At 46.4% G+C, this 57,671-nt stretch carries 55 protein-coding genes and 1 tRNA gene (2 of these 56 cut by a window edge); 27 read left to right on the plus strand and 29 right to left on the minus strand.

The window, feature by feature from the left end; genetic code table 11:
- The 11 genes from H5715_RS19965 to H5715_RS07225 form a co-directional block, all read right to left on the minus strand.
- Positions 1–171, minus strand: the 5' portion of a protein-coding gene (locus H5715_RS19965; protein WP_221892355.1) for a hypothetical protein. 165 nt of this gene lie to the left of the window's left edge; the window shows 171 of its 336 coding nt (coding positions 1–171); the start codon lies at positions 169–171; its stop codon lies beyond the left edge, outside the window.
- 79 nt (positions 172–250) lie between these two features.
- Complete coding sequence (locus tag H5715_RS07185; protein ID WP_185906611.1) at positions 251–2,527, minus strand: autotransporter outer membrane beta-barrel domain-containing protein; 2,277 nt, start codon at positions 2,525–2,527, stop codon at positions 251–253.
- 393 nt (positions 2,528–2,920) lie between these two features.
- Positions 2,921–3,283 carry a hypothetical protein gene (locus H5715_RS07190; RefSeq protein WP_246434725.1) on the minus strand — a complete coding sequence of 121 codons (363 nt, stop codon included), beginning with the start codon at positions 3,281–3,283 and terminating at the stop codon, positions 2,921–2,923.
- A gap of 164 nt (positions 3,284–3,447) precedes the next feature.
- Complete coding sequence (locus H5715_RS07195) at positions 3,448–3,633, minus strand: hypothetical protein (RefSeq protein ID WP_075187524.1); 186 nt, start codon at positions 3,631–3,633, stop codon at positions 3,448–3,450.
- A gap of 191 nt (positions 3,634–3,824) precedes the next feature.
- Positions 3,825–6,068 carry a hypothetical protein gene (locus H5715_RS07200; protein ID WP_185906612.1) on the minus strand — a complete coding sequence of 748 codons (2,244 nt, stop codon included), beginning with the start codon at positions 6,066–6,068 and terminating at the stop codon, positions 3,825–3,827.
- 348 nt (positions 6,069–6,416) lie between these two features.
- Entirely contained in the window at positions 6,417–6,797 is a 381-nt protein-coding gene (locus H5715_RS07205) for a hypothetical protein (protein ID WP_075186668.1), read from the minus strand.
- A gap of 172 nt (positions 6,798–6,969) precedes the next feature.
- Entirely contained in the window at positions 6,970–7,461 is a 492-nt protein-coding gene (locus tag H5715_RS19970; RefSeq protein ID WP_221892356.1) for a hypothetical protein, read from the minus strand.
- Positions 7,433–7,768 (minus strand): hypothetical protein, encoded by a 336-nt coding sequence (locus tag H5715_RS19975; RefSeq protein ID WP_139309838.1) that lies wholly within the window; start codon positions 7,766–7,768, stop codon positions 7,433–7,435. The genes H5715_RS19970 and H5715_RS19975 overlap by 29 nt, the downstream gene beginning before the upstream one ends.
- 53 nt (positions 7,769–7,821) lie before the next feature.
- The gene (locus tag H5715_RS07215; RefSeq protein ID WP_185906613.1) at positions 7,822–10,077 is read right to left on the minus strand and encodes a hypothetical protein; all 2,256 of its coding nucleotides are present in this window, start codon (positions 10,075–10,077) and stop codon (positions 7,822–7,824) included.
- A gap of 675 nt (positions 10,078–10,752) precedes the next feature.
- Positions 10,753–11,781 (minus strand): AAA family ATPase, encoded by a 1,029-nt coding sequence (locus tag H5715_RS07220; RefSeq protein WP_075185346.1) that lies wholly within the window; start codon positions 11,779–11,781, stop codon positions 10,753–10,755.
- A gap of 13 nt (positions 11,782–11,794) precedes the next feature.
- Positions 11,795–12,835 (minus strand): aliphatic amidase, encoded by a 1,041-nt coding sequence (locus H5715_RS07225; RefSeq protein WP_075185345.1) that lies wholly within the window; start codon positions 12,833–12,835, stop codon positions 11,795–11,797.
- Between the two features lie 1,367 nt (positions 12,836–14,202).
- Here H5715_RS07225 and H5715_RS07230 point away from each other — a divergent pair.
- Genes H5715_RS07230 through H5715_RS07240 form a run of 3 tightly spaced genes read left to right on the plus strand, consistent with a single transcriptional unit; the run spans position 14,203 to position 18,898 of the window.
- A complete protein-coding gene (locus H5715_RS07230) occupies positions 14,203–15,411 on the plus strand; it encodes a tyrosine-type recombinase/integrase (protein ID WP_075185343.1) in 1,209 nt (402 codons plus the stop codon).
- Positions 15,412–15,440: 29 nt separating this feature from the next.
- Positions 15,441–17,183 (plus strand): hypothetical protein, encoded by a 1,743-nt coding sequence (locus H5715_RS07235; protein WP_075185342.1) that lies wholly within the window; start codon positions 15,441–15,443, stop codon positions 17,181–17,183.
- The gene (locus tag H5715_RS07240) at positions 17,180–18,898 is read left to right on the plus strand and encodes a hypothetical protein (RefSeq protein WP_075185341.1); all 1,719 of its coding nucleotides are present in this window, start codon (positions 17,180–17,182) and stop codon (positions 18,896–18,898) included. Before H5715_RS07235 ends, H5715_RS07240 begins: the two co-directional genes overlap by 4 nt.
- 288 nt (positions 18,899–19,186) lie before the next feature.
- On the opposite strand, the gene H5715_RS07245 is transcribed toward H5715_RS07240, so the two are convergent.
- Positions 19,187–19,528, minus strand: coding sequence for a helix-turn-helix domain-containing protein (locus tag H5715_RS07245; protein WP_075185340.1), 342 nt, complete (start codon positions 19,526–19,528; stop codon positions 19,187–19,189).
- A gap of 82 nt (positions 19,529–19,610) precedes the next feature.
- On the opposite strand from H5715_RS07245, the gene H5715_RS07250 reads away from it, so the two are divergent.
- The gene (locus H5715_RS07250) at positions 19,611–19,982 is read left to right on the plus strand and encodes a lecithin retinol acyltransferase family protein (protein WP_075185339.1); all 372 of its coding nucleotides are present in this window, start codon (positions 19,611–19,613) and stop codon (positions 19,980–19,982) included.
- A gap of 181 nt (positions 19,983–20,163) precedes the next feature.
- Here H5715_RS07250 and H5715_RS07255 read toward each other — a convergent pair whose 3' ends face one another.
- From H5715_RS07255 to H5715_RS07280, 7 genes are all read right to left on the minus strand, one after another.
- Positions 20,164–21,273 carry a helix-turn-helix domain-containing protein gene (locus tag H5715_RS07255; RefSeq protein WP_075185338.1) on the minus strand — a complete coding sequence of 370 codons (1,110 nt, stop codon included), beginning with the start codon at positions 21,271–21,273 and terminating at the stop codon, positions 20,164–20,166.
- The gene (locus tag H5715_RS07260; protein WP_075185337.1) at positions 21,260–21,862 is read right to left on the minus strand and encodes a hypothetical protein; all 603 of its coding nucleotides are present in this window, start codon (positions 21,860–21,862) and stop codon (positions 21,260–21,262) included. The genes H5715_RS07255 and H5715_RS07260 overlap by 14 nt, the downstream gene beginning before the upstream one ends.
- Positions 21,863–21,961: 99 nt before the next feature.
- On the minus strand, positions 21,962–22,162 hold the full coding sequence (locus H5715_RS07265; RefSeq protein ID WP_075185336.1) for a hypothetical protein: 201 nt from the start codon (positions 22,160–22,162) through the stop codon (positions 21,962–21,964).
- Positions 22,155–22,655 carry a hypothetical protein gene (locus H5715_RS07270; RefSeq protein WP_075185335.1) on the minus strand — a complete coding sequence of 167 codons (501 nt, stop codon included), beginning with the start codon at positions 22,653–22,655 and terminating at the stop codon, positions 22,155–22,157. The genes H5715_RS07265 and H5715_RS07270 overlap by 8 nt, the downstream gene beginning before the upstream one ends.
- A 4-nt stretch (positions 22,656–22,659) precedes the next feature.
- The gene (locus H5715_RS19980; RefSeq protein ID WP_221892357.1) at positions 22,660–22,827 is read right to left on the minus strand and encodes a hypothetical protein; all 168 of its coding nucleotides are present in this window, start codon (positions 22,825–22,827) and stop codon (positions 22,660–22,662) included.
- Between the two features lie 52 nt (positions 22,828–22,879).
- A complete protein-coding gene (locus H5715_RS19985; RefSeq protein ID WP_075185334.1) occupies positions 22,880–23,221 on the minus strand; it encodes an LPD7 domain-containing protein in 342 nt (113 codons plus the stop codon).
- Positions 23,222–23,257: 36 nt separating this feature from the next.
- On the minus strand, positions 23,258–23,455 hold the full coding sequence (locus H5715_RS07280) for a hypothetical protein (protein WP_139309764.1): 198 nt from the start codon (positions 23,453–23,455) through the stop codon (positions 23,258–23,260).
- 226 nt (positions 23,456–23,681) lie between these two features.
- On the opposite strand from H5715_RS07280, the gene H5715_RS07285 reads away from it, so the two are divergent.
- From H5715_RS07285 to H5715_RS07295, 3 genes are read left to right on the plus strand one after another with little or no spacing between them, the layout of a single operon-like run.
- On the plus strand, positions 23,682–23,933 hold the full coding sequence (locus H5715_RS07285) for a hypothetical protein (protein WP_075185332.1): 252 nt from the start codon (positions 23,682–23,684) through the stop codon (positions 23,931–23,933).
- 49 nt (positions 23,934–23,982) lie between these two features.
- A complete protein-coding gene (locus H5715_RS07290) occupies positions 23,983–24,873 on the plus strand; it encodes a hypothetical protein (protein WP_075185331.1) in 891 nt (296 codons plus the stop codon).
- Between the two features lie 32 nt (positions 24,874–24,905).
- Positions 24,906–25,640, plus strand: a complete 735-nt coding sequence (locus tag H5715_RS07295; protein ID WP_139309763.1) for a hypothetical protein — start codon at positions 24,906–24,908, stop codon at positions 25,638–25,640.
- Between the two features lie 270 nt (positions 25,641–25,910).
- On the opposite strand, the gene H5715_RS07300 is transcribed toward H5715_RS07295, so the two are convergent.
- Positions 25,911–25,986 (minus strand) — tRNA-Ala (locus H5715_RS07300).
- 755 nt (positions 25,987–26,741) lie between these two features.
- On the opposite strand from H5715_RS07300, the gene H5715_RS07305 reads away from it, so the two are divergent.
- On the plus strand, positions 26,742–27,107 hold the full coding sequence (locus H5715_RS07305; RefSeq protein ID WP_075185329.1) for a hypothetical protein: 366 nt from the start codon (positions 26,742–26,744) through the stop codon (positions 27,105–27,107).
- Positions 27,108–27,238: 131 nt separating this feature from the next.
- Here the strand turns inward: H5715_RS07305 and gltX are convergent, their stop codons facing one another.
- Positions 27,239–28,741: a glutamate--tRNA ligase gene (gltX, locus tag H5715_RS07310; protein WP_075185328.1), complete on the minus strand. Its 1,503-nt coding sequence runs from the start codon at positions 28,739–28,741 to the stop codon at positions 27,239–27,241.
- A gap of 494 nt (positions 28,742–29,235) precedes the next feature.
- Here gltX and H5715_RS07315 point away from each other — a divergent pair, with 494 nt between their 5' ends.
- Complete coding sequence (locus tag H5715_RS07315; protein WP_075185326.1) at positions 29,236–29,814, plus strand: nitroreductase family protein; 579 nt, start codon at positions 29,236–29,238, stop codon at positions 29,812–29,814.
- 460 nt (positions 29,815–30,274) lie between these two features.
- Here H5715_RS07315 and H5715_RS07320 read toward each other — a convergent pair whose 3' ends face one another.
- Together H5715_RS07320 and H5715_RS07325 are read right to left on the minus strand one after the other, a co-directional pair.
- Positions 30,275–30,979: a VIT1/CCC1 transporter family protein gene (locus tag H5715_RS07320; RefSeq protein ID WP_246434727.1), complete on the minus strand. Its 705-nt coding sequence runs from the start codon at positions 30,977–30,979 to the stop codon at positions 30,275–30,277.
- Between the two features lie 96 nt (positions 30,980–31,075).
- Positions 31,076–31,543, minus strand: coding sequence for a Dps family protein (locus H5715_RS07325; RefSeq protein ID WP_075185325.1), 468 nt, complete (start codon positions 31,541–31,543; stop codon positions 31,076–31,078).
- Between the two features lie 176 nt (positions 31,544–31,719).
- On the opposite strand from H5715_RS07325, the gene dusA reads away from it, so the two are divergent.
- The 6 genes from dusA (at position 31,720) to H5715_RS07355 (ending at position 37,464) form a co-directional block, all read left to right on the plus strand.
- Positions 31,720–32,712 carry a tRNA dihydrouridine(20/20a) synthase DusA gene (gene dusA / locus H5715_RS07330; protein ID WP_075185324.1) on the plus strand — a complete coding sequence of 331 codons (993 nt, stop codon included), beginning with the start codon at positions 31,720–31,722 and terminating at the stop codon, positions 32,710–32,712.
- A 102-nt stretch (positions 32,713–32,814) separates the two neighbouring features.
- Positions 32,815–33,747, plus strand: a complete 933-nt coding sequence (gene tal / locus H5715_RS07335; protein WP_075185323.1) for a transaldolase — start codon at positions 32,815–32,817, stop codon at positions 33,745–33,747.
- Between the two features lie 25 nt (positions 33,748–33,772).
- Entirely contained in the window at positions 33,773–34,216 is a 444-nt protein-coding gene (locus tag H5715_RS07340; protein ID WP_075185322.1) for a tellurite resistance TerB family protein, read from the plus strand.
- Between the two features lie 78 nt (positions 34,217–34,294).
- Complete coding sequence (locus tag H5715_RS07345) at positions 34,295–35,980, plus strand: flagellar assembly protein A (protein ID WP_075185321.1); 1,686 nt, start codon at positions 34,295–34,297, stop codon at positions 35,978–35,980.
- Positions 35,981–35,989: 9 nt separating this feature from the next.
- Positions 35,990–36,415 (plus strand): CBS domain-containing protein, encoded by a 426-nt coding sequence (locus H5715_RS07350; RefSeq protein WP_075185320.1) that lies wholly within the window; start codon positions 35,990–35,992, stop codon positions 36,413–36,415.
- Between the two features lie 74 nt (positions 36,416–36,489).
- Entirely contained in the window at positions 36,490–37,464 is a 975-nt protein-coding gene (locus tag H5715_RS07355) for an HDOD domain-containing protein (RefSeq protein ID WP_075185319.1), read from the plus strand.
- On the opposite strand, the gene H5715_RS07360 is transcribed toward H5715_RS07355, so the two are convergent.
- Positions 37,450–38,181 carry a glycerophosphodiester phosphodiesterase family protein gene (locus tag H5715_RS07360; protein ID WP_075185318.1) on the minus strand — a complete coding sequence of 244 codons (732 nt, stop codon included), beginning with the start codon at positions 38,179–38,181 and terminating at the stop codon, positions 37,450–37,452. The two genes, H5715_RS07355 and H5715_RS07360, sit on opposite strands and share 15 nt — an antisense overlap.
- Entirely contained in the window at positions 38,169–39,149 is a 981-nt protein-coding gene (locus H5715_RS07365; protein WP_075185317.1) for an aldo/keto reductase, read from the minus strand. Before H5715_RS07365 ends, H5715_RS07360 begins: the two co-directional genes overlap by 13 nt.
- Before the next feature lie 113 nt (positions 39,150–39,262).
- Here H5715_RS07365 and H5715_RS07370 point away from each other — a divergent pair, with 113 nt between their 5' ends.
- The 3 genes from H5715_RS07370 to H5715_RS07380 all read left to right on the plus strand — a co-directional run bounded on the left by H5715_RS07370 (position 39,263) and on the right by H5715_RS07380 (position 42,419).
- Positions 39,263–40,153: a type 2 periplasmic-binding domain-containing protein gene (locus H5715_RS07370; protein ID WP_246434729.1), complete on the plus strand. Its 891-nt coding sequence runs from the start codon at positions 39,263–39,265 to the stop codon at positions 40,151–40,153.
- Positions 40,154–40,205: 52 nt separating this feature from the next.
- Positions 40,206–41,519: a GGDEF domain-containing protein gene (locus H5715_RS07375; protein WP_075185316.1), complete on the plus strand. Its 1,314-nt coding sequence runs from the start codon at positions 40,206–40,208 to the stop codon at positions 41,517–41,519.
- 102 nt (positions 41,520–41,621) lie between these two features.
- Entirely contained in the window at positions 41,622–42,419 is a 798-nt protein-coding gene (locus tag H5715_RS07380; RefSeq protein ID WP_075185315.1) for a polysaccharide deacetylase family protein, read from the plus strand.
- A 50-nt stretch (positions 42,420–42,469) separates the two neighbouring features.
- On the opposite strand, the gene purL is transcribed toward H5715_RS07380, so the two are convergent.
- Positions 42,470–46,357, minus strand: coding sequence for a phosphoribosylformylglycinamidine synthase (gene purL / locus H5715_RS07385; RefSeq protein ID WP_083607987.1), 3,888 nt, complete (start codon positions 46,355–46,357; stop codon positions 42,470–42,472).
- Positions 46,358–46,862: 505 nt separating this feature from the next.
- On the opposite strand from purL, the gene mltF reads away from it, so the two are divergent.
- Positions 46,863–48,368 carry a membrane-bound lytic murein transglycosylase MltF gene (gene mltF, locus H5715_RS07390; protein WP_139309762.1) on the plus strand — a complete coding sequence of 502 codons (1,506 nt, stop codon included), beginning with the start codon at positions 46,863–46,865 and terminating at the stop codon, positions 48,366–48,368.
- A gap of 32 nt (positions 48,369–48,400) precedes the next feature.
- Here mltF and tadA read toward each other — a convergent pair whose 3' ends face one another.
- From tadA to H5715_RS07405, 3 genes are read right to left on the minus strand one after another with little or no spacing between them, the layout of a single operon-like run.
- A complete protein-coding gene (gene tadA, locus H5715_RS07395) occupies positions 48,401–48,892 on the minus strand; it encodes a tRNA adenosine(34) deaminase TadA (RefSeq protein WP_075185311.1) in 492 nt (163 codons plus the stop codon).
- Between the two features lies 1 nt (position 48,893).
- Entirely contained in the window at positions 48,894–49,766 is an 873-nt protein-coding gene (locus H5715_RS07400) for a putative RNA methyltransferase (protein ID WP_075185310.1), read from the minus strand.
- On the minus strand, positions 49,767–50,015 hold the full coding sequence (locus H5715_RS07405; protein WP_425507022.1) for a DUF1653 domain-containing protein: 249 nt from the start codon (positions 50,013–50,015) through the stop codon (positions 49,767–49,769).
- A gap of 117 nt (positions 50,016–50,132) precedes the next feature.
- Between H5715_RS07405 and fldB the strand changes: the two genes are divergently transcribed.
- The 8 genes from fldB to fnr all read left to right on the plus strand — a co-directional run.
- Entirely contained in the window at positions 50,133–50,669 is a 537-nt protein-coding gene (gene fldB / locus H5715_RS07410) for a flavodoxin FldB (RefSeq protein ID WP_075185309.1), read from the plus strand.
- Positions 50,666–52,786: a bifunctional tRNA (5-methylaminomethyl-2-thiouridine)(34)-methyltransferase MnmC2/FAD-dependent 5-carboxymethylaminomethyl-2-thiouridine(34) oxidoreductase MnmC1 gene (mnmC, locus tag H5715_RS07415; protein WP_075185308.1), complete on the plus strand. Its 2,121-nt coding sequence runs from the start codon at positions 50,666–50,668 to the stop codon at positions 52,784–52,786. Before fldB ends, mnmC begins: the two co-directional genes overlap by 4 nt.
- A gap of 31 nt (positions 52,787–52,817) precedes the next feature.
- Positions 52,818–53,159 carry a late competence development ComFB family protein gene (locus tag H5715_RS07420; RefSeq protein WP_075185307.1) on the plus strand — a complete coding sequence of 114 codons (342 nt, stop codon included), beginning with the start codon at positions 52,818–52,820 and terminating at the stop codon, positions 53,157–53,159.
- Positions 53,160–53,206: 47 nt separating this feature from the next.
- A complete protein-coding gene (locus H5715_RS07425) occupies positions 53,207–53,995 on the plus strand; it encodes a glutaminyl-peptide cyclotransferase (protein ID WP_075185306.1) in 789 nt (262 codons plus the stop codon).
- A 74-nt stretch (positions 53,996–54,069) separates the two neighbouring features.
- Positions 54,070–55,389, plus strand: a complete 1,320-nt coding sequence (gene trhP, locus H5715_RS07430; RefSeq protein WP_075185305.1) for a prephenate-dependent tRNA uridine(34) hydroxylase TrhP — start codon at positions 54,070–54,072, stop codon at positions 55,387–55,389.
- A 9-nt stretch (positions 55,390–55,398) separates the two neighbouring features.
- Positions 55,399–56,238 carry a D-hexose-6-phosphate mutarotase gene (locus tag H5715_RS07435; protein ID WP_075185304.1) on the plus strand — a complete coding sequence of 280 codons (840 nt, stop codon included), beginning with the start codon at positions 55,399–55,401 and terminating at the stop codon, positions 56,236–56,238.
- A gap of 303 nt (positions 56,239–56,541) precedes the next feature.
- Positions 56,542–57,384 (plus strand): P-loop NTPase family protein, encoded by an 843-nt coding sequence (locus H5715_RS07440; protein WP_075185303.1) that lies wholly within the window; start codon positions 56,542–56,544, stop codon positions 57,382–57,384.
- Positions 57,385–57,515: 131 nt separating this feature from the next.
- Positions 57,516–57,671: the 5' portion of a fumarate/nitrate reduction transcriptional regulator Fnr gene (fnr, locus tag H5715_RS07445; protein WP_075185302.1), read on the plus strand. The gene runs 588 nt beyond the window's last position; only the first 156 of its 744 coding nucleotides appear in the window; it begins with the start codon at positions 57,516–57,518; its stop codon lies beyond the right edge, outside the window.

The raw sequence follows: 57,671 nt of genomic DNA on the forward strand, positions 1-57,671 counted from the left end.
TGCAGAACACATACCTTCGGTATCACCAGAGCCAATAATATAAGGTTTAAAGGGTGACAATACGGTGTTACTACCACCATTCACACCGATAACACTTTCGAAGCTAATACCGCACTGCCTTTCCAACACTCCTGACCTAACCAAGTTGTTACACAATAGTACTTCCGTCATGTTTCATTCCCTATTAAACAATCAATACCGTTTACAATAATGTCTCTTCACTCCCTCATGAAAAAGGATTTTTCAGTTACTAGTTGAAGTTAGATTTTGAAATCACAACACGCTGGCCCGACTCCAAATCCACAGCGAAAATTGACACGTACATTGTCTCATAATCAATATCCGCAACTAGGGCATAACCTAACGTTCTATCCGTTACCAAACTGGTCTCTTCATAAAAAGGCATTACTCCGTCATCGGGCGAAAATATTGATCTTTCTCCACTTTCTAAATCTATGGAAACCAGCACCCCTAACTTTTGCACAGCCACAAGCAATCGATTTTGCGGGTCACGAGGATCTTCAGCATATTCATGAACATTCTCATCAAGATTTTCCCAAGAGTCCAGATTATCGACACTTTTGGCATCTGTGCTAAAAAGAGTTCTTGCACCTGTTTCAGGATTCAATTCGTAAGTATCGGTATTTTCTACCGACCCTGAAAATATTCTTTTTGTGCTCTCGAGATAGAAAACCTCAAAAACAATGTCAAACGGATTTTGGGCGCTAGGGTGCGTATTACTTGAAAAAACACTGTATACGCTTAACCCCATATCCGACTGATAAACAATATCTTCAACGGGGTTCACAAATAGCAAACGAGGGTCAGCTCCGCTTCGATCAATTTCTAGCCCGTAGCTGACAACAACATCTTCCTTCTGCGGGCTCAAAGTATTGGTTACACTCCAGGTTTCCATATTCACCGACGACAATGCAACTCCCGGAATATCACTCCTCGCTTCCGTATGTAAATACATCACTCCCGTTTCTGCGTCTAACACCAAAGTCATTGGTTTCAATGCACTCGCTGGCAGCCCACTAACAAATATTTCCGAACGCAACCCCGTTGCAAGCTCAGTAATTACCAAACGCCCATCCTCATTGCTGGAATCAACAGAAATAATGCTTTCCTGCCCATCGCGAGCATCAAACACCATATTTTGCATACTCCCATAATTCACATCCGCATTCGGAAACACATTACTTAACGCCGCTCTTTTTACATAAACAGAGGCCGCGTTGTTATCACTATTCGATTGGCTATCACCTGCTGTGATAACAATAGCGTTATCCCCCTCTGCCAAATCCACCTGTGCACTCCAAGTAGCGTAATTTTCATCGTGAATAATGGTCGCGCCGCTATCAGCACCGTTAACTAATATGGTGAAGCTGGTAATATCGCTGTAATCGTCTTCCGCTGTTCCGCGCACCATTACGGAGACGTTTTCGGTCATGGAAACCGGTGGAGGGAAGGTGATGTCGGCGGTGGGTGCGGTGGTATCGGCTACGGTAGTGACACTGAACACGCTACTAACGCCACCGATAAGCAGTGTTGCTTCTGCTGCGGTATAGGTGGCCGCAGCTGACGTTAACTGGACCGTGACCGCTTGGCCATTGAGGATGGTTCCTGCCTCTGCGGTATAAGTACCACCCTCAATCGCATATTCTCCCCCAGCTATGCTGATAGCGGCGGCGTTAATACCGCTTATGGTGGCGGCGCTAGAAGTGGTTACCGTGTTTAGCTCTACGTCAGTTTGCGCCGTAAAACTAAACACATCCGGCGTTGTATCCTGCGCGAGGGTTGTCACCACAAAATCTGCTGTTACGCCGCCAACCGTTACGGTGGCTGTGGTGGCTGTTGAAAAGGTAGCTGCAGTTGTTACGGAGAGAGTTAATGTTTGGCCGTTGGTAATGGTGCCGCCCAGGTTGGTGGCGGTGCCGCTACCGATGGCGTAGTCGCCGCCGGTAATACTCACAGGGGCCGGGCTGTTCAGGCCGGTTATGGTCACGGTGTTGGAGCTGACCGTTGCACCCAGTGCCGCATCGGTTACGGCGCTAAAGCTAAAGGCTTCGGGTGTGGTGTCTTCGGCGATGGTGGTGAGGGTGAAGCTTTCTGTCACGCCACCGATAGTAACGGTTACATCCACTTCACCACTGAAGTTGCTGCTGGCGACTGCCTGAACCTGCAGGCTTTGGCTGTTTTCAATGATGCCCTGCAAAGCGGTAAATGCACCACCGTCGATAGCATATTCGCCACCGCTAATAGTAATAATTGCCGCCGCATCCAAACCGGTAATGGTAAGGGCATCTAGCGTTACGGTTGCACCGGCTTCTGGGCTAACGGCCGGCAAGGTGAAAGAGAAGGGTTCTGGGGTAGTATCGGGTACCGGTGTAGGCGCTAATGTAGGAATCGGTGTGGGAGTGGGTTTACTGCCTCCACCTCCGCCACCGCAGGCGACCAACAGCGAAACCAATAACACTAAAATAACATTTAAAGCAGAACGCTTTGTAAAACCCTGATACGACATAAACATGAATACCCTCTCCCTTTTTTAATACTAAAGAACCGTAACGCACCCTTTAACGCATGCGCCCGTATCGCTTTTGTGATCGCTTTCCTTTATATCATGGCTTAATAATTAAACGCGCAGATATAACGAACACTTTCCTGTTTTTTATGCGAAATAGAGGTAAATCTTTGTATCCCAAACAAAGGAACAAACTCCAAGGAATTGTTCAATGGGGGAAATCAAATATTAGCGAGAGGCATGTCACGAAATACTAAATATGTGGGGAAGGTGTTGTTTTAATGCTTGTATGAATAAGCACGAGTAGAGAGCTTTAGTTTTTTCATACTTCCCTGGTACTTTTTGGGTTCACACGTAGTGGTTTTTAAATACCAACGTTATTTAACGTCTCGGCTAATCCATCGTTCCCCCTGGTTTAAGGTGTTTTATCAGCTCTGCTTCGGCTACTGGGCCAGTGATGGATTCTTTCAAAATTGAACCTGGCCGCCAATAGCCCGCCAGGGTTTTATAAATATTGTCGCCCATTTGTTCGGCCAGATTGGAGTGCTCGACATAATTATCCCAAAGTGCTGAATTGGCCTCCCACCATTCCCAACCTATGCCGTCCATATCTTTGGATAGGCCGTGAAGGTTGCCTGTAGCTGATCGCATTGTTGACAGCTTTCCTGATTTTGCGTTAACGACGGCCTCATTGGCATTTGTTCGCATACCTTCAAAATTCGGTATCACTTTATTTCGCCACTGTCTTAATTCCATTGCATATTGCTGTTGTTTTTTGGGCTTGTTTTCTATCTGCTGCTCGAATTCAGTAAACGCATTTATCGCTATACGCAGGCTCTGGGTTTAGTGTTCGGTAAACTGTTCCATATAGTCCAAGCTGGAAAACAGCCTGAGAAGGAGCGCTTCTTTCTGTTGTGGGTTCATTGCTGTGCGTCGTTCCAGATTAATTTTACCCGCGCCACCCGCAACGGGCCCGCAAATGTAGGCACAGAGAGTAAATGTATCGCTACCGCCAGGGTAGACATCCTGAAAATGTTTACCTGCTGCTTTTGGGTCTTTTTTCCTTTAACCACAGATGTCTTTCCTTTTTGCTTTAAACGACTCATACATTACTCTTAATATATTTATATCTAACCACGCTTACTCTACAGCTCTGATACTGATAGCAGGTCAACAAACTATCAAACGTCTTACCTCCCCGACCTGCGTAAAAGCCTTAGCGACCCGCTAATACGCACACCTCACTCGGTAGGGTAGAAGCGATTCAATACTGAGTAATCAAAACGCAACAATTGTGCTAATTTGCGACCTTCAGTAGAACAACTTGCTCGCCGGTAAGAATATCGATAATTCCGATACCCGAATAAGTTGACTTATACGCAACATCTCTCTCATGGAATATTGCTAGGCTTCTTGCTCCAGCCCCCAGTCCAGGCATTTGCTCTTGGGTAATCTGAGTTTTTATTCCAAATTCATCGCCTTCCGTAAGGCTTACTTTTGCGAGCGTCTGAATACCGCTAGTTAAGTTAAATGAATATGCCTCGCTTCCATCTAATGACACCTGAATAGTGTAATTTGGGTTGGTTACATCGTCGTTCGGCAAATTCCTGTCTGCAACAAACGTTCTCATCCCAGTCGTTAAGTCAAGAGAAATCATTCGATCCGCAGATATCAAAACTCGATTTCGCGGTTGATCTATATACAAACCAACAACGCCATCCCCCCAAGCGTCGCCCAACGCGGCATCGTTATGATCAGAAAACAGCGTTTTCGCTCCAGTAGCGATATCAACCTTCACAAGAGACTGACCACCAACATCCGTTGCAAGAAGATAGGAATCCGCCAAGGTTGCACCCGCGAATATCGTCAATTCATAAATACGTTCAAATGGCAGGGTTTCGTCAGCGTAGCTGACATCACTGACTAATGTTCGCACACCCGACTCAAGGTCAACCGAGAAAATCCCCTTCTTCCCGCTGACAAACATTCGCTTTTCTTCTCCGTGGGGATAATATGCGGAACTGTAGGTACGGCTATTTAGCTCATCATTATGGGTATCTGGGTCTTCCGCCGTTGAAAGCAGGGTAAAGGCGCCGGTATTGGGATCCATAAAATGAAAATTTCGACGCTCTTCCATCACAAAAAGCTTTTCATAATTGTCCATAAACTGTAACCCGGCAAACCGGTACATGGTTGGGTCTGCAACATTGAACGCTTCGCTTAGATCGGAGCGATGGGTTACGGTTGAAAGCACCTGCGCGTCACTGGTATTGCCCGCAGCATCAGTTGCAGTTACTACAATTTCAGTCTCTGCGGATTCAGTAAGCGGTAAGCTAACTTGCCAATTTGTATAGTTATCGTCTGTTTCTACTTCCAGGCCGTTGACAATTACGCTGGTTATTTCACTCAGTTCATCTTCTGCAACACCACGCACCCGCAATGTCGTTTTATCCGTTAAGCCAAGCTGAGTGGGAAAATAAAGTTCAACTGTCGGTGCACTGTTATCCACGGGTGTAGATATAGAAAAGGTATCGGCGATACCACCAATTAACAGCACTACATCCTGAGTTTCAGATGGCAAGGCCGGAGCCGTGCCGCGCACAACCACACTCTGACCAACAGTGACCATTCCACCGGCAGCGGTAAACGCTCCGCCAGCAATAGCATATTCACCACCGGTAATAGAAATGGGCGTACCATCGTTAATGCCCGTAACGGTAATCGGCCCCGATTCTTCAACCAACGAAAACTCAACATCAGCCGCATCTGTAAAACTAAACACATCCGGCGTTGTATCCTGCGCGAGGGTTGTCACCACAAAACCTGCTGTTACGCCGCCAACCGTTACGGTGGCTGTGGTGGCTGTTGAAAAGGTAGCTGCAGCTGTTATGGAGAGAGTTAATGTTTGGCCGTTGGTAATGGTGCCGCCCAGGTTGGTGGCGGTGGCGGTGCCGCTACCGATGGCGTAGTCGCCGCCGGTAATACTCACAGGGGCCGGGCTGTTCAGGCCGGTTATGGTCACGGTGTTGGAGCTGACCGTTGCACCCAGTGCCGCATCGGTTACGGCGCTAAAGCTAAAGGCTTCGGGTGTGGTGTCTTCGGCGATGGTGGTGAGGGTGAAGCTTTCTATCACGCCACCGATAGTAACGGTTACATCCACTTCACCACTGAAGTTGCTGCTGGCGACTGCCTGAACCTGCAGGCTTTGGCTGTTTTCAATGATGCCCTGCAAAGCGGTAAATGCACCACCGTCGATAGCATATTCGCCACCGCTAATAGTAATAATTGCCGCCGCATCCAAACCGGTAATGGTAAGGGCATCTAGCGTTACGGTTGCACCGGCTTCTGGGCTAACGGCCGGCAAGGTGAAAGAGAAGGGTTCTGGGGTAGTATCGGGTACCGGTGTAGGCGCTAATGTAGGAATCGGTGTGGGAGTGGGTTTACTGCCTCCACCTCCGCCACCGCAGGCGACCAACAGCGAAACCAATAACACTAAAATAACATTTAAAGCAGAACGCTTTGTAAAACCCTGATACGACATAAACATGAATACCCTCTCCCTTTTTTAATACTAAAGAACCGTAACGCACCCTTTAACGCATGCGCCCGTATCGCTTTTGTGATCGCTTTCCTTTATATCATGGCTTAATAATTAAACGCGCAGATATAACGAACACTTTCCTGTTTTTTATGCGAAATAGCAAATGTATCGCTACGGCGAGGGTGGACATTCTGAAAACATTATTCTTCTGTTTTTTTCTGTTATTTGGTTTAATCACAAAAGAACTTCCTTTTTTTTTGAAAAACTCATGTATCACTCTCGATATTTATCTTTGTTAAAAGATATACTTTTCAGGCATTTGTCATCACAAGAAAAAGGGGATGTTTATTATTCAGCCCACAGACCAAACACATTAAACAGAACCAAAATTACACATAACACAAATGCAGACATCAGCATCCAGTAGAAAATATTGGCTAATATTCTGTCGAATCGATTAGTGTGCCTACAGAGCAACTCAGCATTAGCGCACAACACTGCCAAAGGGGAATCATTTAGCTTGGCCATCCATGAACGAGGAAGCGCCAAAGCTTGCGCTACATTCACAATATCCCAACCGCCGATGTATTCCACACCTAAGCCACCTATAATTTCAGGTATTTTTCTTAGTCTCCGAACCGTAATCTGACCAGATAATACAAATAAAACCATACTAAGAAAAACAAGAACCATTAAGACACTAAATAATAAAAATTCTAAACTACTCATCCACTTACCAACGTCATAAGCCGGTCATACCACTCTCCAGATCGACTACCGACATAATCATTCGCGCCCATGGCTATAATTGCGGCACTTCCTACGACTATCGCTCCACCAACAATTATGCCTACCCACCCAATAGGGGTTGCCAGTACCAAAAAACCGAGCGCAGCTACTCCTACGCTGTAGCGGCTATAGCGCTAACGGCAAAAGAACTGGACTCTATAAACATCTCCCGCTCCCACTCACCACCCGATTTATAACTATTGTGGATATTTCCAACACGGCCACCAAAATCAATAACCGCCAATCCATTCCCCAAAAATTTTGCGCCCTTACCAAGCTTTGCCAACTTGCTGGCCTGTACTTGGCTGGTGATATTGAGTTTGGCAATATTACGGCTGCTTTTGGCGATATTGGTTGCTCTTATAGGGTTTGTTAAGGGTATGCCTTTTCTGGCTTTAATACCCGATGCCGCAGAATCTAATTCGAACCGAAAGCTGATTTGCATTTTTTTAAAAGCCAAAAATGCCTTTTTCTTGGCCAGTGCTTTTGAGGCTGGTTTGGTTTTTAAGGTTTCGCGATAGGCTAAAAGCGAATTCTGATAATTTTTTACCGCTCCCGCAAAACCACTTATGCGTTTACCGTAGATACTGGTAGAAGCCCCCATTACACCAATGGTTGAAAGCGTTTAAGTTCTCGGTCATTTCTGCAAGTGCCTGGGTGTTCTCTTCACCAAACGAGAGAGACAGATTTGTAAGCTCTTTTGAAACGGGTTTTATTTGGCTTAATACACGCTGATGCGAGGCAGAACACATACCTTCGGTATCACCAGAGCCAATAATATAAGGTTTAAAGGGTGACAAGCTTGAACGGCTATTGCCATTCACACCAAAAATATTGTTGAAATCAACACCACACTGGCTCTCCAGAAATTTCTCCCGAACAGGGCTTCTGCATAGCATTATTTCCGTCATACGTCGCTCCTTTTTTACAATTTTATCTTTTACCTCTTCTATTTTAGGAGGCTCTATCGTTGCGCCCGAGTTAATACCACGCGATAGCCTGTTTCTAAGTCCACAACATAGATGCCTCTGTACTCGACAACATAGGCGATCCCCTTATCCTCCCAAAGCACTAGATTACGACCTACCGCTATATGATTATCCGCAGAGGGAAAATCACCTGAGCTACCTGAACTAATAAGTGTTTTGTATCCATAGGTTTCGCCAACACGAAAGTCTATTCGTAAAATATGACCTCCATCGTAGCCGTATAAGAAATCTCCATTACTTGTTAAATACGACCCATATATTGGACCCAGCTCTGCGTCATTGGGCCAACTTTCTCCAGCCACTTGTTCGCGATTACCTGTTAACAAATCAAGTTCAACAAGAGCCCATTCACTATCAGCTCTACCACCGAGATAAGCCTTCTCGCTTATCGAGTCCACGACAATCGAGGTAATATTTTCGAGCACAACGCCCTGACCGGCGTTCGCGATATCCGAAATAAGTTCTTTATTACCTGCCACCATATCAACCCTGATAACCGAATATGTAGCTGTACCCACCACCAGATAGGATTCCGCTTCGGTATCCCCCACAAAGATATCCAGCTCTTTACCATTCCCATAAAGAATACTTGTATCAGGCGAGTCATCATTACTGATAACTGTTCGGTCACCGGTGCCCGCATCAACATCCACAACAAATATTCCCTGCCCAATCGCGTAAAACTGGTCACCAGTTTCTGAGGGAACATAAACCGTATCAAAAATCCGGTGGTTCAAATCAGCATCCAGTGCATCGGCATTGGGTGCTGCAGAAAACAGCCGGTAGGCACCCGTTTGCGAGTTTACCGCCCAGATATTCCAGGCATCGTTACTCACAATCAACTCTTCATGGTCGGGGGTAATTTCAATACTATTTATATAACTGTACGGCAGATTTTCTACCGGAAAACTCACATTTGTTTCCATATTCTGCGTTATCGTTGCCAGTACTTCTGCGGTGCTTTCATTACCCACTTCATCGGTGGCAATAACGCTTAGCGGGTTTTCTGTATTGATATCGAGTGGTACTTCTACCAACCAGGTAACGAAGCCATCATCGCTTGCGGCTTCAACGCCGTTTACGCTTACGCTGGTGATTTCGCTCAGGTCATCGGTGGCGATACCGCGCACCCAGATGCTGGTGCCTTCGGTGAGGGATACCTGGGTAGGGAAGTGCATTTCTGCAACGGGGGCAGTGTTGTCGATTAGGGTGTTGATGGTGAAGGTATCGCTGATTCCACCCACGGTAAGTACCACATCGGTAGCTGCCGATGCCAGTGCGGGGGACTGTGCTTTTACGGTGAGTGTTTGGCCTGCCACAACACTGCTTTCTGTAGCCGTGTAGCCGCCGTCATCTATAGCATAGGTGCCACCCGTGATGGAAACCGACGCGGCATCGTTAATGCCTACGATGGTTACGGTGTTGGAAGTGACTTCTATATCCCGCTCGACGTTATCAACATCTGTAAAACTAAACACATCCGGCGTTGTATCCTGCGCGAGGGTTGTCACCACAAAATCTGCTGTTACGCCGCCAACCGTTACGGTGGCTGTGGTGGCTGTTGAAAAGGTAGCTGCAGTTGTTACGGAGAGAGTTAATGTTTGGCCGTTGGTAATGGTGCCGCCCAGGTTGGTGGCGGTGCCGCTACCGATGGCGTAGTCGCCGCCGGTAATACTCACAGGGGCTGGGCTGTTCAGGCCGGTTATGGTCACGGTGTTGGAGCTGACCGTTGCACCCAGTGCCGCATCGGTTACGGCGCTAAAGCTAAAGGCTTCGGGTGTGGTGTCTTCGGCGATGGTGGTGAGGGTGAAGCTTTCTATCACGCCACCGATAGTAACGGTTACATCCACTTCACCACTGAAGTTGCTGCTGGCGACTGCCTGAACCTGCAGGCTTTGGCTGTTTTCAATGATGCCCTGCAAAGCGGTAAATGCACCACCGTCGATAGCATATTCGCCACCGCTAATAGTAATAATTGCCGCCGCATCCAAACCGGTAATGGTAAGGGCATCTAGCGTTACGGTTGCACCGGCTTCTGGGCTAACGGCCGGTAAGGTGAAAGAGAAGGGTTCTGGGGTAGTATCGGGTACCGGTGTAGGCGCTAATGTAGGAATCGGTGTGGGAGTGGGTTTACTGCCTCCACCTCCGCCACCGCAGGCGACCAACAGCGAAACCAATAACACTAAAATAACATTTAAAGCAGAACGCTTTGTAAAACCCTGATACGACATAAACATGAATACCCTCTCCCTTTTTTAATACTAAAGAACCGTAACGCACCCTTTAACGCATGCGCCCGTATTGCTTTTCTCATCCTCGTCCTTTATATCATGGCTTAATAATTAAACGCGCAGATATAACGAACACTTTCCTGTTTTTTATGCGAAATAGAGGTAAATCTTTGTATCCCAAACAAAGGAACAAACTCCAAGGGATTGTTCAATGGGGGAAATCAAATATTAGCGAGAGGCATGTCACGAAATACTAAATATGTGAGGAAGGTGTTGTTTTAATGCTTGTATGAATAAGCAGTGGCATGAGGCTTTATATTTCCATACCTTCTGGTACTGTTTTGACTGGGCGCTTCTGCTTGCCGCACGTTCGCTCAAAATTTTTTAGCGGTTCACTAGCATGGAAAGGAACCAGCCAGGACAACATTCCCCCTGTTTGATCACAAACAAACCCTCGCCCCACAAACTTTATAATAGGCCCCTGTTGAGGCATTCAAGCAACAACGAACCCTTGGGCTTTGCGTTTCTTTTGTGGTGACGGTGCTTTTCCTTAAGATCGCTGTATGATTCGGGTATGAATTAGGTGGACAGTTTTTGGCCTATAATAGCCGCCACGGATTATAGGTTTTTTACTGCCGCTGCATATTTAACTCGAACTTAAACCCAATCGAATTATTAAATATTGGTTAACACGCAAAATTTACCATCGACAAAACTCACAACAAAATTCTCTTGTTCTACATTCTCCATCATGGATTTAGCCACTACCGGCCCAAGTTTGGTGTGCATCAAATAGGCTAAATTGCGTGCGCCGTATTCGATATTATAGTAACCGCCGATTTCTGCCCTTGCGCTATTGTCAATGGTAACTTGAGCATTTTTGGACATTAAGCGTTGATTTATCTTATGCAACTCGATATCAATAATAGAATCAACAAACGCATGCCCAAGCGATTTAAAATGCACAATTCGTTCTATGCGATTTAGAAATTCTGGATCAAACCTTTCTTTAAGAGCGCGCTCACTAATTTCTTCCTGGCCAGAGCCACCGCCAAAAGGCCACCACTTTCGTTTATGTGCTGCCTGGGAATACTCACGCGCACCCACATTGCTGGTCATAAAGATTAAGCTATTACTAAAATTTATTTCTTTTGTTCCTCCGGCGATCTTCAACTTTCCCGTATCTAGAATATTTAAAATGCTGCGAACAACCTCGTTACTAGCTTTTTCAATTTCATCAAAAAGTACAATACCAGGGCGACTGAAGCTTCCCTCTATAGCCTCAACATTGAATAGTGTATACCCTTCTTTACTGCCCACGTACCCCGGCGGGGCACCAGTAAGCGCTGCAGCGTAATGCTCCTGCGCCAAGGTATTCATATCGATACGGCAGAAATTTTTGTCATCGCCCAATATGGATTTACTAATTAATTTTACTGTTTCTGTTTTACCTACACCCGTAGGGCCTAAAAAGAAGTTAACACTGAGAGGGCGATTGATGTCTGAAAAATCCGCCTTGAGCAAATAGAGTATATCGGTCATTGTACCTATTACGTCTTCTTGCCCTACGATATTTTTCCGTAGTTCCTCAATAACTTTTTTAGGATCATACGCAAAGCGTGAAGTCCGCGAGGCTTTAGCCATAAACTTACGACGAAGAATAAATTCTTGATTCTCAACTATCTTGTCATTTATATACGGCATGGCTGCGTCTCGTCTAAGCTTCTTTTTCCTTGCCCTCAAAGGGCAAATTCCCCACAGGACAAGATGCAGTAGTTGCGGTGCTACGCGTGATTTTTTCTACGTCGTCACGAGTTTTCTCAGCATCCAATACCCAGCTGCGATAGAAATCAAATGGGCAGTCAGCAACGCCCCGATCGCCGTCTCCAGAGTTATGAATTCCGGTATAGCCTCGATGTAACAATTTAAATAGGTGGTTTTGCGATTGATCATTAGCGCGTGCATCGCGAATTTGGCTTACAGATAATTGTGCATATTGCACCCCCATATCCTCTTCACCACATTCACCCAAAGTACGACCATCAAAACCAATTAATGCCGAATGACCAAAATACGAATAAACACCATCAAATCCGGTAGCATTGGCAACGGCGACATAGCTGTTATTCGCCCAAGCCATGGTTTTGGCCATCATTATTTGTTGCTCTTTAGCGGGGTACATATAGCCTTGACAGCGAATAATAAGTTCGGCGCCTTTCATCGCACAGTCGCGCCAAATCTCAGGGTAATTGCCGTCGTCACAAATAATCAAACTGATTTTCATGCCCTTAGGGCCTTCGCTTACATAAGTGCTATCGCCAGGGTACCAACCTTCGATAGGACACCAGGGAATACACTTACGATATTTTTGAACTATTTCACCGTCACTATTAATGAGTACTAACGTGTTATAGGGTGCTTTATTTGGATGCTCTTCATGTCGTTCGCCCGTTAATGAAAATACGCCCCAAGTATTGGCCTCTTTGCACGCCGCGCTGAATATTGCGGTTTCATCTCCAGGGATTATTGCGGCTGTGGCCATCATTTCATCGGGGTCGTACATGATACCCATGGTGCTGTATTCCGGAAAAATAACCAGATCCATGCCTGGCAAGCCAATTTTGATACCTTTAATCATCTCGGCAATTTTATGAGCATTATCCAAGACCTCGGCTTTGGTATGCAAACTTGGCATTTTATAGTTAACCACCGCTACACCGACGGTATCAGGACTACTGGAAATATCACCGTGTCTCATAAGTTGACCCCTGGGATTACAGATAAATTGATTGAAACAAGTAAAGACTGAACGATAGAAACATTGTGCAACACTGGGCTAACCAGCGGTATGCGTCTAATGGATACCCAATATGGGTAATTTGACGTATTGGCTTTTGTTACGGGCTGCAAGGTCAACCTGTGTCGGTGAGTCTCTCGGCTAGTGATAAGGTGCGCCCAAATAAAACGGCTCCCGTAACGAAAAGTGTTGCGCGGCTCATGGGCCGGATCATTGCAATAAGTAAATCACGATCATTCTCAGTTCGGCTATAGGCCGCAAAGCGGCGGAACCTGTTACGGTTTGTTAGAAAATTCAGAGTATCGAAAAATAAAAAATATTCGGCGCACCCATTATTATCTTGGGCTGGCCATCGAGAATATACGGGTGCCTAAATTTTTTCTGGCTTTCAATAAAGCCTTATCGAACACACCAACAGGGTGCGAATCAAGGATTTTAATATCGTATGGAATACCGGCCTCATTTATACAACACCCACCCATAAATAGTTTTACGAACCGTGGACAACGGATATCTCTGCGCTTCTTTGTGAACAGGTATCCAACCATTGCTCCCCCCAACCTCTCTTTACCAACAGCGCGACCCTGTAGGGTACGGAATATATTCTGTGTAGTGGAATTTTGGATTAAAGCGACATGAGGGACTGGTAATCCAGTATCGCTATACGAGTTTCCCCGTAGCATTTTGATGAAAAATAGCCTGTAAACACTTGATAAAAAATGGCTTGATTTGGATTTTTATGATGCTTGCTGTATCAAAGTCAACGGGGAGTTTAACGGCTCGCTACCCCCTCCGAGCAGCAAGGAAAGAGAGCGCTGAACGCAACTTTAAGGGTGAGCTGTTGAACCGTATTCAATGCGATAGAACCACAGTAAACACTAATCAAATATCCCCGGCTTGCCCCCGCGTTTCTTCAGGCAAAAAAAGCCCGTAGTCAAGCGGGCGTTCAACCCGTTGATTTAACAACGTTTTTGGTGGGGCCTAGCGGGATCGCACTGCTCTTGCGCCATCCATGGCGACCGCAGTATTAGTGCCTCCTGCACTTCAAACCGAAGCTAAGAACAACTCCGCAGTTAATCTTGGCCAAATAAAAAACCCCTGCTCTTTCGAGCAGGGGTTTTTTATTTGGTGGAGCCTAGCGGGATCGAACCGCTGACCTCAACACTGCCAGTGTTTGGAAAACCATATCACGATACATCACGCCATATAATATAGTATATTTAACCTATTGTTTTAATTGACTATTTAGTAATATTTCTGCATCTTAGTATCACGTCATACCACACCATAAAACCTGATTTGCTAACCCAGATGCTAACCCAAATACAATGCAGACATACAAATTCACAAAAGACTGGCTGCTAAAAACAGCCGTATTAACCCCAGATAAACGCACCGAATACAGGGATGCGGAGAACCGCTTTTTAAGGCTTGTGGTGCACCCTTCGGGCAGGTCCAAGCTCTGTGTCTATAAGTGCCCTAAAGGAAGCCGTAGCGCTGTCCGCGTGGCCTTGCCGTTCAGTGTTAATCAAGCAATGCCCAATATGCAGCGTATTCGCTCTGAAGCGAGCCAGATCATCGCTAAACTTGACCAGGGAATAAACCCAAACAGTGCTCGAAAGTCATTTGATCGCACACTGACCTTGCATGAGGGGCTTGAAAACTACCTTAAACAGTCAACCAATACTCCTAGGGTGATCGATAACTGGCGTCATGCTGTAGAACACCACTTATCTAACTGGCTCAACAAGCCGCTTGCTGATATCTGTACCCCCCAAAAAATTTACTCAATGCACCGATCTCTTATCGAACGGATTGCTGAAGAAAATATAAAGCGTGGTAAAGCAGGTGATGGTGGTGTAGGCGCGAACGAGGTAATGAAAAAGCTTCGTAGAGTTCTGAGTTTTAATCGAGCCCTAAGCGGAGGTGGTGAGCTTCCTAGATGGCCAGCTGAAGAGCTAGGGCCTAACGGGCTTAAGATGTGGATCGAACAAAAGCCTAGAATCCGTAGAATACACAGAGAGGAATTTCCCGCGTTCTGGGAAGTTCTGCACCAATTGGAATGCCCAATGCAGCGTGATTTGTTCAAGTTTATGCTGCTAACCGGCTGCCGTTCTTCAGAAGCGCGCGGTCTTCACACCAAAGATGTAAACCAATTACGGAAAACCGTAACATTTTGCAAGACCAAGAACGGCAAAGACCACACCTTACCTCTAACGGCTACCTTACATAAATTAATCAACGAAAGGATTTCCGAATCAGTTGATAGCCGCCTTTTTCCAGTGGCTGAACCAAAGACTGTTACAAAGCACATAAAGAGAGCATGCGGACTACATATTACGCCTCACGATCTTCGCAGAACATTCGCTGGTTTAGCTGAAGCGGCAGGCATAGGTTCAACCACAAAGAAAGATCTGCTGAATCACCTTTCGGGAAGAGACGTGACTGATGATTACTCTGGCAGGTCAGATGAGCAACAACTTAGAGTGGCATTGACAAAAATTGAAGATTTGATGTTAGTCTTATCGAAAACATAACAAAAATTTTAGCTTAGGGCTGTCACGGTATGGAAGAAAATGATCAACTCTCCGAAATATTAATAAACGCGTCAGCGGATGGTGATTTTTTAATCACTTTAGCTAAGGAATACAAGGGCAAGAGACCTTATCGTGAAGATGTTGGTGAATTATTAGCATCTTTACATAATGAGCAAAAAATAGACCTGTTAAAAGAGTTTAGCGGTTTATTTAAAGCCGAAAATGAACACTCTTTCTTTGACGTCAGGAATGCTTTTGAGCAAGCGCTTCCTACATTAATCGCAGAGGTTACGCCTGTTATGTCCTGCGTTAGGCATTTAACCATAGAAGCTGGTAACGACCTTGCTGCAGGCTGGGTAATTACACCATTTATCGAATACCTAAAAGCCGGCCCTGAACGCCCGATGCAAGCCATAAATGTTGAACTGGACTCACCCAATGCGGATGTAAACCTAGTCTGCCCTGCAATTATTGCTGGCTCAAAATTAGACTTTGATTTGTACTGTAAAAAAGCTATCGGCCTCATAAATGAAGAGAGCGAAGAGATTGTTTCTAATGCGATTTATTCTCTAGGAAGAATTGAATTCAATAGTGAAGTAAACCTTGCTCAATCAGCAATTACCGAAATAAGTAAAAAGGTCGATGACACTAGCAGCAAAGTCTTAGGCTGCTCACTACGCACTATTGCTTCACTTAGAAAATTATTCCCTGAGCTCAAGGAAGCGACCTTAGAAATAGCAAATAAAATTACAACAAAAATAGATGAATCCATTCTTCATTCTGCAACCGAAGTATTGTTTTTTGACAAGAAAGACCTGGATGTTGATGTTCAAAAAGTTATATTAAACTACTGCCTAAACGTAGACCTTAAAAACCTCGGATCTATAAACAACCTAGACTATGGGCTAGCTCACATATTGAAGTCAAATGAGTCTCGGCAGGCCATTGATTTTGTAGAAGCATATATAAGAAATAATAAGAATTCGGACATTATTAAATGTTTTGACAGCTTTTCTAACGAGCTAATAAATGAAAAGGATACTTTTAATAGAGTTGTTACAAAATGGCTCTTATCCGACTGCATGAGCGTCGCCAAATCAGTCTTAACTATTTTTGATTTTATCAACGACGACAAATTTGAATTGCGAGCGAATTTCGATGATATTCGAAACGTTAGTTCGGAAATGCAGTATCTAAGTTGTAAAAAATCTTGTGGATGGTTATTCACTCATCCGGTGGCCGCAACTAGTTTCATCATGTCGATTATTGAAGGCGCTTCAGATAATGACCGAGATAAAATCCAGAATCTAATATTTAACCCTCTTCTAATAAGTTATTCCGGCATGGTCAAAGGGTACTTATCGTCAATTGCTGGATCGGAAAATGAAAATGTTAGAATAACCGTGAAGAACCTACTATTCCAACAAGAAACTTATCACGAGGGCTTAAAGGCAGCTTGGGATATAAAAGAATTATCTCCCTCTATCTCCCAAAGAGAGTCATACAATAGGTACCACGCTGAAGCAATGAATGAAGCCATGGAGAAACAACCTCCCGGACTTCTAGCCAGTCTATTCACCCCAACAGTTTTATTGTACGGAAATAGTTCAATTCACCATATTCATCATGGGCCAGATCAAGATACGACTAGGCAAGAAGTGAAAATGCATACCATTAGCCACTCCATTGAATTCCCTAGATTACAGCAGATAGACCCACACGGGCTGGATTATGTATTAAGAGTATTCCGAATGGAGGGGTGTTCGTCATGAAGCTTATTATACGAGAATATTTGGCCTCATTAAGGGAAAGAAATGAACTTGACGCGTTACTTCCTGACTTACTGTCTCAGATGGGATTAAATGTTTTTTCCAAACCGGGGCTTGGAGTTCGGGAATATGGGGTCGATGTTGCCGCATTCGGAAAAATAGATGATCAGCCGGAAAAGGTCTATCTATTTTCTGTTAAATCTGGTGATCTAGGTAGACAAGATTGGAATAATGGATCACCTCAAGATCTTCAACCCTCACTTGATGAGATTCGTACGGTTTATATACCAACTCATCTACCCTCAGAGTATAAGTCTTTTCCAGTGGAAATTTGCATTTGCTTTGGTGGCGATATCAAAAGAGAAATAGATCTTAATGTCGCTACTTATGAAGGTACACATGCTACCGAAGCCCTACAATTTAGACGATGGGGTGGTGAACGCTTGTCAAATTTGATTGAGCAACATTTCCTTAGGGAGGATCTATTACCCAAAAATTGCCGAACGCTGATGAGAAAATCTCTCGCGATGTTGGACGAGCCTGACGCTTCTTATCGTTATTTCAGAGAGCTGATGGAGCTTTTATTCGATAACCCCAAAGAAATAGATGCCAAAAAGACCCTAACAGCCATAAGGCAGCTATACATATGCCTATGGATACAATACACCTGGTGCCGCGATGCAAATAATATCGAAAGCGCCTACAGAGTATGCGAGCTTTCATTTTTAAACGCCTGGTCAAATGCCAGGCCATTTTTCGAACAAAAAAACAAAGTTTCTATTGGAATTTTAGAGACTTTACATTCCATGCAATCACTCTTGATCCAAATTAACGAATACTTTTTTACAGAGAAGATTTTTCCCCACACGAGAAACCTTCATGCGCTATCCAATGCGATAAATCCTTCTTGTTCGGTTGACGTTAACCTAAAGCTTTTTGATATTTTGGGCAGAATGTCACTGTCTGGTATATGGCTACATTGGTATTTACAATCAATACCAGATAACGAAGATAATGCAGGCATTAAGAATGAACTACGAAAAAAAATCACAACTCATTTTAACGCAATAAAATCGACCATTGCTAACAATCCTTCACTACTTTCGCCATATAAAGATGATCAAGCTATAGATATAGCGATAACGCTATGGTTTCTTTCTTTGGACAGCAGCAACAATGCAGATGTGAATGCTTGGTTGTCAAACATGGTTGGCCAAATCGATTTTCTATTTGCGACCAATGGGCAATATCCGTGCAATATCAATAACTATCACGAGCTAATTGAGTATCCGAAACTTGGAAGTGATGATTATAGGGAGTCGATTACAAAGGGAAGCATCTTATACCCGTACATTTCACTTTTCGCTGCAGTGCATGGGTTTGACGAAGTTTATAAGGCGGTTCAATCGATCAAAAAAAATTACCTAGAAAAGTGTAATTTCCAAATGTGGTTTCCTGGAGTTGATACAGAGGAGTATCTATACAGCAATAAAGATAATCACGGAGGAACACTTTCTCACTTGCCGATACATAAAGAAAAGGAAGAGTTCTTGTCGGACGTATTTAAAGAGTGCGAAGAATCGAATCATCTTAAGGAGCTATCGGCAATAAAATTTCGATATTGGCCAGTGGTATTCATGGCGTGTCGCCACTATCGACTACCTATTCCCATCCATTTCATAAAAGATATTACGTTGTCCAAAAAAGGTAAGGCTTAGATAAAATTTCTATTTCAATCGAGATTTTAAAAGTAATTATTAGTGAATCATACCGCTATTTAAAATCTCGGTTTTCTCAAAAGCACAAAGACTGCGTTCGTGATTTAACGCCTTAGGATCTTGAAAAGACACAATCCCCATAGCTAGAATGCTCGAAAAATCAAACAAAAACGCCAACTTCATGGGGGTATAGAGTCAATGGAGAAAAACTACAAAATAAATAGATGTCAACGCGTTAGATGTTTATATTTGAAGCCCCTATTTTCTATATGGCGTTGGCCGTAGCCCCTAATTACTTGCGATTACCAGTGCTGCAATTGCAGCTGCCCCCAAAAGTAAAAGCCCAGTATTCGATTTTTTTTCATTTTCAACGGACACACCTTTGTTAACAGCATTAGTATATGTTTTTTCAATACTAGTTGTTATTTCTTGCATTGAGACATTGTAGCGGTGCGATAAGACGAAAAGCTGCTCCATGCCTAATGAATAATCTCCTTTTTCAAGTCTAGAGAGACTGGACACGCCGATTTCCGTGCCTTTGACAGCTTCATGTTGATTCAGCCCCGCTCTCTTCCTGTAATGAACAAGAACAGCCCCTACGACTTGATCAAAAACAATACCTGATTGCATGTTGACTACACTCCGAATTTGTGATTATATATCATTTGCTAATTTAGCAATTTAAACAAATAAACAATTTTGGGGTATTGTAATGTTAAAAATCATTAAAGTCGACATGGGAGTGTACCGTCACTGGGCTCTGGTAACGGACAGGTTTTACAACGGAAAGCCAATGTTAATTTCAAATAGCATGCGTACCGGCACGGTGCGGGAGGAGCCTTGGGACGAGGTAGTAAAAGGGCGAAAGTATCAAATGTTTTTGGTAAAGGCGAAGAGTCATAAGCACTCAATATTTGTCAGAGCACGCCAAGCTATCGGTAAAGTGAGATATAGCCTCCTTAGCTATAACTGCGAACATTTTATAAAACACTTAATTACAGGTAAGCCTACAAGCCATCAGGTGAAAGTTACGATGACTGGGCTTGCACTGATGGGAACGTATTTTTTATACAAAAAGCGTTGAGATATAATTGGGTTTAGTTTTATAACTAACTGGTAATTTAATCTAAAGATAGCAGTCAAATTCTTTATCGCTAACGAGTTTGTTACTATTTTCATGGTGCTAAATACAAAATTCAACGAATGGTTATATTGAGCGTAGTAAGTGAATGCCACTATTTAAGAAAATAATGGCAACCTGATAGCTATACGACTTCGAGTAGGGCTGGAGGGAGTGTAAGTGAATACCGGCTCTGTATAGAGTCTCGTGTCAATCCACTTGATTTAATAAGTTTATTTGCCGAGTGCATATCAAGCATATCTATAGCACGCTGAACCAATGTAGTCACTTCGGCGGTAAGTCTACTATCGCTTGGTTCGCTTCTTGCCTGCCCACTTCTGGACAGATAAGTGAAGCCAGATTTTGCTTTTTCAGGGGTAATGAGACCGAGTTTTTGAGCTCGATAGATAATTGCCTTAAGGCTAACTCCCCACCTAGCTTTAAATTCGATGAGAGAATCCCAATTAAAATTCCTACCTCGCATTCTAGGGAATTCTGCACTAAAGCTAGTTCGGGGCATGAGGAATGCACTTGCGAAATCATTAGCTTGTGATTCAGTTTTTCTACATCCAGTTTCAACTCCTTGATGCATAATTAGATGCCCAATTTCGTGAGCAATATCGAAACGTAAACGCCCAGGGCTCTGTTTAGTGATATTTCTCACCACAATTGGGCGATCGTTAAATATAGAGAATGCGTCGATTCGATCATCTGCCTCAGATAGGTTTAACACAACACATCCAATTGATTCACTAAATTTAATTACATTTGAAATTGGGCCGAGACCTAAACCTTGCTCTCGCCGAAAAGATTCAGCAAGTTTCTCAATTGCAGAGACTGTTGAAATATCTGTATTTCCGATGTCACCTATCTTAATTTTGGGTAGGTCTATTTCATCTAGAAGCGGCGTTAAAAAACAATGTTCAAAAATCTCTACTTGCGCCATCACCATTTTTTTAATTGTTTGGGTTGATGACCTCAGGCTCCTAAAGTGGCATTGGTCTGTTTCAATTGCCCTAATACGGTGTCCCAAAAAAAAGCTTTCAGAGACCTGTAAAAGTTTAGATAGGGCTTTCAATTGTTCATCAGATGGAGTGCTATCGTTTTCAAGGCGATGTGCATACTGTCGTGTGACGCTTAATAGCTCTCCGATTTCAGCCAACGAAATACCAGCAGCTTGCCTAGCCAACCTTAGCTTTTCGGGGTTGTAGGATCTCTGATCTACCTGGGTTGAAAAAAAACTACTTTGCTTCATTTTTAGTCTTATTGTTATTGAGCTTTCTCTGGAGAGTTGGTTCATCTATTTCAACAGGAGCTGGACCGGCTGATATCATTGGAATTACTGCAGCTTCTTGGTGTTCCCATTTACAAACTTCATTTTGGTTCAAGTCATAACCTACCAAGGTAGCTTTTGGCGAGATCAGACCTTCGAGTTCTTCAAAACCAACGAACAAGCGCCAGGTTACAAAACCGGCTTCCCCTGGCTCCTCCAGCAGCATGCTAATTTGGGTGTTTTCTACAGAGTTTGTACTTAATCGATGAGTTTTTTTGGGGCTGTAAGCATCATCAACCATAAATTGAATGTGAGTCGAACCTATCTTTGCAGTAAAGTCCATAGTGCTGTTTGCAAGTGAAAGCCACGAGTATTCTTTATTTATCGAGATTCGTTTAATCATCCCCTGTAACCGACCATATACTAAACATCCCTTTGTCCACGCTGTGTCATCGGGAGTGCTACTGTCTTCTATACTGTCCTGAACAGTATCTAATACGTGTTCACACAGGGTATGTAATCGCTCATCGGTTAAATCTTTAGAAATACTAATCGGGTGGCTTTCAAGCATGGTCAACTCCAGCTGTAATTGTGCAAATTTATATATCTGTCAACCATTCTATGCAATACTCCAATAATGTCAACCTAAAATTGCATTTACGTGATTTTGTCAATTGCGGTTTTCGACATCAAACAATGACTCAAGATCATCCTTTGCGCCGTTTAGAGTGCGGTTTTCGACAACATTGCAGTTTTCGACACTTTCCGCATCTATCGGCGTGCGGTTTTCGGCACTTTCTAGGTCGGCCTTCCATTCTTGAACCCGTTTCGCGTCCATACCCTTTAAGCGATCTCTTAGTGATTTAGTCATCGGTGAGTTCCTCCTCATCAAGGTAGTGTTTGTATATCAGCAGGTACTGCTCGTCGGTAATAATCCCTTGGCTTCGTGCTCCATCGACAAAGGCTTGGAGCTTATCCAGGGATAGCGTACGAGATGTGGCAGAAGCCAATGCAGCGGTGGCTAACACTTGTTCCGGTACAAAGCTGCTCTCTGGCTCTTTCCCAACGTCTAGGCTTTCAAGGATGTTCAGCGCATAGGGGATTTCGCCAACACCATCTGCCACTACGTGTACACCATAGTTTTCAGTTCCATCGGCCGTTTTGAATCGAACCTCAGATAGCCTTAGTGAGTCTACAATTTGTGTGAATAAGGGCTCCGAATGCAGATGCTCTCGGTATAGCGTCACCTTTAATTCACACCCAAGGCGGTTTTGAAGGGCCTGTACCTTTTTCATCACCTCTTCACGCCGTTCTTCTGACGTGATTTTGGTTAGGTCGACTGCGCCAAATGATTTACTGGTCATAGACTTATCCTCCACTAAATTTTAGGGCCGCTTGCGGGCCATTGTCTTGCCCTGAAGGGGCAGATTTTGATTTTCCGAAATGATTACCGCCCTCAAATTTTGCTTTGTCTTCTTGTTTGAAGGTTTCATTATTTTTTCCCAAAGCTTTTGCTGTTTGTTGATCTGTCGCCAAGCCCGCTTTAGGTAGCTGGTCTGCCAGTTTTTTGAGGTCGTCCTCTGTGGGTTTATAGCCTTTTACTTCTATCCCCCATCATCTGTCCTTGGGTCCAAATTCGGCGTCGATATTCATCATCCCCAAATGCACGAATTTCTTTCCATTCACCAGATGCTACTTTGGCTTGAGCTAGTTCAAGCTCAGCGGCCAAAGCCCATTCACTCATCGTTTTAGAGTAAATCGCGTTGCCTTTGTCTCTGAACGCCTCCTCTCCCTTTTTATGTCCTGCGCCCCACCGGTAAACGCCTTCGATATCAGGTTTGAACATGTCAATCACACGACCTTTGTTGGGGTCGATTTTTACGGGTTTCCAATAATCATCTAGCTCTAGCTGAATCGGCTTTTTAGCCAACTCTTGTTTAGCTTTTTCAGGATACTAACCGGACAGTCATAACAGCCCAAGAGTCAGCGGTACCCAGTGAGAGGCCATCGCTATGTTCTGCAGACTGAACTGCATGGCAGCGACTTCGCCTATGTGTAGGTCTTGAGCGTCGAGAAACTCTTCCATATCTATATGGAACGATAGGAACTCATCTTCATCACTAAAAATTTTGTAAATCATCAAGCTTAGCAAGACAGTAATCATAAGCAGGCCAAACAATAGAACCCAGTGTATTGATTGTTATTCCCATAATGCGTTTCTTGTTATCATACTTAATGCATGCTCTTCGATGACCCAGACACACTCATTCGATATTAATGAGAACTGTTAGTGTGACGCAGCTCACACAATTGATTCGAAGTACAGGGCTAATTGATAATAAAATACGAGATTCACTTTGATTTAGTTATACATAGAAGGAACTTGAGTCATGGGTATTAAAGAAAACATAAAATCAGAGGATACAATCGATACAGCCGTACGGTATGAAAACCCTAAGGCTGGACACTGGTTCTCCAAATCGCAAGGACGTAAGCTCTATATAGAACCCACCGCACTAGCGTATTTAGCCAATCTAAACGGTTACGATCAACATCAGGTCTGCAAAGGGATCGAGGAGCTGGCAAGCGTCCCCGCACCACAGGATGGGGTAATCAATACTCTACGACCGACCTTTTTTTAAAGGGAAGTTCGCCTCTGCTACGGTATTTAACTTTTTAATTAAATATGAAGTGACGTCTTCGGTAATTATCGTTTCTGGCATTCAGCTAAACCGTATCATATTAGGCCCAAAAGATATTGCTAAGAATGAACGTTCAGCTTTATACAGAATAAAAAAATCTGGCTCAGGTATTTTTAGCTCTAGCTCAACATTAGAGCAAGTAGATAAACTTAAAGACGACTGGAAAGTTAGCGCCGCAAATGCTGTTACAGCAGTTCGAACGTCACACGCTGCAGTCAATGGCATGCTCAATGATTTACAGAAAGCATCGTGGCTAATGGGTGTACATGCTAGCCATGCATATGCTGACGATAATTTCGGAGAATACACATTATTTCACAACCCTTCGGAGTCTGCGTTACCAGATTTTTATGAATGCGTTAGTGATAACTTGGGCATTACAACAAGTAACGCCAAACAACTCGCGTCGATTTTGTTGGATATCCAGAAAAAGGGTCAACCTGTAAAATGGGTGGTTCACAGCCAGGGTGGAATTATATTTAAGCAGGCATTGTCATACCACCTAAAGCGATTTCCCGGCCAACCATTAAACAAAAATACAGTGGTATTCCATTCTGGAGGCAATAATAAAAAAATGACTGACAGACTGCTAATTAAAACTGGCATTCAGAAGGCATCTGCCGATAACGACAACCCTTTTGATTTAGTACCCAATATTGCAGGGGCAAATCACCTAGGATTAAGCGCACTGAAACGCAGTATTCAGTTTTCAAGAAAAGTGGCTGGTAAAGATGTATCAAATCCCACAGAAAGCCCACACACCTTACCCTTTATGGGTTTGTCGTCATACCACCGATTTCTTACCTTGGCAGGAGACAATAAATCTGCTGAGCGTGTGCAAAAGTACATGAATAAATTGGCGAGATCTTCTTCCAGGTGAAAATAAATAATGCACTATTTACGGTTATTATTATGGGAATACTAGCAAACTTGCTGGGCTGTAAAACCACGCCCACACGGGGACCAGACTTTCTGGATACCAGAATAAAAGTAATACACCTTAATACCGGTCTGTCTATCCACTACGAAATGCCTGGCAATATGACATCTATGTTTAATTACGGGGAGCGCTATACTTTGGAATCCAGTAGCACGCTGCAGGTGGATATTTCCGATGCATCGAAATATGAACAAGATTACTGGCGAAATGCCTATTATATTGATGGTGCGACCTGGGATTATGAATCCAAAAAAAATAAAGGTATTGCCGGGCAATTAGGCTCTTTGAATGTGCGAATATCAGTGAATCGTCATGAGGAGCACAATGGCTCATTACCTGAGCATATTGAAGCGGCCTACGAGAAGTTTCTGAATGGTCCCAATGGACTAAACACAGAAATGCGGCAAGGTGTTGAGGGTGAAGCCCCTTTATCCGATGAAGAACTGGGTGATTTAATTGTTCGTACGCCTACGATTAAAGATACGCGTGAATACAATGGTGTGACATTGCTCACTTGGAGTATAGCGAACGAACACCCGGGAAGATATTTTCATTATTTTGTGTATCCGATAGATGCGCAGCATTTTTTGTCTCTACGCTTTTATCATGTAATTACCGCAAAAAATAACCATGAAGTGAATGAAGTGCACTCAAGGGCCGAGCAAGATATCGAACAATTTATGCAGCGGGTAACTATTTCGAAATAATGTGCAAAACCGGGGCTAAGAACCATGCCCACTAAACTGAACCAAATAAAAAACCCCCGCTCTTTCGAGTAGGCACTAAAGGTTCGAGTACGGAGTAAGCTGGAACGCGGGATCTAGAGCCGCTCCTGCGCATCCTCGGCAATTACGCGTCCTGCATTGCCCTACTACACCACATCCCTGTGGCTATGTGCAGAACCGGGGCTAAGAACCATGCCCTCTAAACTGAACCAAATAAAAAACCCCCGCTCTTTCGAGCGAGGGTTTTTTATTTGGTGGAGCCTAGCGGGATCGAACCGCTGACCTCAACACTGCCAGTGTTGCGCTCTCCCAGCTGAGCTAAGGCCCCATATTTGGTACTTGCTGAAACGAGGCGGGATTTTAGCGATCCGGTTCCCCCAAGTCAACCACGCCCGGGTGATTTTAGCGTTTATTTGCTGTTGGGTGGCTCTACTTCAGCATGTAGTTCATTCACTTTGCTGCGGTAACGGCTGTATAACTGGGGTATTTGTCATCAAAACGGGTGTATAGCTGGTCCAGGCGCTGTCCCGCCTGCGGGCAAGAATGTGGCACGCAACGTTCTGTTTACTACGGCTTAGCTTTGGTGTCATCTCAGCCCAAGGTGTCTACAACGACCACAAAACGTGATACAACCGTTAATTAACCGAATGGGCTAGCTACCTTTACTCAGACAGGGTGTTTTGTTGAGGCCATATGGCATATTAGAATGACGTACACGTCACGGCGAGAGAATTACAGGCACATAGGCAGCAATCAATCCCTATATGACTACTACAGCGTGTTTCCACCTATTGTTAAAATAACTTGACCTTCCCTAAATGAAATCAATCTTAATAAACTGTTTTTTACTCGCCTGTTTTAGCTTTTGTGTAAGCTGTGATAATTCGATTACCGAGAACAACATGGCAAATATTGATTACGAATTACAAAAATATTGTAACTTTAACGAAGCCGAAAACAACTCCACCACAGAATTTTCTGTGCAGTCCAAAATTATCGGAGCCGCTTTTTAGTCCATTTAGAGGCGTACTTATTAACGCGCCGCTAATAACTGAGTGGCCCGCAAACGAAGATCCACGCGATATGCTTGTTACCCCCAACGGCAATAGCGAAGGGCCGTTTAAACTTATGATTGCAGGTTATTTTATTTTGGATATTAACTCTGGTGAAAGTGCAATAGATCTTGCCGAACGTATTGTAGTCGTAGCGGTCAATCAAAAAACGGCTAAAGCGTATACTGGAAAAATGCACAATATTGGCTTTAGAAAATCACCTTTTAGCAATACGCCTCCATCTTCAGGCAATTCCTTTGAGACCATTTCATCTAACTTTAATATTGATTTATTTCAAAATTTAAACATCCCTACTCAAGCCGCTATTTATAGTGTTTATGCTACGCTAGACGACCAAAAATCAAACGCTGTACAAATAGAAGTAGATATCAAATAACCCACTATTTTCTATAAGCCGTGAACCAAAGGCGTTTTATTTTTAATTTCTAGCATAGCCAGTAAACTCTATCCTTAATTTTGCACGGTATTTTTCAATCGCTACAACCCAATTCCGTTTATCCCTTGGTGCTATTCCTCAGTTTTTTCTTGGGTTAGTTGCTCGTACTCTTTTTCATAGCGCTTAAGTACTTTTTTGCCTGCACCCCCCAAAACGTCAATAGCTTCGCGCAGTCTAGCTCGAGAGAGGTCTGGACCGAGTAGGACCATGGCATCCATTACTGAGAAGCTAGCAACAGAACCAGAAATGGCGACGAAGACGGGGGCGAGGAAATCTTTGAGTTTTATGCCCATGGCATCGGCCAGGCCTTTAAACTCGGCAAATATGGCATCGCGCTCCCAGGTACGTAAAACATCCATATTCCATAGGGCAAATTGCAGGATTTTCTTTTGGTCTTCTAAGGGCAGTTTGTTGGCGCTAAAGCTTGCTTCATCCAAGGGTAGCTTGCCGGAGGTTAGGAAAGCCACGGTGGGAATGAAGTCGCTGAGTATTTCCATACGTTGTTTTACGTGGGGAATCACTTTTAGCAGGCTGTCTTCGTTGAGCAACCACTCGGCAAGTTTCTGGGCGAGTTGCTGGTCGGTATGCTCTTCACGTATCCACATGCCGTTCAGCCAGCGTAGCTTTTCAACATCGAAAATTGGCCCCCCCAAGGATACGCGAGCGATATCAAAGTGGTTGAGCATTTCCTGCAAGCTGAATTTTTCGCTTTCGTCCGGCATGGACCAGCCCATTCGGCCCAGATAGTTCACGACAGCTTCCGGCAGAAAGCCCATGCGCTTGTAGTAGAGGATACTGGTGGGGTTTTTACGCTTGCTGAGCTTGGTTTTATCTGGGTTGCGCAGCAAGGGCAGATGGCAAAAGACCGGTGGTTGCCAGCCGAAATATTTGTACAACAGCAGGTGTTTCGGCGCGGAGTTAATCCACTCTTCACCGCGAATCACATGGGTAATGTCCATAAGATGGTCGTCTACCACGTTAGCCAGGTGGTAGGTGGGCATGCCGTCGGATTTCATCAGTATTTGTGCATCGACTAAGGTCCAGTCCAATGCCATTGTGCCGCGCAGCAGGTCTTCCACTTCACAGCTACCCTCTTCTTCTGGCACGACCATTCGTACAACGTAAGGCATGCCTTCGGCTTCGCGTTTGGCTTGCTCGTCATCAGTCAATCGAAGGTCTGAGGCTTTTAAGGCCGTATGTATTCCCGCTTCTTTTCGCTCTTTACGCAGCGCATCCAGCTCTTCTGTGGTGCGATAACATTTAAAGGCGTAACCATCGTCCAGCAATTGCTGGACATGTTTTACGTAGATATCTCTACGCTCGCTCTGACGGTAGGGGCCGTGGTCGCCGCCGACATCCGGACCTTCGTCCCACTCCAAGCCCAACCAGCGCAACGAGTCTAAAATAGCTTGTTCAGATTCCGGCGTAGAACGGCTTTGGTCGGTATCTTCAATACGCAGAATAAACTGGCCGCCGTGCTTACGAGCGAAGCAGAGGTTGAACAGGGCGATGTAGGCGGTGCCTACATGGGGGTCGCCAGTGGGCGACGGGGCAATGCGGGTTCTTACGGACATTGTTACTCTCTATCTATGCCGGTTTTAATGTGGGGGGCGATTATACCCCTCGGGTTTTAAAAACGGTAATTGATTGCAATACCTGTATTGAAGGTGCGCATAAAAAATGGTTGGATTTAAGCTAGAGACACGGCAAACACCAGTCTTTTTAAAAACATTCTAGTCAAACCATAGAAGCAGCGGCCCGCACTCCCTGATATCGCTAATACTTAGGCATTAATCCCCCACCTTTCAACAGCCGTCTGAAAAAACCCCAATGGCCCTGCGAAAAACGGATCACCGTCTATAGCAACGGAGCCCAACCGTAGTAAAGCCAACAAAGGTGCTGAGTGGGTGCAATTATTATTTAGCCCCGGCGCCATAAATATCTCCCTATAGTCTGCCACGGTTTTTTTTGTTAGTGTGTCGCCGTTCCTGCAAAGGTCTATATCAATGCCCGCCAGGTAAGTGCGGTGCCATGGTAGGACTCCGGCTCTCAACATAGAAGTAAGATTATGCAACCGTCCATCTCTGATTTTTTACTGGAGCGCCGTTCCGTTAGCGCAAAGGATATGTGTGAACCTGGGCCTAATGAAGAGCAGCTGGATATAATCCTACGCGCTGCTCACCGAGTGCCCGACCACGGTAAAATTGGCCCTTGGCGATTTGTGATTTTTCAGGGAGACGCTCGCGAAGCGTTTGGTGACCAACTTGCCAGAAAATTCGCGAAAAAGCAGGAAGACGCATCTAAAAAGCAGATTGAATTTGAACGTGAACGCTTTATGCGAGCCCCTTTGATCATTGCGGTGGTGAGCTCACCCGTTAATCATCCCAACGTACCCGAGTGGGAGCAGGTACTCTCTGCTGGAGCGGCCTGCCAAAATGTAGTACTGGCGGCCCACGCTTTGGGCTTTGGTGCCCAATGGTTAACCGAGTGGTACGCCTACGATAAAAGAATTGCCAAGAAATTATCCTTAACATCGGAAGAAAAAATCGCCGGTTTTATCTACATTGGCAGCTACGAAAACAAGCCTTCGGAGCGTACTCGCCCCGATTTAAACGAACGAATCAGGTGCTACCGTAAGGGTTCATAAAAAGTTCACCATAAATTCATATGGTTTTCTGGAGCTTAACGCCCTACCCTTTTAGCCCTTCGGCTCTATCTCCCTATTTGCTCTATTCGTTTATTTCCCAAGCTATCCATACAGACATATATCTACAGGGCATAACACTACCTAACCTATAGAAGCCTTCGCCCGCTCCAATAGTCAACCGCTTGTAATCACTTTAAAGTGAGGCGCAACTGGTTGGCCCTCCAGTATTTTTTCTAGCGACAATCGTGACGATGCAGGCTCTGGAAAGGCCTCATGCTACCTAACGTAGAGTAACAAGTGTCGAACGCATAAAAAAAGCGGAATCCAAATCGGATTCCGCTACATTAAGATAAGAGAGTTTTGGGAGCTTTTGGTGTTAGCCATTAGCTTACAAAGAGTTGGAGAGACACGAATCCGATAAGTTCCAAACTTTTTATCTATTTTTCTTTCTTTTGGCCAATTACACCAAAAATGCCAACTCAAACCACTCTCCAACCAAGGCGGTCACCAGCATTGCCAGAGCCCCCCAAAACGCAACACGAACAACACTTGGCAGCATTCTGGCCCCGCCGATACGCGCCGACACCATTCCAAGAGCCACTAAAAACACGAGCGACAATACGGCAACGCCGACTACGGCCATAGAGCGGGGTACGGCCATCACGGATAGCAGTGGCATCAACGCCCCCAGAGTAAAAGCACCGCACGAGGATAGCGCCGCCTGGATCGGACGAGCGCTAGTTCGCTCTATAATGCCCAGCTCATCGCGCGCGTGAGCGTCCAGTGCGTCGTGCTCCATTAGCTTTGCAGCAACCTGCTCGGCCAGGGCCTTATCCAGGCCTCGCTGCTGATAGATTTGGGCAAGCTCTTTGTGCTCATATTCAAAACTTCGCTCCAGGTGCTTTTTCTCTATTTCAAGATCGGCCTGCTCGCTGTCGGCTTGCGAACTCACTGAGACAAACTCCCCAGCGGCCATCGACATAGCACCGGCTACCAGCCCGGCAGAGCCAGCCAGGAGAATATCTGCATGTCCTGCTCCCGCAGAGGCGACACCAATAATCAAACTGGCGGTTGAGACAATACCGTCGTTTGCGCCCAGCACCGCCGCGCGCAGCCAGCCCACACGGTGGGAGAAATGTTCATTTTTGAAGTCAGATATATTCAAGTTCGCTTTCCACACAATCGTTATCTACAAGTTTACCGCAACCATAAAAAAAGGGCCGACAATGTCGACCCTTTTTGATGCAGATAAATTCCGGGTTTAGAGCATTGCCCGCAACATCCAGGCGGTTTTCTCATGTATACGCATGCGGTCGGAAACCAGCGATGCGGTGGACTCATCAGCGGCTTCTTGAGCAACAACCAACACTGTACGACAAGTTTTAACAACCTGCTCATGGGCACCGGTCAAAATTTCAACCATTTGCGAGGCCTCGGGTACTTCGTCGACTTCTTTAATAGAGCTTAAAGCCGCGAACGCTTTGTAAGTACCGGGGGCAATAACATCCAAGGTTCGAATTCGTTCTGCAACATCATCTACAGCCACTGCCAACTCGGTGTAATGCTCTTCAAACATTAAATGCAACTCACGAAACTGGGGGCCGGTAACATTCCAGTGGAAATTGTGAGTTAACAAGTAAAGTGTATAGGAATCGGCAAGCAGCTTTTTCAAGCCCTCGGCAATTGCAGTACGATTTTCGGGCGTAATGCCAATATCAATCTGACGCATATTAAAAACCTCCAAAAACAGAATGTGAAAACTAAGGGACCCATTACCTGTAGAGTAATCGCTTTAGTAGCTCAGTTGTCGCTATACTATCGTAAATCCGCAATAGATTATAATTATCAATATCTAGAAACTTGATAAATACAAGTTATAGAGATTGTCGCTAACCTGCCACCTTTATGAATAACAGTACCAATATACTCCCACCTTACCGCTTTAGCATTGCCCCGATGATGGATTGGAGTGACCGGCATTGCCGGTATTTCTGGCGTTTGCTTACCAGGGAAGCGCTACTCTACACAGAGATGGTAACTACCGGCGCCCTGCTTAAGGGCGATTTCGAGCGCTTCTTACAGTACAACCAAGAGGAGCATCCGCTCGCCATTCAGCTTGGGGGAAGCGACCCGAGGAGTCTGGCAAAATGTGCGGGCATGGCGGAAGACTGGGGCTACGACGAAGTCAATTTAAACTGCGGCTGCCCCAGTGACCGAGTGCAGGAAGGAAAAATCGGCGCTATTTTAATGGCTGAACCAGAATTGGTGGCCGAATGCGTAAGTGAAATGCGAAACGCCTGCAGTATCCCGATCACCGTCAAACACCGAATCGGTATCGATGATCAGGATGATTATCCGGCAATGGCGGATTTTGTTCGCACGGTAGCGGCAGCTGGCTGCTCAACCTTTATCGTACACGCGCGTAAGGCCTGGCTTAAGGGGCTCAGCCCAAAGCAAAACCGCGAAGTACCACCACTGAATTACGACTTTGTCGCGCAACTGAAACGGGAGTTTCCTACACTTACGGTTATTGTTAACGGCGGTATCAACACGATTGAGCAATCTCAAGCGCTGCTGGAAGACGTGGACGGCGTGATGATTGGTCGTGAAGCATACAACAATCCCTGGTTTCTGGCCCAGGTAGACGAAAAGCTGTTCAACCGACCATCACTCGCGCCTAGCCGTGATCATGTGATTACGCAATATGCAGAATATTGCCAGCGGGAAATTGAGAAAGGCAACAGGCTACACCATATGTCCCGCCATATTCTGGGGCTGTACCTGGGCGAATACGGTGCCAGAATATTCCGCAGGCATATTACCGAGTGCGCAAACAGGCCTGATGCCACCGCCCAGGTGCTGCTGAAAGCTGTAAACTTAATGAAAAGGCACGACTAATTGTCTTTTTTACTATAACTATCTTATCTTCCGGTTGTTTCCTGCCGGAACAGGCACGATAATGTGCGCCTTTGAAAAAAACCAAGGTTTACGGGGAGTAACATGACCAACAAACTCGAGCAATTGAAACAGTATTCTGACGTTGTGGCCGATACTGGCGACATCGAGGCCATCAAGCGCTACCAGCCTCTGGATGCAACCACCAACCCTTCTCTGCTGTACAAAGCAGCACAGATGAAGCAGTACGCTCCTCTAGTGCGTGACGCTCTGTCCTCTACAGATTCCATCGAAGCCGCCTGCGACAAGCTCGGCGTGGCCATTGGTTGTGAAATTCTGAAGATTGTCCCCGGCCGTGTTTCTACCGAGGTAGACGCCCGCCTGTCTTACGATACCTCTGCCAGTATCGAAAAAGCCAAGCAACTTATTGGTCTATACGAAAACGCCGGTATCGGCAAAGAACGCGTATTGATCAAACTGGCTTCTACCTGGGAAGGGATTCGCGCTGCCGAAGTTCTGCAGAAAGAAGGTATTAACTGTAACCTAACTCTGCTGTTTAGCTTTAGCCAAGCCGCTGCCTGTGCCGACGCTGGCGCCTACCTGATATCCCCATTTGTTGGTCGTATTCTCGACTGGTACAAAGCCAATACCGACAAGAAAGAATACAGCCCGTTTGAAGACCCCGGTGTGGTTTCTGTTACCCAGATTTATAACTACTACAAGCAACACGACTACAACACAGTAGTGATGGGTGCGAGCTTCCGCAATACTGGCGAACTCGAAGCCCTAGCCGGCTGTGACCGTCTAACGATCAGCCCAGACCTGTTAGGTGCACTGGAAGCAGACACCGGCAAGCTGGAACGCGCTCTTAGCCCAGAAAAGTCTGGCGATGCCATCGCCAAGCTACTGGAAACCGAAGCTCAGTTCCGTTTCTCCAATAACCAAGATGCTATGGCGACAGAAAAGCTGGCTCAGGGTATTCGCGGTTTCGTTGCCGACCAGATCAACCTGGAAAATTTCCTTAAAGCACAAGCCTAGTAAAACGACAAGAGAGCCCTGCCCTGTGTTAAACGCCATAAAAACCTTTTTCTGCAGTGAACTACAGGGCTCTACAACCAGTACAAACGAGCACCAACAGCAACTTGCTTGTGCTGCTCTCCTTATTGAGGTTGCGATTGTCGACCAAGAATTTGATTCCGACGAATTGCAAACCCTTACCAATATTCTACAAAGCAAATTCAACATCACCCCAGAGGAATGCGAAACCCTCTGCACTCTCGCCCAGTCCGAATGTGAACAAGCCACCTCCATGTACCAATTCACTCAACTGGTAAACGAAAGCTGCTCTGCAGAAGAAAAGTTTGAGTTGATTAAGGGCATGTGGACAATTGCATACGCCGACGGCAATTTAGACAAGTACGAGGAATATGTTGTTCGAAAAGTTTCCGAACTTATCTATGTCAGCCACAGCGACTTTATCCGAGCGAAATTACAAGCCCGCCCCTGAGCCAAATCAAATACCAAGCGTATTTTGGCGCCTCCAGTGTGCTATAACTATGTAAAACCCTTAATGAGATTCTACTGAGTGGAAAGCAACAACAATAACGCTACGCCCACCACATCACCTCGCTACAGACTGGAATACGACGAAAAAACCAGCCGAGTGATGGGCATTGTTGAGCCCGCCAAAACCGCCGCCGCCGAAAACAACGACGAGCGTCCAACGCCCCAGCCCGCCATCACACAACAATCGATTAACGAGCACCTAAAAAGCGAAGGTTTTGCCGATCATTTTTACCCCCCAAACAGTGTTCAGCTATTTTTAAAGAAAGTTCAGCGCTTCGAAAATGGCCGCTACGTTTTAGCAGAAAGGCGCGATGCGAAAATCAGTATTTCTATCTCACACGACAAAACAACCGCTCGTGTACAAACCGACAGAGCCTGGGGTGGACAAAAACTAAACCCGGAGTGGATAGAAGAGGAAGTTGAGAAAGCCAGGTTAGACGGTACAACTCTCGATAAAGAAAAGCTTGACCAACTACGCGCGTCAAAGGAACCCGTAGATCTCATTATTGCCAACGCCATACTGCCCAAACATGGCACTAATGCCAAAATGGAATCCCTGCTGGAAAGTAAAACCATTGCCGAAAAGGACACCGATAGCTCTAAGGTAATAGATCAACTGGATGTTTACGATTTTACCGTTGTACAGCCTGGCGACAAACTGATGCGCAGGGTTCCAGCAACAAGCGGTGAAGATGGCCTGGATGTTAAAGGGAGCATCATTCGCGCAAACGCCGGAATAGACGTTCAATTCAACAAACCCTTCGAGGGTGTTGAACTCGCGGAAGATGACGAGAACCTGCTGATTGCCGCCATCAAGGGACACCCTGTCTACAGCAATTCCGGCGTAAAAGTTGATGCTTTGATGGTCTTAGAGGATGTTGATATTCATAGTGGCCATATCGATTACGACGGTTCGCTAATGATTAAACACAATGTTGAACCGGGCCTGCATATTAAGGTTTCTGGCGATATTTTTATAAAGGGCTCCGTCACCAAGGCTACCATCGTTGCCGGTGGTAGCATAACAGTTAGCGGCGGCGTAAATGCCGACGACATCGACGATGAACACAGCTGCCACCTCGAAGCCGGAGGTGATGTCAACGCAAAGTTTTTCCACCACACCAGCGTAGTCTGCAAAGGAGATTTAAACGCTGCCGAATATGTTATGCAGTGCAAAGTCCTCGCCGACGGCTATATTAATGCTGGACAGGAACGTGGCCGAGGCTGTCTTATTGGTGGCCATTGCACCTCCCACTCCGGTATTAACGCTAAAGTACTGGGCAGTGAAGCCTATGTCACAACGACTCTTTTCCTGGGCGAAGACAATGAGCTACAGCGTGAGGTCGCTGCCCTGAATCACAAAATAAAGCGCCGAACCGCTGAAGAAGAACAGCTATTAAACATACTAAAAAAAATCCAAGCCAAGGGAACACCGACTACACTGGGACAAACCATCCTGGATAAAGCAAGGAAAGTTGAAGAGACTGTTCAGCTAATACAGGAAAAAATTAATCTTATGCAAATGCGTCTGGACGAGCTGAAACCACGATTAACCGTTAATGACAACCTAGCGGTAAACGTCTCTAAGCAAGTCTATCCAAATGTGGTGATAAATATTCTCGGGCACGCTTGGTCGTGTGAAGACGCTAAAAGGCATTGCAGTATTAAGCTGGAGGGCGAACGCGTATTCGCTGAAAGCTTATAAGGTGACGTTATGATTGTCGCAGACATAATGAGCAAACAGGTTCACTCGGTTTCACCTGAAGAAACCCTAGAGGAATTACGCAATATTTTTTCTGATGTGGCCTATCGCCACCTGCTGGTAGAAGAAAACGACAGGCTCGTAGGTGTTGTTTCTGATAGGGATGCTCTCGCCCACCTCAGCCCCTTTTTAAGAACCGAAGAAGAGCGGGAAATTGACCGGTCGCTGCTAAAACTGAAAGTACGCGATATTATGTCCGCCGCCCCCATTACAGTGGACGCCGATACCGGTATCGATTGTGCCTCTATTCTCCTGCTTGAAAACCCTATTTCCTGCCTGCCGGTTGTCCGTGAGGATATGAGTATTGAAGGCATTCTCAGCTGGACAGATATCCTGCAATTCCACGTTTACGATATTGATAAGACACTCCATGAATAAGTCATTATTAGTCTTGATAGAGTAGTGGCCTGCTAGACTCATACGAACACACTTAGACCGGAGTATGGCGAGGAATGTCGTTCCTTAAAAATGTATTTACAAAGATAACTGACACAGACACCAAGCAATGGATTGTCGTAGAACCCAAGCAGCTGAGTATTCGAGACTCAGAAAGTATTTACTATTCACACCTTTACCCTAAAACCACCGAAACCGCCTTAACACTGCCACAAAAACTGGTGGTGGATATGGTGAAAACCTCACTGCAGAAAAAAGAAGTGCGTAATAAGGCTGTTCCCCGCTTACCAACGGTGATTCCACGTTTACTGCGCAGCCTGCGTGACCCGGAAAGTTCTGCACGTGATTACGTGGACATTATCGATAAAGATCCGGTTATGAGCGCAACGGTGCTGAAACTCGCCAATAGCGTGTACTTCAACCCCATAGGTGCACGTATTAACGATATTGAACGTGCTGTTGTGAAATTGGGTATTGATGGTTTGCGTTCAGTGCTTTCTGCCGCAGTTATGCAACCCATTGTGCAACGGGAATCGACCTATTTTTCCCGTACTGGGCAAAAAATGTGGCATCACTCGCTCTCCTGCGCTGTTGCCTGTGAGCAAATTGCCGAACATCGTCAGCAGGAAAAATTCAAAGTTTACGTTATGGGTCTGGTACACGATATAGGTAAAATTACGGTTTTCAGCGAACTGTGCAAGCAGTTCAAACTGAATGAAGAAGACGTTAAACCCGGCAACAACGCTTTTTCACCCATTATGAAAGTGCTCGCCCCAGCGGTTAGTTATTGGGTGGCTAAAGATTGGGATTTACCCAAAGACATATGCAAAGCTATTGCCGAGCAATTGAACCTACAGCCTGGGAATAAACTGAGCCCCTACGGCCATATTTTGTACCAAGCCAATATGGTTACAGAATGCCATGCAACTATCCGCCACAAAAATGAAAGTCTGGCCAACTCGGTGTTGAAAGAATTGGATCTACCAGAAAATTTATATGAAAAACTGGATCAGCTATCACGCGAATACTGATGGCTGCCAGGTTTCAATATAACGGACGCCCCGTTTCAGTAGTCTCTCACTCTCTTTTAAACAGCTTACATCGTATACAAACCACTGCCAGGAACCAGGCCAGAACGGCTGATCATTCAGCGGCAATTCGGTGTGATCGATAATAAGGTATTCCGGGGAAAACTGTGCTGCCTCTGCCCTGGAATATTCGGAATAATCACTCAACACCCAGCCCACTGGCAGGGACGACAACTCCCGCACGATGCGAAGTATTTCGATGTCGAAACTGATGATAATGCGGCGACAGCTCAAACACTCGCTCTGATCTAAAGCCGCCTTCGCAAACGCTTCTCTGGAGCTGTAATGCAGAGACTCAGCCTTCAGCTCCAGAAAGACCTGTACCTCACTATCCTGCAAACCCAGACTGAGCTGTTGAAGCGTCGGCAATAAGCAGTGTGAGAATTTTTCTCCAAAACGTTCCGGCTCCTGCACGCGAACACCCGCCAGTTCCGCGGCGGTGCGCTCGGCAATCAACAGGCTATGGGAAGACGTACGCGCTGTACTGGCATCGTGCACAACCATGCAGGTATGATCGAGGCTCAACTGCACATCTACCTCGACAGCATCGACACCCATGGCAATGGCCGAGAGCACACCTTCCAGCGTATTTTCAGGGAAATCAGAAGGGTTGCCGCGATGACCGACAACCCTGTAGGGACGAGACTTTAGATGGGGCAACGGATAAAACTTTCAACTTTATCCAAATACAGTTGATACAGCTTTTCATGTAGCACTGTAGGAAGTGGAGCCAACTCGCTCACAGAAACGTTTTTTGCTACCTGCTCTGGAGAGCTTGCACCCGGAATAATCGTTGTAACTGCGGGCTGATCCAGAATCCAGCGCATAGCAAACTGAGCCATGCTATAACCTTCCGGCTTGAGCGCATTCAACTCGTCAACCAGTTCTAAACCACGGCTAAATTCGATACCTGAAAAGGTTTCGCCCACGCTGAACGCTTGACCGTCTTTGTTGTAGTTTCGATGGTCTGACTCGTCAAAAGTGGTTGCAGAGGAATACTTACCACTCAGTAGTCCGCTCGCCAGCGGAAGACGAACAATAATACCGACATTGCGTTCACTGGCCTTATCAAACAGGTCTTTCAGGGGACGCTGACGCAGCATATTAAAAATAATCTGTAGCGAGGCTAAATCGTTCTGTTCGATGCAGATTAACGCCTCATCCACACGTTCAACACTGGCGCCAAAGCTGGCTATATGGCCTTCCTGTTGAACCTCGCGCAACCAATCAAAGATCTCGCCATGCTGCATTACCTCGGTAGGAATACAGTGCAATTGCAGCAGATCGATACAGTCTCTATTCAAGCGATCCTGGGCGCGCTTCACCGAGTCGCGTAAATCCGTGAGTGAATAACCATCGGGGTAGCTGCCTGGACCGCGTCCATATTTGGTAGCAATCTTAATATCCGAGCCGGCATCCGCCAATGCGGCCCCTAAATAGCTCTCGCTTTTACCTGCACCATACACATCCGCCGTATCAAAGAAGTTAACGCCCTGCTCCAATGCAGCTTGAATAATGTTGTTAGCGCTCTCATCACTTAAAGGGCCGAAATCACCGCCCAGTTGCCAGCAACCCAGTCCTACTTCACTTACGCTCAACTGAGAGCTTCCTAGAGTACGATTTTTCATAATACCTTACCTTTTAGTGCCACGATTTTTCAAAGGCGTTATTGAACACTATTACTCGTCAAAAGTACGCCATTTCCGGGTAAAAAAACGCAGTTTCACCTATAGTTAATTAAATGTCGCCAAAATACGCACAGGATACTATGAGCAAACACCTTTCTCGCACGGTAAAAACCTTTTTCCTTGCTAGTATCGCATTCACTGCGATATCTGGAACAGCCGCCACGCTGAGAGTGAACCAGACAGATCATCCTCTGGACGCATACGCCGTCGGAGCTCTTAAGGTCGCCCTGAGGAATATTCCAGGCGATTACAATTTGGCGATTACCACTCAGGATATTACTCAGACCCGTGCTATTGAAAATTTAAGAAACGGTGATATGGATGTCATGTGGCTGGCCTCTAACAGTGAGGTTGAGAGCCAGCTGATTCCCATACTTTTCCCAATGCTTAAAGGACTTTTGGGCCACAGAGTGTTTATTATCAACCCCGATGAACAGCAAAAATTTTCCAGCGTATCCAGCTTCGAAGATTTCGGCAGCTTAACATTTGGCCAGGGCCAGGGTTGGCCCGATGTGGAAATACTAAAAAGTAACGGACTAAATGTTGTTACCACAAGTAAATATGACAATCTTTTTTACATGGTAGAAGGTGGTCGTTTCGATGCGTTTCCCCGCGGTGTTCTTGAACCCTGGGTGGAAATTTCAGCTCATCCGGAGCTGGAGCTGGCCGTTGAAAAGCACCTCGTACTCATTTACAAACTGCCCTTTTATTTTTTTGTCAGCCCCGAAAACCAAGCGCTAGCGAAAACCCTGAAACAGGGACTGGACAACGCACTGAAAAACGGTGATTTCGACGAGTACTTTTACAACACCGAACTAGTCAAAGATGCCCTGAGCCGATCTCAACTGAAAAACCGGCTCGCATTCACACTCCAAAACCCATTTCTAGGGAAGAACACCCCATTAAATGTGAAGGAGTACTGGCTAAATTTAGACGAACTATAGAATAATCAAATACAGTCCCTACTGTACTAAACAACAAAGCTAATTTTCGAAAATGCAGAGAAATAAACCGATTACATCCCATTTTTTGCTCGCCCTTTCAAGCACTGAGATCCTGCTCGGTATACTGGCCTCTATTTCAATTGCTGTAATATTTTTACCTAAAGACTGGGTATCCCATACCCTGGAGTTTAACCCTCTAGAATATTCATCCACTATCTCTGACGATACATACTCAGGTGGTGACAGCAAGGCATTTTGGATTAACGAGAAGAAAAAACGCTGGCAGTGCAATATTGGCGAAAAATACTCTACACCCTATTGCGGAATGCGAATTAATACACGGAAGGATAGCAAGAAGGGTATTGACCTTAGAGCCTTTCAAAAAATGACTATCTGGGTTTCCTACAAAGGCAACGAGGAATATGTACGCCTTTATTTACGCAACCGACACCCCAACTATTATATTGATGGCAATGACACCACCACCAAATACAATATGGTAGAAGTACCCGTAAAAGAACTTGAAACTGGCTTAACCCTGAACTTAAGTGATTTTAATGTCGCTGACTGGTGGCTTAGACAAAAAAGGATTCCTCTGCAACATGCTCACCCAGAATTTAATGACGTAATATATATTGAATTACAAACAGGCTCACAGGTGCAAAGCGGTAGCCACCAATTAGAGTTGAAACGAATTCGCTGGAAAGGCTCGTATATCAGTGATGAAAACCTATACCGCGGAATGGTTCTAACCTGGTCAGCGATTATTTTTGTCCTACTGCTCTACCGCATGCTCAATTTAAAAAATGAATTATCGAAAACAAAGCGATATCAGAATGAACTATTATCGATTAACAAATTACTAAACCTGCAGAACAAGCAATTTGAAGACCTAGCGAAAACAGACCAGCTAACGGGACTATTGAATCGGTTGGGTATTCGAGATTCACTTTACAATGGCCTAAGGCAATGGAATGAAGAAAAAATAGCATTTTCTTTTGTTCTTGTTGATATCGATCACTTCAAACGGATCAACGATACCTACGGGCATGATGTAGGCGATGAAGTGCTAAAAAGCACCGCACAGCTTTTCTCAAAAAATATTCGCAGAACCGACTACCTAGCCCGCTGGGGTGGCGAAGAATTTATTCTGTTATGCCCCAACACCCCCCTGAAGGATGCTCGAATTGTTGCTGAACTATTGCGACAAAAGCTAGAGCAGGCAGAACTCCATCCCAATGTTAAAGTAACCGCTAGCTTTGGCGTATCGACACTTATCACACCGAGCCTAGATCAATTGTTTAAAGCCGCTGATACGGCCCTGTACAAAGCAAAAAACCAGGGCAGAAACTGTGTAGAGGCCTGAGTATAAAAATACTCGAAACCGCCACATACATTGCCCCAAAGGCATACCAAACCTGTGTTACAGTATAAAAAATCAGCCCCAAACAAACGTTAAGAAGCCCCAATGAAAAAGATTATATTTACGCTCACTGCCCTATTGTTTATTACCGCCTGCACCACCAATTCCAATTCAGAAACTCCGCTCACACAGCATCATAAACGGGCCCAGGTAACACTCACTTACGACGATGCATTAAATATCCACCTAGATAAAGTTGCCCCGGCACTAGAAGCAAGAAATTTCCGCGGAACGTTCTATATTACAGCCTCCTCCGACCCTTTCCACAAGCGTATAAATGACTGGCGTGAACTCGCCACAAAGGGTCACGAACTTGGCAATCACACGCTATACCATCCCTGCGAAGGTAATCGACCCGGGCGCGAGTGGGTTAGTACCGAGCGTGATCTTGGCACATGGTCTGTAGAGCGTTTCATAAGCAATGTAAAGATGACAAATACGGTACTGGAAGCTGTGGATAGCAAAAGTGCGCGCACTTTTGCCTATACTTGTGGCGACACCAAAGCCAGCAACCAATCATTTATTCAACAACTCAAACCCAATGTTATCGCTGCGCGTGCCGTAGGAGGCGAATCTCAACCCTTAGGCGAAGTTGATTTAATGAATATTCATTCGCATATGGTCTATAACGATTCTGCAGAGAAAATGATTGCACTGGTGGATGATGCTATCGAGCGTGGAACATGGCTGGTATTTTTATTTCACGGTGTTGGCGGTGAGCATGATTTGAACGTTTCCGAAGACGCCCATACAGCCTTGCTCGACCACCTGCAAAAGCACCGCGATAAAGTATGGGTTGCACCAACAATTGAAATTGTGAAAACAATAAGCGCTAAAGAATAGAATTGTTAAAAGAGAATTAAAAAAGCCAGCTTAACGCTGGCTTTTTTTTGCTAGTCGATAAATACTCGCGCATTGCGAAACAGTCGCATCCAACCGCTATCTTCTTCCCAATCTGCTGGGTGCCATGAATTACACACTGCACGGAATACCCGCTCTGGGTGCGGCATCATAATGGTGGCCCGACCATCCGCAGAGGTTAGCCCAGTAATCCCTGACGGTGATCCGTTGGGGTTGGCGGGATAATCTTCAGTTACTGCAATAGTGTTATCCACAAATCGAATCGCCACGGAGCCAGAGGCTTCACAATCACGCAATGCCGTCGGATCCGCAAACTCTGCTCGACCTTCACCGTGCGCAATCGCCACTGGCATATGGGATCCAGCCATCGATTCCAGCAATACAGAATTGGATTTTTCAATTTTAACCAAACTAAAACGTGCTTCAAACTGCTCCGACAAATTGCGTACAAAGTGGGGCCAGTGCTCTGCACCGGGAATCAAACTCTTGAGATTAGACATCATCTGGCAGCCATTACACACACCCAGGCTAAAGGTATCTTCGCGATGGAAGAAAGACTGGAATTCATCGCGCGCCTGACCGTTGAACAGAATAGTTTTTGCCCAGCCTTCACCAGCGCCTAGAACATCACCGTAGGAGAACCCACCGCAGGCGGCAATTCCTTTGAATTCTTTCAGTGAAACCCTGCCAGCGAGAATATCGCTCATATGAACATCAACGGCTGAAAATCCTGCACGGGTAAAGGATGCCGCCATTTCCAAATGACTGTTAACACCCTGCTCTCGCAGAATAGCCACTTTGGGTTTAACCCCTTTGGAAATGTATGGTGCCGTAATATCGGCCTTAACGTCGTAACTTAGCTCTGCACTCAAACCTGGGTTGGCCTCAGTAATTTGAGCAAACTCCTGATCGGCACAGACGGGATTATCCCGCATATTCTGTACGTGGTAGCTGGTTTTGCTCCACAACTGCTGTAGCGTACCGCGACTGTTCTGGTAGAGAACATTTTCGCCATGAGTAATCACCAGTTGCTCGTCGGCAGTTACAACACCGAGTTCGCTCACCAACTCAGCGAGGCCCGCGTTTTCAAAACGCTGAACAACTTCGGTAATGTCACCACTGGCAACCTGTACAACCGCACCCAGCTCTTCGTTAAACAGCACTGCGTGAGGGTCTGTTCCGACAGCCGCCAAATTAACGCTGGCACCGCAGCGACCGGCAAAACACATTTCCGCTAGCGCCGCCAACAGACCTCCATCGGAGCGATCGTGGTAGGCCAGCAATAGCTCGTCCTGTAGGCAGCTCTGCATAACGTTAAAGAAGGCTTTTAATTGCTCGGCACTATCGGCGTCGGCTGGCGACTGACCCATCTGATTATATACCTGAGCAAAAATCGAGGCCCCCACACGGTTTTTCCCCGCACCCAGGTCAATCAGCAATAGCTTGCTTTCTACTTTGGCTCGCAGCTCGGGAGTTACCGTTTTACGAACATCCACCACCGGAGTGAAAGCGGAAATAATGACGGATAAAGGCGAGGTAACGGCCTTATCTTCGCCATTATCCTGCCAGGCTGTGCGCATGGACATGGAATCTTTACCGACCGGGATGGTAATACCCAGAGCCGGACAGAAATCCATACCAACAGTTTCTACGGTACGGTAGAGCTTTTCGTCTTCACCTGGGTGGCCGGCGGCACACATCCAGTTGGCGGAGAGGCGAATATCGCTCAATTTACCAATACGGGTGGCACAAATATTGGTGATCGCTTCACCCACAGCCATACGCCCAGACGCGGGGGCATCCAGTAAGGCGGTCGGGGTTCGCTCCCCCATACTCATAGCCTCGCCAGCATAGCTATCGAATGACACGGTGGTCACCGCACAGTCGGCAACAGGCACTTGCCAGGGGCCTACCATTTGGTCTCGTACAACTTGCCCGGTTACCGAACGATCACCAATGGTGATCAGAAACTGTTTGCTGGCCACGGTTGGGTGCTGGAGCACACGCTCGATAGCATCGCCCAAATCGATGCCGCTATAATCAAAAGCGGCAGTGTTCGCCTCCTTTTTCTCGCCGGTACGGTGCATTTTAGGCGCCTTACCAAAGAGGATGTTCATGGGCAAGTTGACGGGTTTGGCATCGAAATGGGTATCGTTAACGATCAACACTTTTTCATCCAAGGCCTCACCCACTACCGAGTAGGGGCAGCGCTCCCGCTTACAAATTGCCTCGAAGCGCGGCAGCTCGGATGGGGGCACGGCCATCACGTAGCGCTCCTGGGATTCATTACACCAGATTTCCAGTGGTGACATACCGGGCTCATCGTTGGGAACATTACGCAACTCAAAGTGCGCGCCACAACCACCATCTTTTGCCAATTCTGGAAAAGCATTAGACAAGCCCCCAGCGCCCACATCGTGGATAAATGCAATGGGGTTATCTTTACCCAACTGCCAGCACTGGTCGATAACTTCCTGACAACGGCGCTCCATTTCGGGGTTCTGGCGTTGCACCGAGGCAAAGTCCAAGTTTTCCGACGAGGAACCAGACGTCATAGATGACGCGGCACCACCGCCCAAGCCAATCAACATAGCAGGCCCCCCCAACACAACCAACTTGGTTCCCGGCGCGTAGGGAGTTTGCTCTATATGTTCTTGCCTGATATTGCCGTAACCGCCCGCCAGCATAATCGGCTTGTGATAACCACGACGCTCGCCGTCGAAGTTGTCTTCATAGGTGCGAAAATAACCACAGATATTCGGGCGCCCAAATTCGTTATTAAAAGCCGCACCACCGATCGGACCATCGGTCATTATATCCAGTGCCGTCACAATACGGTTGGGTTTGCCGTAGTCCTGCTCCCAGGGCAAGGCGTAGCCGGGAATTTGCAGGTTGGATACAGTAAAACCGGTCATCCCCACTTTTGGCTTTGAACCCTTGCCAACGGCACCCTCATCACGAATCTCGCCACCGGAGCCAGTTCCCGCTCCGGGGTTGGGTGCAATGGCTGTTGGGTGGTTGTGGGTTTCCACCTTCATCAACAGATGAATAGGTTCTTCGTTGTAGCCATATTCGCGGGTTTGCGGATCAGGGTAGAAGCGACCGGCTATAGTACCCTCCACTACCGAAGCATTATCAGCATAGGCTGAAAGCACACCCTCTCCACCCTTCTCGTAGGTGTTTTTGATCATTTTGAACAGCGACAGCGTCTGCTCTTCACCATCAATGGTCCAACTGGCGTTAAATATTTTGTGGCGACAATGCTCGGAATTTGCCTGTGCAAACATCATCAGCTCCACATCGCTGGGGTTACGGCCCAGCTCACTAAAGGACGCAGTCAGATAGTCAATCTCATCTTCCGCAAGCGCTAATCCAAGCTCAGTATTGGCGACTACCAGAGCCTGCCGGCCACTGGCCAACACGTCCACCAGTGCCAAGGGCTTTGGCTGATGTGTTTCGAACAGTACAGCCGCCGCATCTAGGCTTGGTAATACTTGCTCGACCATCCGATCGTGAATCAATGCTGCGACATCACCGCTAGATTCCACCCCCGCCACAGAATACAAAATGCCACGCTCAATGCGTTTTACCTGATTTAGCCCCGCATTATGGGCAATATCCGTTGCTTTTGAAGACCAGGGTGATATCGTGCCCGCCCTTGGAACCACCACCAATGTGAATGCTGGCTCGCTTCGTGCTGTACTTTTAGTATCATCAAAACCCATAGAACTGGCTGGACCGTACTCCAAGAGTTTTTCCAGTACCGACATTTCAGCGGAAGACAGCTCCGAGCGGGTATCGGCAAAATGGATGAAATCAGCTCGAATTCGAGTCACACCGGAGTGCAACTGCTGGATTTGGCTCAAGAGTTTATTTAAGCGGAAGTCAGATAGAGCGGGAGCGCCACGCAGAGTCAACATCTTTGGCAAGGGCCTCATAAGGTTGGTGAGTCAAAAGAAGGTGGGTGTCAAAAAAAGGAAGCATTGTACTTTATCTGGCATTCCTTAGGGAGAGTATAGATGCTCTCAATAGGCGAAAAATTAGCGCTGCGTTTCGCCGCGCTCCGAAGCGGGACATGAATCAAACGGTTTTATGGAAGAAAGGTGAAAAGTTGCTCGACACCCCCCCGATACCAGAGGGGTAATACCAGCGATAACGCTATTGGCTTAGTCAATAGCGCCAAGTGTCTTAATGAAATTTGGCGTTATTTTTCACCTAACGGGAATTGTTGAACTAGACTGTTTTAAAAACGAGCTACACGAAAACCCAGATTAAGACAAGCTAGTTACTCACACATTTACCGTGTAGAATTGAATAATTATTGATCAGACACAAGTGCGCTTATAACCAAAAACAACTTTGCGGGCTTTAACAGGATGTTGGGGAAATTTATACCGGAGTTTATATAGGCTTATGTCGAAGCGAATGACCGTACAAGCATACCAGTTGGTTAAGCGTATCTTACGAACAGTGCTTTTTAGCGCCCTTGTTGTGAGTTTATGCTCCAGTCTCGTAAGCAGTCGTATCCCTACTACTCTGGAGCGTGTTATGGCCTCCGGCAAGCTGGTCGTTATTTCACGAAACGGCCCCACCACCTATTATGAGGGTCCAAACGGCTACACGGGCTTCGAATATCATATCGCTAAAAAATTCGCGCGCTACCTGGGCGTAGACCTGGAAATAAGGGAAACCGAAAACCTTGGAGTGATGCTCGACTCCGTCGGCACCGATATTGGCCAGTTGGCCGCCGCAGGCCTCACTATTACCGAGAAGCGCAAACAGAAGGTACAGTTCAGCGAACCCTACCTGCAAATCACCCAGCAGGTTGTTTATCGCCAGGGCGAGTCCCGCCCCACCAGCCCTTCCGACCTGCAAAACAAAAATATACTGGTTATCGGCAATAGCTCCCACGCAGAGCGCCTGCGTGAACTTAAAAAAGAATTCCCCGATTTACACTGGCGGGAAAGCCACGATGTTGAAATGCTCGATTTAATGGAAATGGTGCATAACGGTAGCATTGATTACACCATTGTCGACTCCAACGCTTACCGAATTAATAGCAACCTGTACCCACACGCGCAAGTCGCGTTCGATATCAGCGAACCGCAAAATCTCGCGTGGGCCTTCCCTGCTCAAAAAGACGACAGCTTGTTTTTGGAATCACAGAAATTTTTCAAAGGTATTAAGGAAAAGGGTGTTATTGAAGACACTTTAGAAACCTATTACGGCTACTTGGGCGAAATCAACTACGGTGGCGCAGTGCTCTTTGCCAACCGCTTAAAAACCCGCCTACCCAAATGGGAAGAAAAACTGCGTGACGTTGCAGAGATACACAATTTGGACTGGCAGTTGCTTGCCGCGTTAAGCTATCAGGAATCGCACTGGAACCCTAAGGCTAGATCCCCAACCGGGGTACGCGGTTTTATGATGCTAACCCGCAACACAGCCAAATTTGTTGGCGTTAAAAACCGATTGGATGCAGAGCAAAGCATTGAGGGCGGTGCCAAATATTTTAAATCCATTTACGATCGCATCCCCAATCGCATTGCCGACCCAGATCGAACATGGCTGGCCATGGCAGCGTACAACGTTGGCCTGGGCCACTTGGAAGACGCACGAATCCTGACTGCACAGCGGGGTGGCGACCCCGACAAATGGGTCGATATACGTGAAGCCCTTCCTCTGCTTTCGAAACGAAAATTCTACAAGCAAACCAAGCACGGCTATGCTCGCGGTTGGGAACCAGTCGACTATGTGCGCAATATCCGCAATTTCCAAACCATTATTGCCTGGAACGAAGTGCAAAAAGATCGCGGCGAGCAGCTGGCCTCTAACGATGCGACTCCCGAGGAATTCGCCAGCTTCAGCCCTGTTGTAATGGAAGCTGTACGCAGTATTGCCGGAGGAACTGAGGATATTTCTTCACTGTAATGTGTTCTAAATATAAAAGAAAAGATGGAAAATTATTTTTCGTCTTTTCTTTTTAGCGCTTTCCTTCCCTCTCGCCGCAAGGTAAAGAAATCACTGATAAGCACCGAGCACTCCTGCTCACAGACCCCACCTTCCCAAGCCAGTTTATGGTTATAAAAATTCGCATTTTCCAGTACCGGGTTACTTGCTAAAACCCCCGCTTTCGGCTCCGTTGCACCGAAGACAACACGCCCGACCCGAGCATGAATAATGGCCCCCAAACACATGGTGCAGGGCTCGATTGTGACATAAAGTGTTGTATCGGGAAGCCGATAATTTTTTTCTGCCGCCGCAGCTGCCCGCAAGGCTATTATTTCCGCGTGCCCAGTGGGATCACAGCCGCCAATAGGCTGGTTGCACCCTTCTCCCAGCAGGCTTTCACCGCGAACCAGCACCGCACCAACCGGCACTTCATTGTTCTCGGCGGCTTTCTTCGCGAGCGCAATGGCTTTTTTCATCCAAAGAAGATCAGTAGCGGAAGGCATTTTATTCGCTCTTAATTCCAAGTAGCTGAATATCGAAATCCACCTCCAGTGTTAATTTTCCTTTTTCTATCAATTCGCTTTTTGCATCGCGTTGGCCGTGCCAGTTCAGGGGCGTCATAGCCAGCAAATCAGCAATAGAATCAGGTTGAATTAGATCAAGAGTGAAATGCAAATTCTTTCTTGCAAGTAGTGACAATTCGGGTTCGACGTCCGCTAGCGTATGCAATTTCACCTCGCCATAAACCACCTCTTTTAGCTGATACAAGTGGCGCTCGGCTGGCTGCACACGGACAAACATACCAGTATTTTTCAATACCCGCTGTATTTCCCTCGCGGCAATAGGCGCGAAGACATTAAGCGCAATATCCACAGAATTTTCCATGACAGGCAGGTGGTGATTGCTGGCAACACCATAATCAAATCGCCACTTTTTCTCATGTACAGTATTACTGTGTACTTTCTGTTTCGCGCTGGATGCGGCTTTGCGAACCGCTTCTTTGGACACATCAACACCACAACAATCTAAACGGTCAATCGATTCTAACGACAACAATTTCTCACTCAGCGATTCCAGGTAATAACCTTCACCACATCCTAGATCCAAAATCTGAACAGTGTCTTGCGACGATAAATACGCTTTTACCATGGCGAAGACTTCGTCAACCAAGGGAGCATAAAAACCAGCGCGTAAAAAACGCTTACGCGCGGCTATCATCTCTTCGTTATCACCGGGATTACGGCTGTTTTTCTGGTTCGCCAGGAGGAGATGAATATAGCCCTGTCGCGCACGGTCGTAACTGTGGCCATTATCACAACACAAATTGCGATCGCGCTCAGTTAAGGGGTGCTGACACTTGGGACACTGCCAAATCATTTACATCTCCTCACTGCTCATTTCCGACACAAATTCAAACCTTTTCACGCTTGAGCTACACGGATCCCCCGCCACTTCAACCATTTCATTAAACATCGACAGCGGACGTACCCACAGGCTGTAGTCTCCATATAGGCAACGGTAAACCACCAGCTCTTCCTCCGTTTCTGAGTGGCGTGCCACCGAATACACCTGATATTCATTTCCTTTGTAATGCCTGTAGCGCCCAGGCTTTAGAGAAATACTCAAGCTGCGACCTCCAATTGAGTTTAGTGAATCAAACGACTACCATAGCCGCCGCAATCTGCGGGGCATATTGCCCCGCTTTCTTTCCGTTTGCAAAACGATTTGTATTAGCGAAAACCAATGAATACTCCAAACCGCGCTCCAATCGCCCTTTTCTACGGCAGCTCCACCTGTTATACCGAAATGGCGGGTGAAAAAATTCGCCAGGAAATCGGCGAGACCGATGTTGATATCTTTAATATTGCCGACGAACCAATCGCCACAGCCCTCTATTACGACTATCTGATTATGGGCATTCCCACCTGGGATTACGGTGAGCTTCAGGAAGATTGGGAAGAGATTTGGGACGAGCTCGACGATCTGGATTTCAGCGGTAAGAAAATTGCCCTCTACGGGCTTGGTGATCAAGTCGGCTACCCGGAATGGTTCCTCGATGCCATGGGCTTTCTCTACCATAAGATGAAAAAGCAAGGGGCGACACTGGTAGGGCTATGGCCCAATAAAGGCTACGATTTTGAAACCAGCCAGGCTTTAACGGAAGATAAGCAGTTTTTTGTGGGCTTAGCGCTAGATGAAGAAAACGAATTCGTCCTAACCGAACAACGTATCGAAAAATGGTGCGAACAGATTCTTAACGAATTTAATTTTCCTCAATGAGCGATAAAACGCCGCCTCCGCCACCAACGGCAAAGCTGCAATGGGTTGAACAGAATCAACCCTTTTCGACACAGTTCGACGATTTCTATTTTTCCAGTACCAACGGCCTGGAAGAGACTCAATATGTGTTTATTCAGCACAACGCCCTTCTCGAGCGCTGGCAGAAACCTCTGCAAAAAAACCATTTCGTGATTGCAGAAACAGGCTTCGGAACCGGGCTTAATTTTCTTACGGCTTGGCACAGCTGGAATCAGTGCAATCCACTCACTCAGGGCGGGCAAGCTGCTCGCCTACATTTTATTTCAGTCGAAAAATACCCGCTTTCTATTCCCGACTTACAAAAAGCTCTCTCCTTGTGGCCACAGCTGAAAGACCTTAGCAAAGAGTTACTGGAGCACTACCCGGCGCAGCCGGCCAGCGCTTGCCACCGCCTCACTCTTGATCTCGGCCGGATTACGCTAAGCTTGTATTTTGGTGATGCTACCGAAGGCCTGCGGCAATTCTCCCCCTGCTCCACCAAGGGCCAGCCCTGCAGTAAGGGTTATACGTTTGGGCAACAACCCCTCGTTGTCGATGCCTGGTTTCTAGATGGCTTCACCCCAACTAGAAATCCGGACATGTGGACTCCAGAGCTGTTTTCGACGATAGCCGGGCTCAGTAATAAAGGCACCAGTTTTTCCACTTTTACCTCCGCGGGATCCGTTAGGCGAGGATTACAGGATGTAGGCTTTACCTGTTTCAAATCACCTGGATTTGGAAAGAAAAGAGAAATGCTTGCGGGCACATTTGTTGGCCTGAATAACGAACAAACTAACGTCCCTATACCACCTAAACGCGGAGATACTGCAAACCACTATTGGCACCTGCAAAACCCCGCGCCGGCGGATCAAAGCAACAATGGCGTGCTCATTATCGGTGGGGGGCTCGCGGGCTGTCTTACAGCGAGAGCGCTGGCCGATCGCGGCGTAGCGGTAACTCTGCTGGAGCAAAATAACCAACTAGCGCTTGAGGCCTCGGGTAACCGACAGGGCATGGTCTACACGCGCCTGTCGCCACACAACAATCCACTCAGCCGTTTTAACCTCACCGCACAACTGTTTGCCAACCACTTCTATAGCCGCCTGTTCGACAAGCAATCACTCTTTCAATTAGCCGGTGCACAAACCGGCGTGCTCCACCTTGCGCTGTCGGACAAGCAGGAAAAGCACTATCGGCTACTAGCGAATATCTACGAACAATCTCCCGATTTCTGTCAGTGGCTCAACCCCCAACAGGCTTCAGAAATAAGTGGTATTCAGCAACGATTTTCAGGCTTATGGCTACCAAAATCCGGATGGTTGTCCCCGCGAAAACTATGCAAAACACTTGTTGCACACCCGAACATCAATGTGCAGCTAGGCGCACAGGTAGAGCGTCTCACTCCAAACCAGCATCGCTGGGAAGCCGTTGATAAATTCGGGAAAAGCCTCGCGATTGCGGCGTCTGCTGTAATTGCCAACGCTCACGCGGCCCGACAACTAAGCCAAACCGCCTACCTACAACTCAGCTCCATTCGCGGACAGGTGACACATATAGAAAATAGTCCCGATGCATTAAATCGGCTCAAGACGGTTCTTTGTGGTGAAGGCTATATTGCCCCGGCCAACGACGGCATCCACTGCCTTGGCGCTACCTTTAACCTAAAAGACGACAACCTCAATATCACCCAAGTCGATCATTCCACAAACCTGGATAATCTAGCGAAAATGGTTCAATTTCAAACAAACGACCTCTGCGATCTTCAGCTTGGTGGTCGCGTCGGCTTTCGTACGACAACGCCAGACTACTTCCCCGTTGTCGGCCCAGTACCCAACGCGAAGAATATGTTGATCGATTTCGAAAAACTGCGCCACAGAGCCAATGCCCAAATAGAACTACCCGGCAGCGGTCACCCCGGTCTCTACGCTATTCTGGGGCTCGGTTCCCGCGGCCTGGCTTACGGTCCTCTTGCAGCCGAACTGCTCGCCAATCTATTATTAGGGGAGCCTCTCCCTATTGATCAAGACCTCTATACCCACCTACACCCAGCAAGATTCCTGATTCGCGACCTTATACGCGATAAAACGTCTACAATCTAAGGGTAACAAACAACACTAAGAGGGAAGTACTATGCTCCTTGGAGCCGGCAGACATCGTGGAGAGCTTATTTCCGCACAGGACAGCGTCCACAACTATTACGAACACTTGGTCATCTCCCAACTATTACGCGCCAACGATCGGGCCAACCAGGACGCTGAATTTATGGCGGACGTGACCTGTGTCGCACTCAATCGCCTGCCTCCAAGATACGTGCGCCACGATGTCGATATGACCTTCTTTCTCTCGCCTGCCGAGCTTGAGGAAATGTCTGACAAAGTTGCCCTTGCCGTCAACGACGCGGTGGACTACGTACTCAGTCGTGAAGCGCTGCACACAACGGATGCGGAAGAGACTAAACAAGACGAAAGCTAATTGGGTAGAATGGCGAAATACAATAACGCCAACGGCTCCTATCTTCTATGACCACCAATTTCAACACTAAAGCAGTCTGCACCCTGCTAGCTTTGCTATTGTTTGTCCTCTCCAGCACAGGCTTCAGCGAAACACCCAAAAGCCTAAACTACAAAATTATTCATACCCTTCCCCACGATCCGCTGCTGTTTACTCAGGGGCTTGAGCTAAAAAATGGCAACCTTATTGAAAGTAGCGGTCACTTCAACCGTTCATTTATCCGTATTTACAACGCCGCAACAGGGCAAACCCTGAAACAGGCAAAATTGCCCGCGCAGATATTTGCAGAGGGCATCACCCTCCACGATAGAGACCTCTACTTGCTAAGCTGGAAAGCGGGTGTCGTTTTTGTGCTCGACCCCGACACCCTTAAAGTAAGAAAAACACAGTCCTATAAAGGTGAGGGATGGGGAATCGCTCATAACGATAGCTCGTTGTTTACAAGCGACGGCAGCCATAGGATCACGCAGCGCAACCCAAAGAACTTCTCTTCCCTCAAGGTTTTAGAGGTTACTAATCCCGCCAGCGGTGAAAGAATCGATCGTTTGAACGAACTCGAATTTGCTCAGGGTCGGCTGTGGGCCAATCGCTGGCAAACCAACTGGATCTATACGATTGATCCCCAGAGCGGAAAAATACTGGGAACTCTCAACCTCAACGAGCTAGTTCCTCCGTCTCTAGCCGGTGACCGGGACAAGGTACTTAACGGTATCGCCTTCGATGCCGAGAGGAATGCCTTTTGGATTACAGGCAAAAACTGGCCCCTGCGCTATCTTATCGAAATACGGGAAAAGTAAAAAATAATCATTCGCTCTTGTATCCTGCCCGCGAGAGCTTACAATGCGCGACTATTTGAATTTGAGTACAATTTATGAGCACCGAACTTCTTTCGCCTGCCGGCACCCTGAAAAGCATGCGCTATGCCTTCGCCTATGGAGCGGACGCAGTTTACGCAGGCCAACCACGCTACAGCCTTCGCGTACGCAATAACGAATTCAATAAAATTGAGAACCTCGCTTCTGCCATAGAGGAAGCCCACGGTCAAGGCAAGCAATTCTATTTGGCGAGTAATCTTGCCCCCCACAATGATAAGGTTCGCACCTATCTACGCGACCTAGAACCGGTTATTGCCATGAAGCCGGACGCATTAATTATGTCCGACCCTGGGCTGATTATGATGGTGCGGGAAACCTGGCCCGACCAACCCGTTCATCTCAGCGTTCAAGCGAATGCGGTAAACTACGCAACCGTTAAGTTCTGGGCCTCGCAGGGTATTGAGCGAGTAATATTGTCGCGAGAGCTATCAATTGAAGAAGTAGAAGAAATTCGCCAGCAGTGCCCGGATGTGGAGCTGGAGGTTTTTGTCCACGGCTCTTTATGTATCGCCTACTCCGGCCGCTGCTTGCTATCCGGGTATATGACTCATCGGGACTCAAATCAGGGGGCATGCACCAACTCCTGCCGCTGGGAGTACAATTCCCATGAGGCCAAGGAAACTGAAACCGGCGACTTAATTGCCGTAGATTCAGCACCGCCATCAACCTGGACACCTGACGAAGTACAACCAGTTCTTTTGCAAGAGAAAAGCCGCCCCGGAGAATATATGCCCGCTTACGAAGATGAGCATGGCACCTACATTATGAACTCGAAAGACTTACGCGCTGTTCAACATGTAGAACGACTGGTCAAAATGGGCGTAAAATCTCTCAAAATTGAAGGGCGAACCAAATCCCATTACTACGCCGCTCGCACCGCACAAATCTACCGTCGCGCCATTGACGAAGCTGAAGCCGGTAAAAAGTTCGATATGAGTTTAATGACAGAACTGGAGCACCTAGCCAATCGTGGCTACACAGAAGGCTTCTACCGACGCCACGTTCCGAGTGAATATCAGAACTACGAACAAGGCGCTTCAGGCAACAGCTCACAGCAGTTCGTCGCTGAAGCTATTGCCTACGACGCTCAAAGTGGCTGGTTAACCCTGGATGTGAAAAACCGTTTTGAAATCGGTAATGCCGTCGAACTGATCACGCCCCAGGGCAATATTTCATTCAATATCAGCACCCTGGAAAAAGAGAGTGGCGGCGCAATTGATGTTGCACCGGGCTCGGGCCATATCGTAAAGATACAGGCGCCAGAATTACCTTTGAATGAATCCGGCGGCTACGCTATGCTTATGCGCCATTTATAGAGAGCCTGCATGTCAGACGACGTTCCCCATACGATTCGCCGCGGCGAATTAGATATTCTTCAGATCGATAACGCTTCCTGCAGTGCAGAAGTCAGCTTGTTTGGCGGCCACATTTTGCACTGGCAGCCCTCCGGACAAAAGCCCGTATTATGGATGAGCGAGAGCGCAAATTACGATGGGAATACCGCTCTACGGGGCGGTATTCCCATTTGCTGGCCTTGGTTCGGCCCCGCCGGAGACAAAGGGCGTCACGGACTAGTTCGCACACGCAATTGGCAGCTCGATTCCTACCAAGAAGATTGCAGTACAACAAAACTCACGCTGGGCATTAAACTAAGCGACGACGAAAACCCCTGGCCCCACCCCAGCAAAATCGAAATGAAACTGGAGCTGGGAAAAGAATTAAAGCAAACGCTGATCATCACTAACGATACAGAAAAGCCGCTCTGCTTTGCCTATGCACTGCACAACTATTTTCAGGTAAGCCACCCGGAAAATATCGAAGCGCCCGCGCTAACTAATTCATTTTTCGAAAACGCTATTACAGGGGAGACTCAACTTGTAGACAAAGGCGACGAATCCTATACCGGACCGATTGATCGCATTTATTTGAATGACGAAAACGCCAGCCTTTACGACAAGAAATTTGATCGCACCATCAACATTAAAAAAACCGGTTCTCAACACTGGGTTCTGTGGAATCCGGGAATTGAAGATGCCCGTAATATGGCGGATGTTCACCAGGATGGTGAGAATGAATTTCTATGCTTTGAAGCCGCGAACACCACAGATATCATAATCGACCCCGGTGAAACCATCCGCGTAGGTCAGGCAATTACAGTCGAATAACAACCCCCTTACAAGCCGCTGAACAAAGCTTCTAAGACCCACTGCGCCTGGAAAAACAGGCGCAAATGCGAACCTTATAAAGACATTCTAAAAGCCACGCCTAAGCCTCTCGGACAACACAAATCGTTTTCCAACAAGCTACTGTCAATATTTTCCCTCGATAGATGATCGATCCGCAGCAATATCCCAAGTTTCTTCGCTAAATAAACTTTTCCTACAACTCCTGATCTGAGCCCAATTATTGCGTCCATTACCGTTGATTTCCATCAATACGACAATACAGTCACCTACTAGACTGTTTCCATGCAAAACAATGAACGAACATCCAATATTGCCGAACATCCGACGCTCATTCGTCGGCAAAAGAAAGTAACGGAATTAGAGGCTAATCGCCTGCTCGAAAACTTTCGTCGGCACCCGATTCGACCAATTAACATCTGCATTGATGGGAACGCGTTCGCCTGGATAAATGAACTGGAAACCTCCTGCACAGCAGGCCAACTCGTAAGCAAAGAAGTACAGTTATGGGCCGATGCAATCGGTCATCGTTCTGTAGATGCTTTGCTTTTATGTTACCCCTTTCAGAACCTACAACCTTACGAGCTAACCGAAATTATGCACGCGCTGGCGTCGCATTTCTCACTCGCTGAATCCGGTAAGCGCTGCCATCGTGTGGCCACAAAAATCGGTGAAATCAATAGTGACCATGTTGCGCTGTTAAAGGGGTTAGGTTTCAACCATTACCAAATTGTTCTTAGCCGAGATGATCTGGAAGACTTACCGCGTCTGGAAATGGTTACCAGCCTTATTCGCCAATATGCGTACTCCGGAATCGGCATCCAAATTCACGATGCTGACTGCCTGGACGACCTCCGTGAGCATGTCATTGAGGTAAAAAAACGTATTTCGCCAGACTACATCTACATTGGTTATCGCCCCAAACTATTGAATCAAGAGCTAGAAACCAATGGAAGCATCATATTCGACGGTGAGCATGAGCAGATAGACGATTGCATCAATATGGGAGTAGAGGGAACTAGCCACCTACAGAACCTGGTATTACAGAACTTCTGCAGCCCTCAGCGTTACTTAAGCGCCTTGAATGCTGGGCAACTGCCCGTAAACCCAGGTCCACTGAGCCTTTGATGAGTCCCTAAAGCAGCAGCAGTCAAGACTCTAAGTCTTCCCTACACAATTTTCGATCCCGAAGCGGAGCCATTGCCCAGGTTTTCCTATATACTGTAGCGCCTTGTTACTTATAAGCAGTGGAAAACGATATGCCTCCGCAATCTTTTGCAAATCATCAGTGCCACCATAATCCGCAAGTTAATTGCGCCGAGTGCCGCCTGGCCGCTATCTGCCTGCCGATCAGCCTGCACGTTGATGACATCACAAAATTGGACGACATTATTCAACGAGGACGCCCCGTACAG

This window comes from Teredinibacter haidensis, from assembly GCF_014211975.1.
GTDB lineage: Bacteria > Pseudomonadota > Gammaproteobacteria > Pseudomonadales > Cellvibrionaceae > Teredinibacter > Teredinibacter haidensis.

Coding starts and splice junctions, on each gene's coding strand:
- H5715_RS07185 (WP_185906611.1), bottom strand. CDS start 2,527: ATGTCGTATCAGGGTTTTACAAAGCGTTCTGCTTTAAATGTTATTTTA.
- H5715_RS07190 (WP_246434725.1), bottom strand. CDS start 3,283: ATGGAATTAAGACAGTGGCGAAATAAAGTGATACCGAATTTTGAAGGT.
- H5715_RS07195 (WP_075187524.1), bottom strand. CDS start 3,633: ATGAGTCGTTTAAAGCAAAAAGGAAAGACATCTGTGGTTAAAGGAAAA.
- H5715_RS07200 (WP_185906612.1), bottom strand. CDS start 6,068: ATGTCGTATCAGGGTTTTACAAAGCGTTCTGCTTTAAATGTTATTTTA.
- H5715_RS07205 (WP_075186668.1), bottom strand. CDS start 6,797: ATGAGTAGTTTAGAATTTTTATTATTTAGTGTCTTAATGGTTCTTGTT.
- H5715_RS19970 (WP_221892356.1), bottom strand. CDS start 7,461: ATGGGGGCTTCTACCAGTATCTACGGTAAACGCATAAGTGGTTTTGCG.
- H5715_RS19975 (WP_139309838.1), bottom strand. CDS start 7,768: ATGACGGAAATAATGCTATGCAGAAGCCCTGTTCGGGAGAAATTTCTG.
- H5715_RS07215 (WP_185906613.1), bottom strand. CDS start 10,077: ATGTCGTATCAGGGTTTTACAAAGCGTTCTGCTTTAAATGTTATTTTA.
- H5715_RS07220 (WP_075185346.1), bottom strand. CDS start 11,781: ATGCCGTATATAAATGACAAGATAGTTGAGAATCAAGAATTTATTCTT.
- H5715_RS07225 (WP_075185345.1), bottom strand. CDS start 12,835: ATGAGACACGGTGATATTTCCAGTAGTCCTGATACCGTCGGTGTAGCG.
- H5715_RS07230 (WP_075185343.1), top strand. CDS start 14,203: ATGCAGACATACAAATTCACAAAAGACTGGCTGCTAAAAACAGCCGTA.
- H5715_RS07235 (WP_075185342.1), top strand. CDS start 15,441: ATGGAAGAAAATGATCAACTCTCCGAAATATTAATAAACGCGTCAGCG.
- H5715_RS07240 (WP_075185341.1), top strand. CDS start 17,180: ATGAAGCTTATTATACGAGAATATTTGGCCTCATTAAGGGAAAGAAAT.
- H5715_RS07245 (WP_075185340.1), bottom strand. CDS start 19,528: ATGCAATCAGGTATTGTTTTTGATCAAGTCGTAGGGGCTGTTCTTGTT.
- H5715_RS07250 (WP_075185339.1), top strand. CDS start 19,611: ATGTTAAAAATCATTAAAGTCGACATGGGAGTGTACCGTCACTGGGCT.
- H5715_RS07255 (WP_075185338.1), bottom strand. CDS start 21,273: ATGAAGCAAAGTAGTTTTTTTTCAACCCAGGTAGATCAGAGATCCTAC.
- H5715_RS07260 (WP_075185337.1), bottom strand. CDS start 21,862: ATGCTTGAAAGCCACCCGATTAGTATTTCTAAAGATTTAACCGATGAG.
- H5715_RS07265 (WP_075185336.1), bottom strand. CDS start 22,162: ATGACTAAATCACTAAGAGATCGCTTAAAGGGTATGGACGCGAAACGG.
- H5715_RS07270 (WP_075185335.1), bottom strand. CDS start 22,655: ATGACCAGTAAATCATTTGGCGCAGTCGACCTAACCAAAATCACGTCA.
- H5715_RS07280 (WP_139309764.1), bottom strand. CDS start 23,455: ATGATTACTGTCTTGCTAAGCTTGATGATTTACAAAATTTTTAGTGAT.
- H5715_RS07285 (WP_075185332.1), top strand. CDS start 23,682: ATGGGTATTAAAGAAAACATAAAATCAGAGGATACAATCGATACAGCC.
- H5715_RS07295 (WP_139309763.1), top strand. CDS start 24,906: ATGGGAATACTAGCAAACTTGCTGGGCTGTAAAACCACGCCCACACGG.
- H5715_RS07305 (WP_075185329.1), top strand. CDS start 26,742: ATGCTTGTTACCCCCAACGGCAATAGCGAAGGGCCGTTTAAACTTATG.
- gltX (WP_075185328.1), bottom strand. CDS start 28,741: ATGTCCGTAAGAACCCGCATTGCCCCGTCGCCCACTGGCGACCCCCAT.
- H5715_RS07315 (WP_075185326.1), top strand. CDS start 29,236: ATGCAACCGTCCATCTCTGATTTTTTACTGGAGCGCCGTTCCGTTAGC.
- H5715_RS07325 (WP_075185325.1), bottom strand. CDS start 31,543: ATGCGTCAGATTGATATTGGCATTACGCCCGAAAATCGTACTGCAATT.
- dusA (WP_075185324.1), top strand. CDS start 31,720: ATGAATAACAGTACCAATATACTCCCACCTTACCGCTTTAGCATTGCC.
- tal (WP_075185323.1), top strand. CDS start 32,815: ATGACCAACAAACTCGAGCAATTGAAACAGTATTCTGACGTTGTGGCC.
- H5715_RS07350 (WP_075185320.1), top strand. CDS start 35,990: ATGATTGTCGCAGACATAATGAGCAAACAGGTTCACTCGGTTTCACCT.
- H5715_RS07355 (WP_075185319.1), top strand. CDS start 36,490: ATGTCGTTCCTTAAAAATGTATTTACAAAGATAACTGACACAGACACC.
- H5715_RS07365 (WP_075185317.1), bottom strand. CDS start 39,149: ATGAAAAATCGTACTCTAGGAAGCTCTCAGTTGAGCGTAAGTGAAGTA.
- H5715_RS07370 (WP_246434729.1), top strand. CDS start 39,263: ATGTCGCCAAAATACGCACAGGATACTATGAGCAAACACCTTTCTCGC.
- H5715_RS07375 (WP_075185316.1), top strand. CDS start 40,206: ATGCAGAGAAATAAACCGATTACATCCCATTTTTTGCTCGCCCTTTCA.
- H5715_RS07380 (WP_075185315.1), top strand. CDS start 41,622: ATGAAAAAGATTATATTTACGCTCACTGCCCTATTGTTTATTACCGCC.
- purL (WP_083607987.1), bottom strand. CDS start 46,357: ATGTTGACTCTGCGTGGCGCTCCCGCTCTATCTGACTTCCGCTTAAAT.
- mltF (WP_139309762.1), top strand. CDS start 46,863: ATGACCGTACAAGCATACCAGTTGGTTAAGCGTATCTTACGAACAGTG.
- tadA (WP_075185311.1), bottom strand. CDS start 48,892: ATGCCTTCCGCTACTGATCTTCTTTGGATGAAAAAAGCCATTGCGCTC.
- H5715_RS07400 (WP_075185310.1), bottom strand. CDS start 49,766: ATGATTTGGCAGTGTCCCAAGTGTCAGCACCCCTTAACTGAGCGCGAT.
- fldB (WP_075185309.1), top strand. CDS start 50,133: ATGAATACTCCAAACCGCGCTCCAATCGCCCTTTTCTACGGCAGCTCC.
- mnmC (WP_075185308.1), top strand. CDS start 50,666: ATGAGCGATAAAACGCCGCCTCCGCCACCAACGGCAAAGCTGCAATGG.
- H5715_RS07420 (WP_075185307.1), top strand. CDS start 52,818: ATGCTCCTTGGAGCCGGCAGACATCGTGGAGAGCTTATTTCCGCACAG.
- H5715_RS07425 (WP_075185306.1), top strand. CDS start 53,207: ATGACCACCAATTTCAACACTAAAGCAGTCTGCACCCTGCTAGCTTTG.
- trhP (WP_075185305.1), top strand. CDS start 54,070: ATGAGCACCGAACTTCTTTCGCCTGCCGGCACCCTGAAAAGCATGCGC.
- H5715_RS07435 (WP_075185304.1), top strand. CDS start 55,399: ATGTCAGACGACGTTCCCCATACGATTCGCCGCGGCGAATTAGATATT.
- H5715_RS07440 (WP_075185303.1), top strand. CDS start 56,542: ATGCAAAACAATGAACGAACATCCAATATTGCCGAACATCCGACGCTC.